Origin of the sequence: Aquimarina sp. RZ0 (assembly GCF_008370685.1) — a bacterium.
Classification (GTDB): domain Bacteria; phylum Bacteroidota; class Bacteroidia; order Flavobacteriales; family Flavobacteriaceae; genus Aquimarina.
Map to the genome: position 1 here is coordinate 1 of NZ_VTZU01000007.1, position 57671 is coordinate 57671.

Annotated in this window: 52 protein-coding genes and 1 tRNA gene (1 of these 53 running past the window's edge); 27 read left to right on the top strand and 26 right to left on the bottom strand. The window is 32.4% G+C overall.

Going from position 1 to position 57671, the window contains the following annotated elements:
* A partial coding sequence (locus F0000_RS04260) for a hypothetical protein (RefSeq protein ID WP_223148868.1) occupies window positions 1-2378 on the bottom strand: 2378 nt, incomplete at its 3' end.
* 353 nt (window positions 2379-2731) lie between these two features.
* On the opposite strand from F0000_RS04260, the gene F0000_RS04265 reads away from it, so the two are divergent.
* Window positions 2732-2804 (top strand) — tRNA-Gly (locus F0000_RS04265).
* Window positions 2805-2948: 144 nt separating this feature from the next.
* Window positions 2949-3833: a lysylphosphatidylglycerol synthase transmembrane domain-containing protein gene (locus F0000_RS04270; RefSeq protein ID WP_255452618.1), complete on the top strand. Its 885-nt coding sequence runs from the start codon at window positions 2949-2951 to the stop codon at window positions 3831-3833.
* Between the two features lie 8 nt (window positions 3834-3841).
* Here the strand turns inward: F0000_RS04270 and F0000_RS04275 are convergent, their stop codons facing one another.
* Window positions 3842-4942 (bottom strand): glycosyltransferase family 2 protein, encoded by a 1101-nt coding sequence (locus F0000_RS04275; protein WP_149623468.1) that lies wholly within the window; start codon window positions 4940-4942, stop codon window positions 3842-3844.
* Window positions 4943-4966: 24 nt separating this feature from the next.
* Window positions 4967-6934, bottom strand: coding sequence for a tetratricopeptide repeat protein (locus F0000_RS04280; protein WP_149623469.1), 1968 nt, complete (start codon window positions 6932-6934; stop codon window positions 4967-4969).
* Between the two features lie 410 nt (window positions 6935-7344).
* On the opposite strand from F0000_RS04280, the gene F0000_RS04285 reads away from it, so the two are divergent.
* The 9 genes from F0000_RS04285 to F0000_RS04325 all read left to right on the top strand — a co-directional run bounded on the left by F0000_RS04285 (window position 7345) and on the right by F0000_RS04325 (window position 18218).
* A complete protein-coding gene (locus F0000_RS04285) occupies window positions 7345-7920 on the top strand; it encodes an acyltransferase (RefSeq protein WP_149623470.1) in 576 nt (191 codons plus the stop codon).
* A 3-nt stretch (window positions 7921-7923) separates the two neighbouring features.
* Window positions 7924-8877: a Gfo/Idh/MocA family protein gene (locus tag F0000_RS04290; RefSeq protein WP_149623471.1), complete on the top strand. Its 954-nt coding sequence runs from the start codon at window positions 7924-7926 to the stop codon at window positions 8875-8877.
* Window positions 8878-8918: 41 nt separating this feature from the next.
* Window positions 8919-9614, top strand: coding sequence for a WbqC family protein (locus F0000_RS04295; protein ID WP_255452615.1), 696 nt, complete (start codon window positions 8919-8921; stop codon window positions 9612-9614).
* Complete coding sequence (locus tag F0000_RS04300; protein ID WP_149623472.1) at window positions 9611-10525, top strand: glycosyltransferase family 2 protein; 915 nt, start codon at window positions 9611-9613, stop codon at window positions 10523-10525. The genes F0000_RS04295 and F0000_RS04300 overlap by 4 nt, the downstream gene beginning before the upstream one ends.
* A 48-nt stretch (window positions 10526-10573) precedes the next feature.
* Entirely contained in the window at window positions 10574-12181 is a 1608-nt protein-coding gene (locus tag F0000_RS04305; RefSeq protein ID WP_149623473.1) for a hypothetical protein, read from the top strand.
* Window positions 12182-12230: 49 nt separating this feature from the next.
* Complete coding sequence (locus F0000_RS04310) at window positions 12231-12890, top strand: acetyltransferase (RefSeq protein WP_149623474.1); 660 nt, start codon at window positions 12231-12233, stop codon at window positions 12888-12890.
* Between the two features lie 205 nt (window positions 12891-13095).
* A complete protein-coding gene (locus F0000_RS04315; protein ID WP_149623475.1) occupies window positions 13096-14811 on the top strand; it encodes an HTTM domain-containing protein in 1716 nt (571 codons plus the stop codon).
* Between the two features lie 41 nt (window positions 14812-14852).
* Complete coding sequence (gene rffA / locus F0000_RS04320) at window positions 14853-15983, top strand: dTDP-4-amino-4,6-dideoxygalactose transaminase (RefSeq protein ID WP_149623476.1); 1131 nt, start codon at window positions 14853-14855, stop codon at window positions 15981-15983.
* Between the two features lie 6 nt (window positions 15984-15989).
* Window positions 15990-18218: a tetratricopeptide repeat protein gene (locus F0000_RS04325; RefSeq protein ID WP_149623477.1), complete on the top strand. Its 2229-nt coding sequence runs from the start codon at window positions 15990-15992 to the stop codon at window positions 18216-18218.
* Between the two features lie 59 nt (window positions 18219-18277).
* Here F0000_RS04325 and F0000_RS04330 read toward each other — a convergent pair whose 3' ends face one another.
* The 3 genes from F0000_RS04330 to pepE form a co-directional block, all read right to left on the bottom strand.
* The gene (locus F0000_RS04330; protein WP_149623478.1) at window positions 18278-18694 is read right to left on the bottom strand and encodes a tetratricopeptide repeat protein; all 417 of its coding nucleotides are present in this window, start codon (window positions 18692-18694) and stop codon (window positions 18278-18280) included.
* Between the two features lie 218 nt (window positions 18695-18912).
* On the bottom strand, window positions 18913-19827 hold the full coding sequence (locus F0000_RS04335) for a glutaminase (protein ID WP_149623479.1): 915 nt from the start codon (window positions 19825-19827) through the stop codon (window positions 18913-18915).
* Between the two features lie 7 nt (window positions 19828-19834).
* Window positions 19835-20542, bottom strand: a complete 708-nt coding sequence (gene pepE, locus F0000_RS04340; protein WP_149623480.1) for a dipeptidase PepE — start codon at window positions 20540-20542, stop codon at window positions 19835-19837.
* Window positions 20543-20652: 110 nt separating this feature from the next.
* Between pepE and F0000_RS04345 the strand changes: the two genes are divergently transcribed.
* The 6 genes from F0000_RS04345 to F0000_RS04370 all read left to right on the top strand — a co-directional run bounded on the left by F0000_RS04345 (window position 20653) and on the right by F0000_RS04370 (window position 27725).
* A complete protein-coding gene (locus F0000_RS04345) occupies window positions 20653-21447 on the top strand; it encodes a carboxypeptidase-like regulatory domain-containing protein (RefSeq protein WP_149623481.1) in 795 nt (264 codons plus the stop codon).
* A gap of 130 nt (window positions 21448-21577) precedes the next feature.
* On the top strand, window positions 21578-22348 hold the full coding sequence (locus tag F0000_RS04350) for a hypothetical protein (protein WP_149623482.1): 771 nt from the start codon (window positions 21578-21580) through the stop codon (window positions 22346-22348).
* 88 nt (window positions 22349-22436) lie between these two features.
* The gene (locus F0000_RS04355) at window positions 22437-22943 is read left to right on the top strand and encodes a DUF6702 family protein (protein ID WP_149623483.1); all 507 of its coding nucleotides are present in this window, start codon (window positions 22437-22439) and stop codon (window positions 22941-22943) included.
* Between the two features lie 64 nt (window positions 22944-23007).
* Entirely contained in the window at window positions 23008-25314 is a 2307-nt protein-coding gene (locus F0000_RS04360) for a M1 family metallopeptidase (protein ID WP_149623484.1), read from the top strand.
* Window positions 25315-25407: 93 nt separating this feature from the next.
* Window positions 25408-25689: a twin-arginine translocase TatA/TatE family subunit gene (locus tag F0000_RS04365; protein WP_149623485.1), complete on the top strand. Its 282-nt coding sequence runs from the start codon at window positions 25408-25410 to the stop codon at window positions 25687-25689.
* 548 nt (window positions 25690-26237) lie between these two features.
* A complete protein-coding gene (locus F0000_RS04370; protein ID WP_149623486.1) occupies window positions 26238-27725 on the top strand; it encodes a S8/S53 family peptidase in 1488 nt (495 codons plus the stop codon).
* A 54-nt stretch (window positions 27726-27779) separates the two neighbouring features.
* On the opposite strand, the gene F0000_RS04375 is transcribed toward F0000_RS04370, so the two are convergent.
* Both F0000_RS04375 and F0000_RS04380 read right to left on the bottom strand, forming a co-directional pair.
* Window positions 27780-28430 carry an O-methyltransferase gene (locus F0000_RS04375; RefSeq protein WP_149623487.1) on the bottom strand — a complete coding sequence of 217 codons (651 nt, stop codon included), beginning with the start codon at window positions 28428-28430 and terminating at the stop codon, window positions 27780-27782.
* Between the two features lie 162 nt (window positions 28431-28592).
* Complete coding sequence (locus F0000_RS04380; RefSeq protein ID WP_149623488.1) at window positions 28593-28763, bottom strand: bacteriocin; 171 nt, start codon at window positions 28761-28763, stop codon at window positions 28593-28595.
* A gap of 361 nt (window positions 28764-29124) precedes the next feature.
* Between F0000_RS04380 and kynU the strand changes: the two genes are divergently transcribed.
* A complete protein-coding gene (gene kynU / locus F0000_RS04385) occupies window positions 29125-30405 on the top strand; it encodes a kynureninase (protein ID WP_149623489.1) in 1281 nt (426 codons plus the stop codon).
* 2 nt (window positions 30406-30407) lie between these two features.
* Here kynU and F0000_RS04390 read toward each other — a convergent pair whose 3' ends face one another.
* On the bottom strand, window positions 30408-31265 hold the full coding sequence (locus tag F0000_RS04390; protein WP_149623490.1) for an AraC family transcriptional regulator: 858 nt from the start codon (window positions 31263-31265) through the stop codon (window positions 30408-30410).
* A gap of 134 nt (window positions 31266-31399) precedes the next feature.
* Between F0000_RS04390 and F0000_RS28075 the strand changes: the two genes are divergently transcribed.
* Together F0000_RS28075 and F0000_RS28080 are read left to right on the top strand one after the other, a co-directional pair.
* The gene (locus tag F0000_RS28075) at window positions 31400-31984 is read left to right on the top strand and encodes a sugar MFS transporter (RefSeq protein WP_223148869.1); all 585 of its coding nucleotides are present in this window, start codon (window positions 31400-31402) and stop codon (window positions 31982-31984) included.
* Window positions 31985-32027: 43 nt separating this feature from the next.
* Entirely contained in the window at window positions 32028-32564 is a 537-nt protein-coding gene (locus tag F0000_RS28080; protein WP_223148870.1) for a hypothetical protein, read from the top strand.
* Between the two features lie 318 nt (window positions 32565-32882).
* Here F0000_RS28080 and F0000_RS04400 read toward each other — a convergent pair whose 3' ends face one another.
* From F0000_RS04400 to F0000_RS04410, 3 genes are all read right to left on the bottom strand, one after another.
* On the bottom strand, window positions 32883-33599 hold the full coding sequence (locus F0000_RS04400) for a hypothetical protein (protein ID WP_149623491.1): 717 nt from the start codon (window positions 33597-33599) through the stop codon (window positions 32883-32885).
* 676 nt (window positions 33600-34275) lie between these two features.
* Window positions 34276-34644 (bottom strand): cupredoxin domain-containing protein, encoded by a 369-nt coding sequence (locus F0000_RS04405; protein ID WP_149623492.1) that lies wholly within the window; start codon window positions 34642-34644, stop codon window positions 34276-34278.
* A gap of 118 nt (window positions 34645-34762) precedes the next feature.
* Window positions 34763-35311 (bottom strand): carboxymuconolactone decarboxylase family protein, encoded by a 549-nt coding sequence (locus tag F0000_RS04410; protein WP_149623493.1) that lies wholly within the window; start codon window positions 35309-35311, stop codon window positions 34763-34765.
* A 660-nt stretch (window positions 35312-35971) separates the two neighbouring features.
* Between F0000_RS04410 and F0000_RS04415 the strand changes: the two genes are divergently transcribed.
* Window positions 35972-36547 carry a Crp/Fnr family transcriptional regulator gene (locus F0000_RS04415; protein ID WP_149623494.1) on the top strand — a complete coding sequence of 192 codons (576 nt, stop codon included), beginning with the start codon at window positions 35972-35974 and terminating at the stop codon, window positions 36545-36547.
* A 63-nt stretch (window positions 36548-36610) separates the two neighbouring features.
* Window positions 36611-37195 carry an NAD(P)H-dependent oxidoreductase gene (locus F0000_RS04420; RefSeq protein ID WP_149623495.1) on the top strand — a complete coding sequence of 195 codons (585 nt, stop codon included), beginning with the start codon at window positions 36611-36613 and terminating at the stop codon, window positions 37193-37195.
* 212 nt (window positions 37196-37407) lie between these two features.
* On the opposite strand, the gene F0000_RS04425 is transcribed toward F0000_RS04420, so the two are convergent.
* From F0000_RS04425 to F0000_RS04435, 3 genes are all read right to left on the bottom strand, one after another.
* The gene (locus F0000_RS04425; RefSeq protein WP_149623496.1) at window positions 37408-37878 is read right to left on the bottom strand and encodes a hypothetical protein; all 471 of its coding nucleotides are present in this window, start codon (window positions 37876-37878) and stop codon (window positions 37408-37410) included.
* Window positions 37879-37994: 116 nt separating this feature from the next.
* On the bottom strand, window positions 37995-38846 hold the full coding sequence (locus F0000_RS04430; RefSeq protein WP_149623497.1) for an AraC family transcriptional regulator: 852 nt from the start codon (window positions 38844-38846) through the stop codon (window positions 37995-37997).
* A 368-nt stretch (window positions 38847-39214) separates the two neighbouring features.
* A complete protein-coding gene (locus F0000_RS04435; protein WP_149623498.1) occupies window positions 39215-39853 on the bottom strand; it encodes a flavin reductase family protein in 639 nt (212 codons plus the stop codon).
* Window positions 39854-39914: 61 nt separating this feature from the next.
* Between F0000_RS04435 and F0000_RS04440 the strand changes: the two genes are divergently transcribed.
* Both F0000_RS04440 and F0000_RS04445 read left to right on the top strand, forming a co-directional pair.
* The gene (locus tag F0000_RS04440) at window positions 39915-40715 is read left to right on the top strand and encodes a bifunctional 2-polyprenyl-6-hydroxyphenol methylase/3-demethylubiquinol 3-O-methyltransferase UbiG (RefSeq protein ID WP_149623499.1); all 801 of its coding nucleotides are present in this window, start codon (window positions 39915-39917) and stop codon (window positions 40713-40715) included.
* Between the two features lie 153 nt (window positions 40716-40868).
* Entirely contained in the window at window positions 40869-42254 is a 1386-nt protein-coding gene (locus tag F0000_RS04445) for an NAD(P)/FAD-dependent oxidoreductase (protein WP_149623500.1), read from the top strand.
* A 306-nt stretch (window positions 42255-42560) separates the two neighbouring features.
* Here F0000_RS04445 and F0000_RS04450 read toward each other — a convergent pair whose 3' ends face one another.
* From F0000_RS04450 to F0000_RS04495, 10 genes are all read right to left on the bottom strand, one after another.
* Window positions 42561-44015: a hypothetical protein gene (locus tag F0000_RS04450; RefSeq protein WP_149623501.1), complete on the bottom strand. Its 1455-nt coding sequence runs from the start codon at window positions 44013-44015 to the stop codon at window positions 42561-42563.
* An 11-nt stretch (window positions 44016-44026) separates the two neighbouring features.
* Window positions 44027-45220, bottom strand: a complete 1194-nt coding sequence (locus F0000_RS04455) for a hypothetical protein (RefSeq protein ID WP_149623502.1) — start codon at window positions 45218-45220, stop codon at window positions 44027-44029.
* Between the two features lie 310 nt (window positions 45221-45530).
* Complete coding sequence (locus F0000_RS04460) at window positions 45531-46889, bottom strand: aldehyde dehydrogenase family protein (protein WP_149623503.1); 1359 nt, start codon at window positions 46887-46889, stop codon at window positions 45531-45533.
* Between the two features lie 375 nt (window positions 46890-47264).
* Window positions 47265-48200 carry a sterol desaturase family protein gene (locus F0000_RS04465; RefSeq protein ID WP_149623504.1) on the bottom strand — a complete coding sequence of 312 codons (936 nt, stop codon included), beginning with the start codon at window positions 48198-48200 and terminating at the stop codon, window positions 47265-47267.
* Between the two features lie 345 nt (window positions 48201-48545).
* The gene (locus F0000_RS04470) at window positions 48546-48971 is read right to left on the bottom strand and encodes a VOC family protein (RefSeq protein ID WP_149623505.1); all 426 of its coding nucleotides are present in this window, start codon (window positions 48969-48971) and stop codon (window positions 48546-48548) included.
* A gap of 12 nt (window positions 48972-48983) precedes the next feature.
* The gene (gene rluF, locus F0000_RS04475; protein WP_149623506.1) at window positions 48984-49841 is read right to left on the bottom strand and encodes a 23S rRNA pseudouridine(2604) synthase RluF; all 858 of its coding nucleotides are present in this window, start codon (window positions 49839-49841) and stop codon (window positions 48984-48986) included.
* A 22-nt stretch (window positions 49842-49863) separates the two neighbouring features.
* Window positions 49864-50703, bottom strand: coding sequence for an alpha/beta hydrolase (locus F0000_RS04480; protein WP_149623507.1), 840 nt, complete (start codon window positions 50701-50703; stop codon window positions 49864-49866).
* Complete coding sequence (locus F0000_RS04485) at window positions 50700-51068, bottom strand: cupin domain-containing protein (RefSeq protein ID WP_149623508.1); 369 nt, start codon at window positions 51066-51068, stop codon at window positions 50700-50702. Before F0000_RS04485 ends, F0000_RS04480 begins: the two co-directional genes overlap by 4 nt.
* Before the next feature lie 16 nt (window positions 51069-51084).
* Window positions 51085-51654, bottom strand: coding sequence for a hypothetical protein (locus F0000_RS04490; RefSeq protein ID WP_149623509.1), 570 nt, complete (start codon window positions 51652-51654; stop codon window positions 51085-51087).
* A gap of 47 nt (window positions 51655-51701) precedes the next feature.
* Complete coding sequence (locus F0000_RS04495; protein ID WP_149623510.1) at window positions 51702-53231, bottom strand: helicase HerA-like domain-containing protein; 1530 nt, start codon at window positions 53229-53231, stop codon at window positions 51702-51704.
* Window positions 53232-53400: 169 nt separating this feature from the next.
* On the opposite strand from F0000_RS04495, the gene F0000_RS04500 reads away from it, so the two are divergent.
* Both F0000_RS04500 and F0000_RS04505 read left to right on the top strand, forming a co-directional pair.
* Window positions 53401-53853 carry a RidA family protein gene (locus F0000_RS04500; RefSeq protein ID WP_149623511.1) on the top strand — a complete coding sequence of 151 codons (453 nt, stop codon included), beginning with the start codon at window positions 53401-53403 and terminating at the stop codon, window positions 53851-53853.
* A gap of 132 nt (window positions 53854-53985) precedes the next feature.
* Complete coding sequence (locus F0000_RS04505) at window positions 53986-54615, top strand: 7-carboxy-7-deazaguanine synthase QueE (RefSeq protein WP_149623512.1); 630 nt, start codon at window positions 53986-53988, stop codon at window positions 54613-54615.
* An 802-nt stretch (window positions 54616-55417) separates the two neighbouring features.
* On the opposite strand, the gene F0000_RS04510 is transcribed toward F0000_RS04505, so the two are convergent.
* Window positions 55418-55951, bottom strand: coding sequence for a DUF2911 domain-containing protein (locus F0000_RS04510; RefSeq protein ID WP_149623513.1), 534 nt, complete (start codon window positions 55949-55951; stop codon window positions 55418-55420).
* A gap of 259 nt (window positions 55952-56210) precedes the next feature.
* Between F0000_RS04510 and asnB the strand changes: the two genes are divergently transcribed.
* A protein-coding gene (asnB, locus tag F0000_RS04515) for an asparagine synthase B (protein ID WP_149623514.1) crosses the window boundary here: on the top strand, window positions 56211-57671 show its 5' portion. It continues 207 nt past the right edge of the window; only the first 1461 of its 1668 coding nucleotides appear in the window; it begins with the start codon at window positions 56211-56213; its stop codon lies beyond the right edge, outside the window.

Below are 57671 nucleotides of genomic sequence, written 5' to 3' on the forward strand. Positions count from 1 at the left end.
ATCCCTTGAGTTCCGGTAGCGCCCGTTGCTCCAGTGGCTCCTTGTATTCCTTGTGCTCCGGTAGCGCCTATTGCTCCGGTCACACCCTGTATTCCTTGCGCCCCGGTAGCACCTGTTGCTCCGGTCACACCTTGTATTCCTTGACTACCAGTAGCACCTGTTGCTCCGGTTACGCCTTGTATTCCTTGTGCTCCGGTAGCACCTATTGCTCCGGTTACACCCTGTATTCCTTGACTACCAGTAGCGCCCGTTGCTCCAGTGGCTCCTTGTATTCCTTGTGCTCCGGTAGCGCCTGTTGCTCCGGTCACACCCTGTATTCCTTGTGCCCCAGTAGCACCTGTTGCTCCGGTTACCCCTTGTATTCCTTGTGCACCAGTAGCGCCTGTTGCTCCGGTCACACCTTGTATTCCTTGTGCCCCAGTAGCACCTGTTGCTCCGGTTACCCCTTGTATTCCTTGCGCCCCGGTAGTACCTGTTGCTCCAGTGGCTCCTTGTATTCCTTGTGCTCCGGTAGCGCCTATTGCTCCGGTTACTCCTTGTATTCCTTGTGCACCAGTAGCGCCTGTTGCTCCGGTCACACCTTGTATTCCTTGTGCCCCAGTAGCACCTGTTGCTCCGGTCACACCTTGAATTCCTTGACTACCAGTAGCCCCTGTTGCTCCAGTGACTCCTTGTATTCCTTGTGCCCCAGTAGCACCTGTTGCTCCGGTTAAGCCTTGTATTCCTTGTGCACCAGTAGCGCCTGTTGCTCCGGTCACACCCTGTATTCCTTGTGCACCAGTAGTACCTGTTGCTCCGGTTACCCCTTGTATTCCTTGTGCTCCGGTAGCACCTGTTGCTCCGGTCACACCCTGTATTCCTTGTGCACCAGTAGTACCTGTTGCTCCAGTGATCCCTTGTATTCCTTGTGCTCCGGTAGCGCCTGTTGCTCCAGTGACTCCTTGTATTCCTTGTGCCCCAGTAGCACCTGTTGCTCCGGTTACGCCTTGTATTCCTTGTGCACCAGTAGCGCCTGTTGCTCCGGTCACACCCTGTATTCCTTGTGCACCAGTAGTACCTGTTGCACCTGTGATCCCTTGTGCTCCGGTAGCACCTGTTGCTCCGGTCACACCCTGTATTCCTTGTGCACCAGTAGCGCCTGTTGCTCCGGTCACACCCTGTATTCCTTGTGCACCAGTAGTACCTGTTGCTCCAGTGATCCCTTGTATTCCTTGTGCTCCGGTAGCACCTGTTGCTCCTGTGATCCCTTGAATTCCTTGAGCTCCGGTAGCGCCTGTTGCTCCGGTCACACCTTGAATTCCTTGACTACCAGTAGCCCCTGTTGCTCCAGTGACTCCTTGTATTCCTTGTGCCCCAGTAGCACCTGTTGCTCCGGTTACGCCTTGTATTCCTTGACTACCAGTAGCCCCTGTTGCTCCGGTTACACCCTGTATTCCTTGACTACCAATAGCGCCTGTTGCACCAGTAGCACCTGTGATCCCTTGTGCTCCGGTAGTACCTGTTGCTCCGGTGATTCCTTGTATTCCTTGTGCACCAGTAGCGCCTGTTGCTCCGGTTACACCCTGTATTCCTTGACTACCAGTAGCACCTGTTGCTCCTGTGATCCCTTGTGCTCCGGTAGTACCTGTTGCACCGGTGATTCCTTGTATTCCTTGTGCACCAGTAGCGCCTGTTGCTCCGGTCACACCTTGAATTCCTTGAGCTCCGGTAGCACCTGTGATTCCTTGTATTCCTTGAGCTCCAGTAGCGCCTGTTGCACCGGTGATCCCTTGTGCTCCGGTTACCCCTTGTATTCCTTGTGCTCCAGTAGCACCTGTTGCTCCTTGTGCACCAGTTAAATTTATAATTGTAGTTACTCCATTCTCGGCGGTATATGTAAACGTTCCATTTCCATTATCAACCAATGTAGAGATCGTTTCTGAAAAACTTCCACCACCATTTGATAATGTTATCGTATTTCCATTTTGACTTAATATTTGGATTTCATTTGTTGGATCTGAATCTGGATCATTGATTAAGGATGTTAGATCTACTGATCCTCCATTTTGAAGTGTTAAAATATTGGTTGTAGAATCGAATGATAACATTTGATTATCATCACCACTTCCGCCTCCATTGCAAAGACTACTCCAACTATTATTATTGTATTGAAAAATACAATTATCGTCAGTATTATATATTAATGCTCCATTTAAAGGGGTGATGGCATTCATTTCGACAGTTGTGATTCGTGTTAAAACAAATGCTTTATCAATACTTTCTAATTCTAAGATGGAAGAATTGTTTATTTGGTTCGGATTATCACCAACTTTAACCTGAGCTTTCAGATTATGTATAGTAGATACGATAAGAATAAATAGAAGTAATTTTATCTTCATATTTTGTAGGAAATTTCCTTTTAAAAAGAGATTAACCTCTTTTGAATTGGGGTTATACCATAAAAAATAATTGCTATCAAAAATGATAAATAACTTACATAAAGATAGATCAATTGCTAATATATTAATATTTTGTTAACTACAAAAATATATATTTTATTCGATTAAACGCATTTTTTTTCGATAAAATACGATTTATTGAGAAATTTTACTTTTTATTAAGTTATTAATATTCAGGAATAAAAGCTTTTTTGTTTTACGGTTAAGACGCATTTTTAAATTATTCATGAAAATATTTATTCTTATTTTGTTTTGTTTATTTAAAAAAACTAATACTTTTACCAACAGAATATGCGGGAGTAGCTCAGTTGGTAGAGCGTCAGCCTTCCAAGCTGAATGTCGCCAGTTCGAACCTGGTCTCCCGCTCAAAGCCTCATCAATAGAATGGGGCTTTTTTATTTTGTGTTATCTTCCTTTTTGCTTAAGAAATTGTTTTTTTAGTTTATATATTTATCTTTCAAATAAAAAGGCGCATTGAAAAGAATTGGTTTTTGGTTTAAATTTATTGGAGTGATTTTATTTTTTTTAATGCTCTATAAAATTGGTTGGGAGGAAACCTTTCACTCTATTCAGAAAGTTTCTTTTATTCATATATGTATTGCTGTACTTATCCTGTGGGTTGCATTTTATCTCAAAAGTATGAGATGGAAACTTATTTCTAATTCGTATCATATACCGATCGGTAGTTACAAAGCTTTTAAAGTGTTTTTTATAGGGCTTTTTTTGGCAAATGTTACACCTGGAAGATTAGGTGATTTTGGGAGGTTGTTATACATAAAAGAGGAGCTTCCAAATCAAAGAATTGGATGGTCGAGTCTTATTATGGATAGGCTTTTTGATTTAGCTTGCCTAATTGTTTTCAGTTTAGTCGCTGTTATATATTATCAGATTAATTTTGATATTTTAGAATTTCCAAAAAGTTATCGGTCTATAGTATATTGGTTTTCTGGAATAGGGATCTTTTTTTTAATTGCCTTTGGGTTTTGGAAGTTGCTTAAGAATAAACTTCAGTCTTGGAAGGAAGCGTTTCAATCGAATGATTTAAATCTATGGACAACTTTACGCAGTTTTGGGATTACGTGTATGAGTATGGTCTTAATATATGGGGTGTTTAACTATGTAGCTTGGGCTATGAGGATTGAAATTAATCATATAGGTCTGTTTTTAGGAACTTTTGTATTAGGTATATTAAGTTTATTACCCATCACGATTTTAGGAATCGGCGTGCGTGAGATTTCGCTTGCTATAATTTTTCAATTACACAATCTACCAGCAGAAGATGCTATTGGATTATCTCTTATAATATTTTTACTACAACTTATATCTTTTATTCCTGGAGCAGTTTGGTTTTATCTATCTCCCATAAAACTAAATGATCTTAAACAGGGGAAATAAGTATATTATTACTTTGATAATCTCTCATTATCCTGAATATCCATCCACATGGCAAACAAAAGTGATTGGAAACCTGAGATGGTTAGAAAGATAAATATAATGAGATAATCAGTAGGTGTTTTCGTACTAGTGTCAAAAAAATTACGAATCAATTGATAAAGAAAATAAGTGTTTATAATCCCAATAATAAAAGATATCCAGTATAATAAGTATAAAGGATGAAAACTTCTGTATAGATATTTGGTTTGAAGTCGTTTAAAAAAGCAGCGAACTAATAATAATAATATGGGTAACGAAACCTTAATTATATTTAGTTTTGATTTTTCTCCTACTCCATATATAGGTTTTATTTTTACTTCTCTTATTGTACAAAATGCAATATTTAGTTTAACTAACAGATCATTAGGCATTCCGTATCTTTTGTAGATATCATATAGAGGAACTGAATTTAAGGCGTTATTGGATATTGCAGTATATCCACTTTGTGTGTCTGAAACACCCCAATAGCCTGAAGCAATTTTGGTAAGTATACTGAGGATTGAATTGCCCAAAAAACGAACTCTTGGGATTATTACCCAAGCACTTTTGTGAATGAGTCGATTTCCTTTTACATAATCTATTCCTTCTTCCACAACAGGCTTGCATATCGATTCTAATTCTGCCGGATCCATTTGTCCATCTCCTGCCATTACTGCAGTACAATCTATCTGATGATCTTTACACCATTTATATCCAGTTGCTATTGCCGCTCCGACACCTCCATTAGCAAGATGTTTTATTACTATTATTTTTTCTTCTTCTGGATTTTTATTAATTATTTCTGAGGGCGTAAACTTTTGAATTTCATCGATGCTTTTCTGTCTTACTTCTATATCTGCTCGATTATAAATATTTGGGGTAATTTGACCTTTCAGATTTGAGACTAATTTAAGGTTAGAAGAATTATCTGTTAGATGTTTTATTGTTGCACCAACGGTATCATCTGTAGACGCATCGTCGACTACAATTATTCGGTCTACAAAAGAAGGCATGCTATCCAATACCATTTTTATTTGCTGAGACTCATTATAACAAGGAACTACTACGGCAATTGTTTTATTATTAAGCATTGTATGATATTTTGTATTCTTAAGTTAGTTGTTGATATTGTCTTTTGCCCATTTTAAATTATTTTTGGCAAGTTGATAGTTGGGATCTATTTTGAGCGCCATTTCACAGGCTTGAGCACCAAGTTCCCATCTCTTCATTTGATTATAAGCTGCACACATATTATTATAGGCAAATGCATTATTGGGATCTGTTTTTAGAATTTTACGGCAGGTTGAAATGGTAGATTCATAATCTCCGTTTTTATAGTATATAAGACTCAAATTAATATAAGTTTCAACGGTTGGATTGTTTTTTATTATCTCCAATAAGGATTTGATCTCTTCTTCTGGGGAGATTGTTTTTGAAGCTATACTTGCTAATAATTGTTTGGACTGGATGTGATTGGGGCTTTTGTGTAATGCTTTTTTTAAGTAAATTTCTGCTTCTGAATATTTTTTTTGAGAAGAAAGATATCTGCCATAAAAATATTCTGGTGCAGGAGAATTTATGTTCATGTTTACAGCGGATTCGAAATATTTTTTTGCTTTATCATGATTGTTTTGTGCTGCATACAAAACACCAAAATTAATGTGCAAGATATAATAATTAGGAGTGAGCTGATCTGCTTTGTTAAAATATTCTAAAGCGACATCATACTTTCCTTTTGACATTTGAGTTTCTCCGTAGTTCATTAATCCTCTTCCGTTTTTAGGACTTTTTTTTGTGACATCCAGCCATAAAGATTCTTCAGTATTCCATATTTTATTTCTTTGTGTTGTACCATATCCATGACTGGCTAGAATTAATAAAATTAGTATAAAAACAGGGGTAGAAAACTTTTTATTCGAATTTAAGAGTTTATATTTTTTTAATAATAATAATATTCCCCAAGGGATGGCAATAAATAGTCCAATAAATGGAAAGAACATTCGGTGATCATTTGCAATTTGAAACAATGGATTCAGGGTTGTTGGTAATAATGCTATAAAAAACCATGCAATTCCAAAAGAAATGGGTCTCTGTTCTTTTTTGAAACTGCTTTTAACCATTAAGAATAACATTGCAATAATGACTACTAATCCAGACACTATTTTTATATGATACCAGGGTTTTATAATGGTTATATCGGGATCTGCACTTAGATTAATGGGAAGAAGGAAATTACCCAAGTAATGTAAGATTACAAAGCATTGCGTGCTTATATATTCAAATCTTGTAACTATAAAGTTGGTAGAGTCAGTAGATTTTGGAGTCAAGTAATACTGATTAAAAATAAAAAGCAAAGAGGCAATTATTGCTGTAGGAGCTATTTTGATAAAGATCTTTAGGAGTTTGTCTTTAGTATTTTGTGTAAAATCCGTGAGTAATGAATGTTCTTCAAAAAGTAATATATACATAAGAAGTATTGGAAAAAACATAACTCCGGTTTGTTTGGTCCAAATACCAAGTATCATGGTAAATAAATATAAAAACCATTTTTTTCCCAAGGGATGTATGTACAGTAAAAGCGAGGCAACTATACATAGTGTGGAAAATGAGTCAGATCGCGCGCAGATATAATTGATCGTTTCTGCGTTAGCAGTATGTAATGAGAACCAGACAGTTGCAAAAAGGGCAGTAATACCAATCCATTTATATTTTGGAAGTGATATATAGTATATATGTTTGGATACTGTAAATATCAAAATAATAAGCACTAAAAACCAAAAAAAGATATGGTAGTGATAGTAATTTGCTATAAATCCACCAGCTAATGAGTAATCGATAGCATTCATGAAGGTAATCATAGGCCTGTAGGCCCGATTGGCCGGGAGAGCACTAAAAGTATCTGCATTCGTGAAAAAAGTTGTCCAATTGTCCAGCGTTTTTATAGATTCATTTTCCAAAATGGTATGAGTATCATCAAAAAAAAATGGATTGTCAAAATGGTTGAGATATATTAAAAAAGTAATGGCAAGTATTGCTATTAGCGTTTTAATCTCAAATTTTTTTGAAGTAAAGTTTTTGAACATATACCTTTTTGAAATTTTAAAAGTCTCTGGGACATAATTATTTTGATAGCAATTTAATAAAATGCCGCAAATTATATTTTACTCGATAATCGAGATTTAAATGCTCGGAGGCTTGCCTCGAAATCAAAATATTTTTTTCAATAAATGCTTCGTGGGCTTGCCCCAAAGTAGTTTACTGTGTCTATGTAATAGAACTGGGTTTAAATATAGTAGTTTTATGTTGTTTTTGATATTATCAGAGACAAAATTATAATAAATTAAGTCTGGCTAGTTTGGTGTTATTTCGAATACTTAGCAATTATTAAAATTAAAATTCATACATTAAAGTATATTTTTTTAATCAAATTAATACGCTTGAATTATTTTATATTTGATAATTAGAAATTAATAAACTTACCTTAGATATTTTAATGAATACTAATTTTTTTGCTCATAAAACTGCTGTAATTGACGATGAATGTTTGATAGGGAATGGCACGAAAATATGGCATTTTTCTCATATAATGTCTCATGCAGTGATTGGTGAGCATTGCAATATAGGTCAAAATGTTGTAGTGTCTCCCGAAGTTGTTCTGGGAAATAATGTAAAAATCCAGAATAATGTATCTATTTACACTGGAGTAACTTGTGATGATGATGTTTTTTTAGGTCCTTCTTGTGTGTTTACTAATATCATAAACCCTAGAAGTGCTATAAATAGAAGAGGAGAATATGTTAAAACTCACGTAAGTAAAGGTGCTACGATAGGAGCGAATGCAACAATTGTATGCGGGCATGATATAGGTGCTTATGCATTTATAGGTGCAGGGACAGTCATTACAAAACGTGTAAAACCATATGCATTAATGGTTGGTAATCCTGCAAGGCAGATTGGATGGATGAGTGAATATGGTCATCGATTAGTTTTTGATAAGGATCTTATAGCAATATGCCCCGAGAGTAATGAAAAATATGAATTAATAAACGAACATGTTTTCAAGATATAATATATGAAAAACAAAAACTTCGCTATAATGGGAGTTGGAGGTTATATTGCTCCGCGACATCTTAAGGCAATTAAGGATACAGAAAATAATTTGATAGCAGCACTGGATAGGTTTGATAGTGTAGGTGTGATCGATAGTTATTTCCCTGATTCTGATTTTTTTGTTGAATTTGAACGTTTTGACAGGCATATAGAAAAGTTAAAAAGAAGGAAAAATATTCAGTTGGATTACGTGAGCATTTGCACTCCTAATTATCTTCATGATTCTCATATCAGAATGGCTTTGAGAAGAGGAGCAAGTGCGATATGCGAAAAACCGTTAGTATTGAATCCCTGGAATATTGATGCATTAGAAGAAATAGAAAAAGAATCTGAGGGAAGTGTAAATACTATTTTACAATTACGATTACACCCCAGTATCATTGCTTTGAAGGAGAAAGTTGATAAGGGGCCGAATGATAAAATTTATGATTTTGATCTAACATATTTAACATCTAGAGGTAATTGGTATCATGCATCCTGGAAAGGAGATGTTTCTAAATCTGGCGGTATCGCCACCAATATTGGTGTTCATTTTTATGATATGCTTTCCTGGGTGTTTGGCGAGGTTAAAGAAAATAGAGTACACCTGCTTACAGAGGATAGTGCTTCGGGATATTTAGAATTTGAGAAAGCAAGAGTACGATGGTTTTTATCTATTAATTATGAAAATATTCCTGAGGATGTAAAATTACAAGGAAAAAGAACCTATCGATCTATTACTATTGATGGCGAGGAGATTGAGTTTAGTACAGGTTTTACAGAATTACATACCAGAAGTTATGAAGGCATTCTAAAAGGAGGAGGGTTTGGTCTTACGGATGCTAAAACTTCTATACAAATCGTACATGATATCAGAAATGCTGAGATTAGTACATTACAAAATGATTATCACCCTTTTGTTAAAAAAATAAGTTAAATTTAGAAATGCAGTATTCATAAGAAGTAACCCAATAATTTTTGAAGAAGAAAATTGCCATATCCCAATCAAATTATATCCCTTGGAAAGGATATTTTGATATGATCAATATGGCAGATGTTTTTGTGATTTATGATGAAGTTCAATACACCAAAAATGATTGGCGAAACCGAAATCTCCTAAAAACGAAAAAAGGACTTGAGTGGATTACAATTCCGGTAAAACAAAACAATCTTGATCAGACGATTGATCAAACTCAGGTTTTTTTGCCTAAATGGAATATAAAACACTGGAAAACTATACAATCTATATATGGTAGAGCTCCTTTTTTTAAAAACTACAAAGAAAGGTTTGAAAAAATATATCTCGAAATGGATACGCTTTTATTAAGTGAAATTAATAAACAATTTATTTTTGAGATTTGTGATATATTAGATATTAAAACACCAATAATAAATAGTCGTGAGCTTTCTCTTGCAGGAGATGCTAATGAAAGATTGATAGATGCCTGTAAAAAATTAAAAGCTGAAACATATATTTCCGGACCGGCAGCAAAAGATTATATAAAAGAAATACTTTTTAAAGAAAACGATATTACCTTGGAATGGATTGATTATTCGGGATATCCTGAATATACTCAAATGTCAACTCCATTTGAACACGGAGTTAGCGTACTAGACCTTATTTTTAATCAAGGTAATCAGGCAAATTCATTTCTAAAAACGTTTAATCCATGAAAATATCTGTAGTTACTACACTTTATAAGTCTGAACGATTTGTTGTAGAATTCTATGAGAGAATTACAAAAGTTGTTAGAGAACTTACAGATGATTATGAATTAATTTTTGTAAATGATGGATCTCCAGATATTTCAAGCCAAAAAGTTCTGAATATTAGAAAATCTGATACAAATGTCAAGCTGATTGAGCTTTCCAGAAATTTTGGGCATCATAAGGCAGTAATGACCGGGCTAAAATATGCTTCTGGAGATTATATGTATCTTCTTGATATTGATTTAGAAGAACCACCAGAATTGTTGACTGAGTTTTATGCAAGTTTAATAGAAAATAATGTAGATGTCGTTTATGGGGTACAGGAAAAAAGGAAAGGTAAGTTTTTCGAAAAAATAACGGGGAAATTTTTTTACAGAATGTTTAATTTACTTTCTGAAATATCGATAGAAGAAAACATTTTGATGGCTAGATTAATGAACAAAGACTATGTTGACTCATTAAAAGAGTATACTGAAAAAGAATTGTTTTTGGGAGGAGTATTTGCCATGGTTGGGTATAAACAAATTTCAGTCCCTGTTGCTAAAGGTTCCAGGCCAGATACCACATATACATTTAAGAAAAAAATGAGTCTTTTGGTAAATGCAATTACCGCTACTTCTAACAGGCTTTTGATTTATGTATTTTATTTAGGATTGATTGTTAGTGTTACCTCATTTGTGTATCTTGGATATTTTGTAATACGTGCGATATTCTATAAAGATTATTTAGAAGGCTGGCCTTCTTTGATTGTTTCCATCTGGTTTTTAAGTGGTTTGATAATCATGAGCATTGGTGTCCTGGGAATTTATTTATCTAAAATATTTAATGAAGTAAAACAAAGACCTCTAACAACTATTTCTAAAATCTATGATTGATTTTAATTGTTTTTTACTCTTTTTGATCTATAATTTTTAAAGAAGTATATGTCTAGGTACATCAATATAGCGTTTATAAAAAAGTATCATTTTTTTATATTACTAGGATTATTAATGCTGCTTTTCTTTGTTATAAATTTCTTTTTTACGATCAGATTCGAATCCAATGATGACGTTGTTATGGCATTGATATCTTCTGGTGGTTACAGTGGTAGTCTAGATAACCATTTAGTGTTTATTAACATGCTTTATGGATCTTTTCTCAATTTCTTTTATTATCTCTTTCCGGCTTATGAATGGTATCCTATATTTTTTGTGGCTCTAAATATTATATCAGTTACTTTGATTAGTTGGCAACTATTAAAAACTAACAATGATAAAGTAGTTAAATCTATTTTTTTACTATTTTTATTTTTGGTTTTTTTACAAATAACAATACAGCTTCAGTTTACCAAAACAGCAGCAATTGTGTCGATTGCGGGTGTGGTTTTGTTGTACCAATCTAAGAGTAGAATACGATATCTTGGATCAATTTTGATTGTATTGGGTTCTCTTATCCGATTCGAAGCTGCCTTTTTAGTATTACTGATTACGATGCCAATATTTTTTCTTGATTATTTTAAGGACAGAAAATTCTATTTGGATAGCAGAAAGAAGGTGCTAGCGGTTAGTATAGCTATATGCTGTATGTGTAAACTGGTTGATTATGTATATTATTCTCAAAACCCTGAATGGGAATATTTTTTAAAATATAATAAATTAAGAGGTAGTATTAACGATAATCCAAATGCCAGCGGAGTATTTAATAATTTACCAGATGAGATCTCCAGACCAGATTATGACGCATTGCTTTCGTTTTTTCCTGATCCTCAGGTAATGGGATATGAAGCAGTAAAGAAAATCAATTCAGAATTAGATAAGGTTCCTCCATTTACAAAAATGCGGTATGTATTTCGCTTACGGTATTATTTTTTTCCTATCTTATTACTAGTAATTATTGCTTTATCTGCCAGGTATACTAAAAAAAGAAATAGTTCACCTACTATTGGTATTATCCTCATGTTTGGCCTTTTGGCGGGAGCGTTGATTTTTACATCGTTTAATGGAACTGTAAAAGATAGAGTGTTTTTTGTTGCTGTTATAAGTTTTATATTGGTACTGCCTTACTTATTAGCTAATATACCTTCTTCCATTCAAAAGAAGATAATGCTCCTATCTGTATTTCTTTTCACCTATTATTTTTATGAAAAAACAAATAAGACAGTAAAAAATGAAAACTATGCGTTTCAGGTACAAGAAAATCAATCAAAAATTATAGCAGATTACCTGAGTAATGATTCTAAAAAACTAATTCCATATTCTGGTAATTATCGGTTAGAATATATGGATCCATTTGCAGTTTCGGCTGGATTTTATACAGATAAAATATATTTAGGAGGGTGGTTTACAAACATTCCTTTTCATAAAGATAAGTTTCAATCTTTTAAAGCTCTTATCGATAATTATGGAGTGTTAATAAACGAAAATTACTATAAAAAGGCTGTATGGCAAATTACAAATAGCATTTTAGTAAATCAAAAGATAAAAGTAGTGCCCAAAGTAGTATTGAATTATAAGGGGAATTATATTGTTGAGTTTAGAACGGCTCAAAATTAATACTAAAAAACATGGAGGATATAATTTTTTTTAAAAATCGATCTGTAAAATGAAATCTATTATCATTGTTGGAACCGGTAATCTGGCAGAAATTGCGATACAATATCTCCAAAGAGATCTTGACAACGAAATTGTAGCTTTTTCAGTAGAAAAAGAGTATAATATTGCCAAAGAGTTCTGTGGATTGCCCGTAATTAATTTTGAAGATCTATTAAAGAGTTACCCTCCTGAAACTACAGAATTGTTAATTGCTATAGGACCAAATAAGCTTAGTGGTGTTAGAGCTCGCCTATATATAGAGGCAAAAGAATTAGGCTATGATTTAGTAACCTATATTAGCCCCAGAGCCCATGTTTGGGATCACAAAAATATAGGTGAGAGTTGCTTTATTTTTGATGGATGTATTGTAGAACCAGAAACAATTATTGGAGCTAATACAGTGATGTGGTCAGGAAGTATAGTAGCTCATCATTCTGTGATCGGAAAACATTGTTTTCTTGCACCATCTGCTACTATTTCAGGTAAAGTGGAAGTGAAAAATAATTGTTTTATAGGTATTAATGCAACGATAAGAGATCATATTGTTATTGAGGAGAATTGTATTATTGGTTGCGGAGCAATTATAAAAAAAAATACTTTTAAAAATGGCGTTTATTCGGCAAAAGGAACAACAATTTATCATACGGATAGTATGAATACACATGTGTAATTTTATTTAAATAACTAATAGACTGAATTCGATTATTACTATAGAAGATAAAACCATCAATTCGAGTGCTTTGACGAAGGAAAAGTGTATCGAGAATAGGTTTTTGACCCAAAACGCTTGTTTTCTGGAAAAAATTCTTATCAGAATTTCACTCAAACTGACGCGCTTGGGATTAATCGAACTCAGTTCATAAATATTTTCATTTTTGGATTTGATAAAAGAAATAGTATTCAAAAAAATTTCGGCAAAAGGCTTGGCAGTTTTTAGAATTTTTTTTGCGCTCAATTTTTTATTCGAAATTATCTGGATCTTCAGATATCGTCAACTATATTTTGACACACTTCCATATTTAGATGTACATTTTCCAGATGTTACACTATTGCTTCTGATATGGATGGGAGTTGTGGTATGTATCTGTATTGGTTTATACACACGAATAGCAACTATTGTTAATTATATTTTTACTCTGGTTTTTATTTCCAGTATGACCAATTATGAGTATCATATGATCTACACGTATATCTGTGTCAATTTCTTATTAATGTTTTTACCTATTCAGAAAGCCCTCTCTTTTGATATGCTTCGAAAAAAGATCCGCTATTTGAATAAAGGTCTTTTTTATGAGGTTGAAAAAGTATCAAAGGTTACTTATCTGGTACCTGTTTTTATAGCTTTGGGGTTGGTTTATTTTGATGCCGCAGTTGTCTATAAGATGAAATCACCAATGTGGTTACATGGATTGGGTATTTGGTTGCCTTCATCACTTCCGCAAATAACAATGACGGATTCTCAATGGCTTTTAAACCAGGAGATTTTTGTTAAATTCCTATCACATCTGACCATGCTGTTTGAGTTTATGTTTATCTTTTTGTTCTGGAACAAAAAATTCAGAGTTATCATGCTTATTATAGGTGTTGGTCTTCATTTTGGTATTCTACTAATTTACCCAATCCCTTATTTTGCGATTGGTTATATAACTATATATTTATTATTGGTGCCAGTTTCAATATGGGATAAGATTGGTAAAATGATTAATACTAAGCAAAAAAAAAATATTTTATATTTTGATGAGAAGTTATTAGCAAGTTGTAAAATAATGATTTTAATGAAGTTTTTTGACGTTTTTAAAAACATCAATTTTATTACAAAATCAGAGGCTATTAGTTTAGATATATACGATAAAGAGAAACCTGTTTCTAATCTATTTAGTATTGATGCGTATCATAGTAAAATAATAGATACAGTAATTTTAAAAGATATGATAAGACTGGCTCCTTTATGCTATGTTTTATTAAAAATACAGACACTCTTAGATATCAAAGAAAATTTTCTGATCGAAAGAAAAGAAATGGTAATTTCTAATATAGTCCATAAAAACCCAAGAGTACAGAATTATGGATTACTTTTCTTGTTGGGATTAGCAGTGTTTTTACAAATTCATTTAAATCACAGTTTTTTCAAGACAAGTATTCCATTGACAAATTCGATAAAATACGTTGGGTATCATTATATAGGTATTACCGGTCATGGTGTTTTTAAAGATGTCCATTTTAGGGGATATAACCGGGTGTATTCTATACGATATAAAGGTCAATTACTTCCTATATTGGATGAAAAAGGATTGCTTGACAGATATATGGCAGGCGGTACATATGCTTATTGGATATGGAGAGTAAATGGTCCTTATGTTTCTAAGAATGCCCTTTCGGTAAAAAAAGGAATTATAGAATATTCTTCTTTTTGGTCTTATAAGAATAAGATAGACCTTTCTAAAAAGCAAGAATTTGAGATTGTACAGAAAAAAGTGAAGGTTTCTTTTGAATGGGAAGAAAATTTATTACATAAAAATATGGAGTCTCCCTGGGAAAAAATAGGTATTTTGATATGGAATAATAAGACCCCTCAGTTGATATGGGATTAATATATACTATAAATCTAAATAAAATTAGTTAATAACAAATGATGATTCCATTTAATAAGCCTTACATGACAGGAGATGAATTGTATTATATAAAAGATGCAGTAGCTCGAGGTAAAATTTCCGGCAATGGATATTATACAAAAAAATGTCATGAATATTTCACTCAAAATATGGGTTTTAGGAATTGTTTATTAACGTCTTCCTGTACTGATGCACTGGAAATGGCAGCGATACTAATTGATATACGACCAGGCGATGAAGTAATTATGCCATCATATACATTTGTATCCACAGCGAATGCTTTTGTATTACGAGGGGCAAAAATAGTCTTTGCCGATAGTTATGATAATAACCCTAATATTAATGCAGATACTTTAGAGAAATTAGTAAATGTAAGAACAAAAGCTATAGTTGTAGTCCATTATGGAGGCGTTGCCAGCGATATGGATGTCGTTATGGATTTGGCAGATACGTATAATTTATATGTCATAGAAGATGCGGCTCAGGCCATTGATTCTTATTACAAAGGGAAGCCATTAGGAAGTATAGGACATTTGTCTACATTTTCATTTCACGAAACTAAAAATATTATTTCTGGAGAAGGAGGGATGTTAGTAGTTAATGATAAAAATTTTGATGAACGAGCAGAGATTATTTGGGAAAAAGGGACGAATCGATCTGCTTTTTTTAGAGGAGAAGTCGATAAGTACTCCTGGGTTGATATAGGTTCTTCATTTCTGCCGTCTGATGTTACAGCAGCCTTTTTATTTGCCCAGTTAGAGAATTTAGAAAAAATTCAATCCAGAAGAAAAAAACTTTGGGATAATTATAATAATGGTTTTGAAAAATTAGCGCTACATAATTTATTAAAGATTCCGTATATACCTGAATATGCTTCAGCAAATGGACATTTGTTTTATCTGGTGTGCAATTCTATTAATGAAAGAAGTGAACTTATCTCATTCTTAAAAGGGTATGGTGTTCATTGTGTGTTTCATTATTTGTCATTGCATAAAAGTCCTTTTTATATAAAGGATAATCATTCTAAAGATTTAATCCATTGTGATAATTTTTCAGATTGTTTATTGAGATTACCCTTGTATTATGAATTAGATATGGAAGATCAAAGAAAAATAATTAGCTTGATTCATGACTTTTATAATAAAAGATAAGATGCTATGAAAAACATATGGATTCCTAAATTTACAGAGCGCACTATCTTTATTTCTACAGCGATTTCTATAGGGCTTATTATGAGTGTTTTAAGTTTTGATTATGGCCCATTAGAAGATGCTCGGATTCATATGGAGCACGGAGAGCGAATACTTGACTATTTTAAAGAGATTAATGAGGTTGCCGCACTTAACCCTATTCTTGATGATGGTACTTTGATAGATGTTGGAAAAAGTAAAGAAGCTGAATATAAAGGGATGAATGGTTTTGGAGGTTTTTTCGATTTACTATCTAGTTTCTTATATCAATATTTTGATTTTTTAGGTGACAATTACAGTTTCAAGAATTTCTTGAATGCAATTTTTGGGTTTTTACTTTTTTTATTTTGTGGATTGTTAGGAAAAGAATTAGGAGGATGGAGAGTGGGGCTGTTGACCTTAATATTTGTAGTATTAATGCCTGTGATTTTTGGGTATTCTATGAATAATCCAAAAGATATTCCTGCAGCTGCTTTTTATATGTTTTCTTTATTTCATATCGTTAAATTATTAAAAGAACTACCTGTTGTTACTATAAGAAGAGCCTTTTTTTTAATTGTAAATATTTCGTTACTTATTAATATTAGGCTTATAGGCTTAATTGTCATTGGATATCTTTTATTAGCTGTTTTTAGTTGGTGGGTTCTCGAAAACTATGAGAAAGGTTTTAAAAATGTTCACCTTAAAGAGACGTTGTTATTAATTATTAAAATTGTAATGATTTGTTTTTTTGCATATATAAGTGTAAGTTTTTTATGGCCATATGCTCAAAAAGACCCGTTATTAAATCCTATAAAGGTATTTAAGGCTGCAAAAGATTTTAGAGGTTTCGAGAATTTACAATTGTTCGAAGGGATCTGGAAAAGTAGTTTTGACGTACCGTGGTATTATGCGATAAAAAATTTGTTTATTATCACAATGCCGCTACATGCTTTTATAGGCTTTTTTCTTATTCCGCTGCTTTATTTGAAGAATACTAAACAAAATATTTTATATGTTTCGATTGTTTTGTTTGCTTCTGTATTTCCAATGATTTTAGTAATAATAGGAAAGCCTAATAGTCATGATGGCTCAAGGCAATTTATGTTTTCAGTACTACCCGTCGTTATTTTAAGCGCAGTAAGTTGGTATAAATTGTTTACAATTTTATCTGCCAAAAATAGGGTAAGAGTAGCATTTGGGGGACTAATATTTTTGATGTTACAACCTTTGTATTCTATGATTAGAGATCATCCTATGCAAGCTTTATATTTTAGTCCGATCATTGGTGGAGTATCAGGAGCATATGGGAATTATGAAATAGATTATTATGGTGTGGGAATTAGACCTGCCATTAACTGGCTGGAAAGTAATGTAGGAAATAGTGAAAACCCTCCTAGAGTCAGAATGTATTATGGAAGTCAGACAAAAATCACTACTTTTTTAGACAAAACAGATAAACTGACCCATGCATTGACAAGAAGAGATTCTCCTGATTGGGATTACTCTATTATTATGTTGGCCGAAGGAAAATACAAACAAGATTTAGATGTAAATTGGTCACCAGACAATACGGTACATGAAATCAAAATTGATGATGTTTCCATTTGTTTTATCGTAAAGAGTGATTATAATGAGGATAATCATATAGCAAAATTAGAAAAGGATCTTATAAAAGTTCCTTCTGCAAGCGGGTATATTAAATTAAGCCTTTTGTATTATAATAAAAATGATAATCTCAAAAGTATAGAAGCTTCAAAAAAAGCAATCTCAATAGATGCTGATAATAGTATTGCCTATAACAACCTATGCTCAGCATATAATAGGCTTAAGGTATATGATTTGGCAAAATTAGCTTGCGAAAAAGCATTATCGATTAATGCTGAATTTGTATTAGCTAAAAATAATCTTAAAGCTTCTGTAAAGGGATTAGAAAAAATTTCAAATAAAAAACTCACTAAAAATGAATATCTTAATATAAGTTTTTATTATTATCGATTAGGTTTTTATGAGCGTTGTATTAAAACAAGTGAAGAGTTGCTTATGATTGATCCAAAAAATGTGGTAGCCCTTAATAACATATGTTCATCATATAATGCTATGAAAAAATATGATATTGCCATTGGATTTTGTAACAAAGCGTTAGAATTGAACCCTAATTTTGAACGCGCAAAAAATAATCTTAAATGGGCTCAGGAATCACTAAAGAAGAAATAAGGTGTATAAAAAGATAAGTATAGATGTACTAAAAGCTCTATTTTGTTGAGTTTTATTAATTAGTTAGAATTATTTTTAATGAGTAGTTGTAAGTTGTTTTTGGCTAACTGAAAATCAGGATCTAATAAAATGGCTTTGTTACAATGTCTTATTCCCTTTTCTATTTTCTTAATTTTCCCGTAAGCATAACATAGATTATTATGAGCTAATTTATTGTTAGGGTTTAAGTCCAGTACTTGGTGGTTAATCTCAATACTTTTTTGGTACTTCTTTTGGTTGATATATTGAATACCCAGATTGATCAAATTATTTTCCTGTTGGACATTCTTATTTTTACGAATAACATTCTTTTGAGATTGTAAAGAAGTATTCTCAATTTTACTTCTATTGCGTGCTGTAATTACAAAAAAGATCACCAATGGTATCATGAGAAAGAAGAAGTACCCCAAAATATTATTTACTTTTTTTCTTTCCATTTAAGGTGTTTTTATTGGTATATAAGAGCTTGTTTACAAACCTTACTTCCTGAAAAAAAAATATTTTAAGAACCGTGAGCTTACTTCAAATAATTAAAATATCTCGATATTCTCATCATTTGAAGTGTCCTCAGAACCTCAAACTATTGATTTTTAATTTGTATTCTTTTTAAACATACTCTAAAGTTAACCTTTTCGATTCTAAAAAAACAGAATATCTAAAAAATAGATAAGCCCGTTAGGGTTGTTAATCTTTCTAGGGCATACATTCCTACTGCTGAGTTTCCTTTTGGATTAAGAAGCGGGCTCCATACAGTTACAGCATATTGCCCGGGATGAATTGCTGCAATCCCTCCTCCAACTCCACTTTTTCCAGGTAAACCAACCCTAAAGCTAAACTCTCCGGCTTCATCATAAAATCCACAGGTCTGCATAATAGCATTGATACGTTTTATGCCAGTTGTAGAAATTACCTGTATATTGTTTGATAACATCTTTCCACCATTAGCATATATCATAAATGCTGTTGTTAATTCATGGCAAGACATTTCTATAGCGCATTGATAAATATATAGATCCAATACAGTCTCTATATCATTTTGAATATTACCAAAAGATTTCATTAGGTTTAACAGGGCAGCGTTTCTATGACTGAACTTCTTTTCAGATTCAAAGACTTTATCATTTACCCTGATAGAATCATCACCGGAGATTTTATGAATAAAATTAAGAAACTCTTTTTTAGGGTTTTCTAAATTAGAGACCAATACATCTGCAATTACTAGTGCTCCTGCATTGATAAAAGGGTTCCTGGGAATTCCATTTTCATATTCTAATTGAACCAATGAGTTGAAAGGATCTCCTGATGGCTCTACATCTACACGACTAAATAATTTATCTCCAACCAGATTCATTGCCATGGTAAGAGAAAATACCTTAGAAATACTTTGGATAGAAAATTTTTCTTTTTCGTCGCCAAACCCATAATGTCCAGAATTAATGCAGTATAAATGCATTCCAAGTTTATTCTGGTCAATTTTAGCCAATTCAGGGATATAAGAAGCTATTTTTCCGGATTTTAGTTTTTTGGACAACTCGATTTCAATCTCGTTGAGTATTTCCTGATACTTCATATATATACTAATTTATATGCGATAATGAACTTTTTGGATCTATTTCATAAGGAGTTTTGTTTTGTTGAAAAACGCGAGCAGATAAATTACCTTCTAGTATAATTTCATTCTGATCGACCCGTAACCAGCTTCCTTCACGTAATCCTATAACAGGTTGAGAATTGATAGTGTGAAATTCTTCAATTCTTGTTTCTCTGGTTTCTCCCTTGTGAGTAGAGTTGGGATCAGGATCAAGATAATGAGGATTCAGATTAAAAGGAACAATACCTAATGTTTTAAAACTAGGAGGGTGTACTATCGGCATATCATTTGTTGTTTGCATAGTCAACCCACAGATATTACTTCCTGCACTAGTTCCCAAATATGGGGTGCCGGATTTTATACTGTTTTTTAGAGGTTCCAATATCTTATTTCGATATAACTGATCTACTAATAAAAATGTGTTTCCTCCACCAGTGTAGATACCTTGCGCATTTTCTATTGCTTTTTGAGTGTCCTCATAGGTATGTATACCTACTATATTTTTACCAATTTTTTTAAAAACAGTTTGCACCTTTATAGTGTATTCATCATGAGATATTCCACTGGGGCGGGCATATGGGATAAAAAGTATTTCGGTACAGTTTGCATACAATTCAATTAAAGCATCTTCTAGGTATTCAAGTGTTTTACTTCCGTGGATAGCAGAAGTACTGGCAATTACACAATTTTGCATCAATTTATTTTTTTAGTAAAGGTAGTTTAACATTTTCTTATACAGAAATGTATTAAGGTATATAGAAAAATATAGTATCTTGAAAGAAAACAAATTTAATCAGCCTTGTTATGAAAATAAAATTATCAATACTTTTTGTCCTCTGTAGTATAGGGTTTTCTATTGCCCAGATCACGTCGAGAGTTATTGTGGATGGTAAAATTAACGCTCCTATCGGAGATGATGTTGAAGGAGTTGTAATCTATAACCGAAGTACGGATAAAGGTACTGTTACCGATAATGAAGGTCATTTCCATATGCGTATTGGTATTAATGATAAAATAGAGATAGAAGCCATGCAATATCAAAATTTTGTTGTCTTGGTGGATAAAGGAGTGATAAATAGCAAAAAGCTCAATGTTTTTTTGAACGAATCTGTAAATCTATTAGATGAAGTCATTGTAACTCCTTATGATTTACTAGGAAATGTTTCTGTAGATGTAAAGAAAGTAGCCGTGTCTATCGGGGGAATTGATGAGGTTGCAAGGCTCACTGCATCAAGAATTAATGATGCAAATTATGCAGATTGGAAACCTGATGAACTTTCTGAAGTAAAAAATAATGCTTATCTAACGAATAGAACAGTTCATGAACTTAATTTTGTTAATCTTTTCAAAGCTGTTTTTCAGAGTAAAAATAAAAAAAAGGATAAAAAAGATATTGCAGATATCGATGTGAAGGTCAGAAAAATGTATGACGACCAGTTTTTTAAAACAAATCTGGCGCTAGAAATGGATCAGATAAATGATTTTATCTTTTTTGCAGAGAATAATGGTTTGGATAAAACCTATCTGGAAGGAGGAAAAGAATTAGAATTAATTCAATTTCTAGTATCTCAAAGTAAGCTGTATAAGGATCGCAGGTAGAGAAATTAGCTGCAACATTTTTTTTAGCTTTTAGTCTTTCTATTTGTAAGACTAAATCTGTTAAGTGATTGTAAATGAATCATGAATAATTAAAATCTCTTGTATGATTTTGGTCATTAAATGAATATGCATGACCAGATTTCTATCATTTTTATTTCTTCTTTTTGTTATTTTCAAAATTTCTGGTCAATCCCAAAGTTTGAAAGGTAGTATCGTTGCAGATTCTCTAGAAGGTTTTGCAATTAATATTGTGAATTATACTAAGAAGCTGGGAACCACAAATGATGCCAATGGATATTTCGAAATTCCTGCCAGGGTTAAGGATTCCATAATATTCTCATCTGTACAGTATGAAATTATTTCTGTGATAGTATCAGAAGAAGATTTAGCAAATGAGAATTTTGTAGTGACATTGCATCCCGTCATTCGCAAACTTAGTGAAGTACAAGTAAGTGATATACATCTTTCTGGAAATATAAACAAAGATGCCAAAGATATTGAGGTTTTGCCAGTTGTGAATAATAGAACGCTGGGACTTCCTTTTAAAGATAGAGAACCTCTTACCCAAATTGAAAGAAGAATCTATACTGCAAGATCGTCTAATGGACCGATTCCAGTTGATTTGATCATCAATACAATCTCAGGAAGAATAGAAAAACTCAAAAGAGTAAAATCCATTGAAGAGCTGAAAAAAGTAATACAATTAGGTAAAACAACATTCAATATTTCTTTTTTTGTAGAAGCATTGGGGTTACCAGAAAATCTCATAACAGACTTTATGTATTATTGTGCAGAAGACGATTATTTTGAAGATTTACTGGAGAATTCAAAAAGGTTTTCATTACTAAAGTTTTTTGAACAAAAGGCGAGGTTATATAAAAACCATAAAGAAATAGATTAATTTGTATTATTCTTTGAGTGTGAAGCACTTTTTGGCATAGTTTTTATTCCAAAGTAGTACATTTACTGACTCGTACAAATTATTACCAATGAAAAAAGTTATATTTTTCTTATCAATAGTCTTTATAGCCCTCAGTTCTTTTACAACCCTACATAAGTTCTATGTGAGTGTAACACAAATAGAATATGATGAAGAACAAAAATCACTTCAGATTATTTCCAGAATTTTTATAGATGATATGGAGGATGTATTAAGAGAACGGTATGATGAATCTATAGAATTGGTTTCAGAAAAAGAACCCGATAGATTAGACGAATATATATTTAAATATTTGAGTAAGAAACTATTGATTATCGTAAATGGAGAAGAAGTACGTTTCACTTTTATAGGGAAAGAATATGAGAATGACCTTATTATATGCTATTTAGAAGTAGAAAATATCCCGTCACTTGAGAAGATCGAAGTCTCTAATCAGGTGTTAATGGATTTTTTTGAAGAACAACAAAATATTATTCACGTCAAAAAAGGTAAAAAGCGTAAAAGTCTAATTCTTGAAAAAGAAAGAGATATAGGGGTGTTAAAGTTTAGCAAATAAAGTACTAAACTTTTAAAAAACAATTATTTTGCACTTTATTACACTTAACACAATTGCACTTCAAATGAAAAATATACTTTTTATCCTTACTCTGGCGCTTTTTATATCTGGTATTGGATTGTACGGTCAAAGTAAAGGGGAAAACCGAGAATTAGGTCATACAAATCAAAACAAATTCAAGCAAATGTATGATGAGTTTGCAACTCCAAATATGTATAGAACAGCTTCTGGAGCACCAGGTTCTGCATACTATCAGCAACAAGCTGATTATAAAATGGATATAGAACTTAATGATAAAGAGAAGAAACTTTATGGTAAAGAAACAATAACATATACTAACAATTCTCCTGATAATTTGGAATTTCTATGGGTACAGTTAGATCAAAATATGCGAGCAAAAGACTCCAAAACACCATTAATTCAACCAGGAGGTGTAGATCCTGCCAGTACTCCAAACGGTTTTTTAACTAAGTATCTTTCAGAACCTTTTGATGGAGGTTTTACTATTACATCAGTAAAAGGCGCGAGTGGTAAATCATTGCAATATACGATCAATGGAACCATGATGCGGGTAGAAATGTCAAAGGATTTAATGCCGGGAGAGAAGTTTGTTTTTTCGATTGACTGGTGGTATAATATTAATGATCATGTGAATGGACGAGGAAGATCCGGATATGAAGAGTTTGAAGATGGTAATAGAGCGTATGTGATAGCTCAGTTTTATCCGAGAATGGCAGTATATAATGATGTAGAAGGCTGGCAAAATCATCAATTCTGGGGTAGAGGAGAGTTTGCACTTCCGTTCGGAAATTTTGAAGTTAATATTACAGTTCCTGCAGATCATATTTTAGACGGTACGGGAGTTTTGATGAATAGAAAAGAAGTACTTACCAAGGATATGATGAGTAGATATGAGAAAGCTAAAAAATCATATGACAAACCTGTAGTTATTGTAACTCAAAAAGAAGCAGAAAGTAAAGAGAAAACGTTTTCTAAAGACAAAAAAACCTGGAAATTAAAAGCTGAGAATGTACGGGATTTTGGATTTGCAACATCGAGAAAATTTATATGGGATATGATGGCTGTCAAAATAGGAGAAAAGGATGTGATGGCGGTTTCTATGTATCCTAAAGAAGGAAACCCATTATGGGAAGATTGGTCTACAAAAGTAGTAGCAAGTACGTTGAAGTCATATAGCAGAATGACATTTGATTATCCATACCATAAAGCAATCTCTGTGCATGCAAAGAACCAGGGGATGGAATACCCAATGATTTGTTGGAATTATGGAAGACCAGATAAAGAAGGTAACTATAGTGATCGTACAAAATATGGAATGATGAGTGTTATTATTCATGAAGTAGGACATAACTTTTTTCCTATGATTGTAAATAGTGATGAACGTCAATGGACCTGGATGGATGAAGGACTAAATACATTTGTACAATATGTGGCAGAACAAGATTTTGGAGAATGGTATCCCAAAGCATTAGGAAAGGATGAAAAATATCCATCTCGTCGGGGACCAGCCACAAAGATTGTTCCTTATATGAGTGGAGATCAAAGTTTTATATCTCCTATTATGTCGCAATCTAATAATATCCATCAATTTGGTAGCAATGCCTATGCTAAACCAGCAACGGGTCTGAATATTTTAAGAGAAACAATCATGGGGAGAGACTTGTTTGACTACTCTTTTAGAACCTACTCACAGCGATGGATGTTTAAACATCCGACACCAGAGGATTTCTTTAGAACTATGGAAGATGCTTCTGCAGTAGATTTAGATTGGTTCTGGAGAGGATGGTTCTACACTACGGATTATACTGATATTGGAGTAAAGGAGGTGAAGAAATATGTAGTTTCTAAAATTCCAACATTAGAAGCTCAAAAGTTTGCATCTAGTAGTAGAAATTTAAGATTTGCTGATTTCTCTGATCTGGTGGTAATGGTAGAAGAAGGCAGTGATGATTATAATAGAATAAAAGGTAATGGAGGTATTATTGAAGATCCAGTTGCATTAAAAGAATATTTAATGGATAATTTTTCGGTAGAAGAACGTAAAAATATGAAACAGCCTAAGTATTTTTATGAAATTACCTTTAATAAACCCGGTGGATTGGTGATGCCATTGATTGTAAAATACATTTATGAAGATGGTACCTCTGAAACAGTTAAATATCCGGCAGAGATATGGAGAAAGAACGATGTAGCCGTAAAAAGAGCGATAGCCTCAGAAAAAACTATTTCTAAAATTATAGTAGACCCTAATCGAGAGACTGCAGATATTGATACATCAAATAATAGCTGGCCACAAGGAAAAAATCAAAGTAAATTTGATCAGTTCAAAAATAAAGTAAAAGGGCAATAAAGTAAAAAAGGTGGCTATAAACATACTATTAAAGTCGTTCGTGCTTGTGAACGACTTTTTTGTATACATTATTGTCATTATATTTGTAGTCTTATGATAACATCACTTGCATTCATTAGCGGAACCGAAATTGCCTTTATAGTATTTATACTCGTCATGGTTTTTGGTGCAGACAAAATTCCTGAAATAGCACGTGGTTTAGGTAAAGGTATGCGTATCGTAAAAGATGCTACCAATGACATTAAATCCGAAATTACAAAGAGTGCAGAAAAACATGGACTGGATACTGACATAACTACAGATATCAAAAAAGAAGTGAATCAAGTCAAAGATGATATCGAAAAAATTACAGGACCTGTAAAACGTAAGTTTTAAAATTCTAAAATATTTATGAGGTCATATAATACAATATCTCACCATATGGTCTGAAACTTTTCTCCAGAATTTATATTTAGCATAGAATGCCATTGCAAGAGTTTTGTTTTATGAAATAATCAGCAATCATAGAATGCCATTTCTAACATGAAATTACCTGCTAAAATCATTATTTTTTGATTCAGTTTACTCCATAATCGAGATTTAAATGCCGCGTGGCTTGCTTCGAAATCAAAATGTTTTTTTTCAATAAGTGCCCCGTGGATAAGCTCCGAGATAGTTTAAAGTGATTTTATCTAAGAATTGGTGCAATAAACAATTTTCTTCTTAAATTATTAACATCTGTCTGGGGAATTTTGTTTCATTTTTACATTATGCATGCATAGTTTTAGGTTTTGTTTATATGTTTTTTATTATAAAATTCTTAAATATCGAACTTTTTTTTATTAAATTTATATTTATAAGGTATTAATTTTGGTTATTTGGTATTTTTAGGTAGTCTTTATTTTTGCTTTAATAATACACAAGCTCATTAAACTTATACTGCAATGAAAAAAATTATGATTCTCACGATAGGGTTGTTTCTGGCTCTATCCTGTTCCGAAAAAGATTCTGTCGAAATTACAAACCAACTCCAGGAATCTCAAAAAATTTTATCAATTGATGAAATTAATAATTATATAGAAAATCAGCTTAAGCAATATGGTGATGTAGATTGGACAAATGCTCCCGCGAATATATTGTATAGCGCAGTTATTCATGGAGGAGAAGTTTTAACTGTTGGTTTTGGAGAACAAGGACAAAGTTTTGTTCAGGGTAAAAGATCGGCTCAGTTAAATGAAGTTAGAAATAATATTCATGATATTGTACTGAAATCTGAGGGAATGGCAAAATCCAATATGATCGTTTCTGATGATGATATCTTTAATATAACTGATATTAGAATTACCAAATTAGAAACCATTAAAGCATTGCAAACAACTGATGGAATCCGTTATCTGGAGCCGAATGGTTATTCTTTTTATCTTAAGCAGGAAATTCAACAAAAATCTGCGGGATGTAATCAAGAAGACGAATCTATACATAATGAGGACTTTAGACTTATTTCTCCCAATGCAAGATTACCCTGGAATTTTGATATTCATAAAGTACCACAAGCCTGGAATTATAGTACGGGTGAAGGGATTACTATAGGTCTTATAGATACAGGAATATCTGCAAGTCAGAATTTGCTGGATGCTGGATTTAATGATGGTGATTCCAGAGGGAGATCAGTAGAACGTTTTGGAACCTATATTGATTCACCTTGGTGGTGGTCTAATAATATAGATGGTCCTAATGATAAATGTGGTCATGGAACTCAAATGGCTTCGGTAATTGCCTCTCCCCGTAATGATGATTTTATGTCAGTGGGAGTTGCCTATAATGCTAATTTAATTGCTTACAGAGCTACTTCTGATGTGGTTCTAAATGATTATCACGAACGTAAAGGAGTAAGTAATGCATTAAAAGCATTGGCCAATAGAAATGATGTAAAGATTATTTCTATGTCAATTGGATACCCCTGGTCAATAGGAAATGTAAAAGATGCTGTAAGATATGCATACAGAAAAGGTAAAATGATCATTGCAGCAGGAGGAACTTCTACTACATTTACAAATTGGTATGGTGTTATTTTTCCTGCTAGTATGAGTGAGACTATTGCTGTTACGGGATTAAAGGATAATGGATATAATAGATGTAACATATGTCACGATGGTAAAAAAATTGATTTCACTATTGTAATGCAAAGAGCCGGTGATGCAGATAGAACGATTCCTGTATTAGGGTTGAATACTGGTAGTCAGACATATGCTGGCGGATCATCGATTGCTACGGCTACCACAGCTGGAATTGCAGCTTTAGTCTGGTCACGTAATCCTGATATGTCAAGGGATCAAGTATTGAATAAGTTAAAAAAAGCAGGAGAATTTTATCCTAATAAAAACAATGCATTTGGTTACGGCAATATTAATGCGCTAAAAGCAGTAAAATAAACTCAAAATCAATAGATAAAGGAGCATTGTCTAATAGAATTCTCCTTTATCTATCTATGTATTGTTTCGTACTCTACTAATAGTAAGTCCGTCTCGAATGGGTAATAACACCGTTTCTATTCTAGTGTCCTCCACAAGTAATGTATTATATTCTAATAATGCTTTTGTAGAGAAATCTTCTTCAGCTACTTTTTCGATCACTTTTCCACTCCATAGTACATTGTCTGATAAGATAATTCCTCCAGGATTCATCTTGTCTATAATTAAATGAAAGTAATTAGGATAGTTAGGTTTATCTGCGTCAATGAATATCAAATCAAATTTCATAGCTATACGAGGTATAATCTCTGTAGCATCTCCCATATGCTGATAGATTTGGTTGCTATAAGGAGAAAGGTCAAAATATTTGCGTTGAAAATCTTCTAATTCTTCATTAATGTCAATGGTGTGTAATACTCCTCCTTTTTGTATTCCTTCTGCCAGACATAAAGCAGAATAACCCGTGTAAGTTCCTATTTCCAGTATGTTTTTTGGAGCAATTAATTTAGACAACATGCTCAATATACGACCTTGATATGCTCCACTAAGCATTCTAGGTTGTAATATTTTTTGATACGTCTCTCTAGTCAACTTTTGCAGTAACTCAGGTTCTTTTTCTGTATGTTGTACTATGTAATTGTCAAGCGCTTCCGGAATGAAATGCATTTTATTGTTTTTGCAAATCTAGAAGTTTTAAGGCAAAGACTTGAAAAAAATAAAGAGTTTTTACTAATGAGTAGAAATTTAAATTCTAAATATTTCAAAAGTTGTAAAAATATTTGCTGTAATTTTGAAGAAAACCACAGCAAATATCCTATATTGATTTTTTTAATCAATAACACAGAAACAACTACCAGTTAGAGGGTTCAATTGAATAACGCCATGGCATACAGCACTGCAATCAGGTAACGGAAATGATGTGCTTCCTCCTGTAACATTCTTTAGTTGATTCTTGTTTAATCTTTTAGTTCCTTTTAAGCTTAGAATTTTGTGTAACATAATTTTTTAGATAAAATTAGATTTCTCCTTGAGCATTTATAGACATTCAAGTTTTATGTCTTTTTATGGAGTGATACTTCCTTATAATTTTAATCAAAAGAAATTACCCCCTAATATATAATCAATGTCGAGAATTAAGATATTGTTACTATTAAAAGTCTATTTTATGATAGTTTTAACAATGCTCTAACTTTCATATTCTTTGAAAATGGTAAAAGTTGTTATAAAATAGTACAGTGGATTAATTTTTATGATCCACGAAAACCTTTTTAATCGATAGTTCTTTATTAACGAGAAGTAGTAGATATAAATTCTATTGAAGTCTCAACAGTAATCTGTATTTTTGAATTAAAATATAAAAATGCAATTCGAGAATAGTAGAGAATTTGCTCAGAAATTAGACCAACAAGATCCATTAGGATCATATAGAGATCAATTCATTTTTCCTAAAGTTAATAATAAGCAGGTCATTTATTTTACAGGGAATTCACTAGGATTACAACCCAAAGTTACCAGCAAATATATAGATGAGGTGATGAATGATTGGGCGGCATTAGCTGTAGAAGGACATTTTTATGCGGATAAACCTTGGTGGGATTATCATGAACGTTTAGCAAAACCTTTAAGTAAAATTGTAGGAGCAAAGACTTCAGAAATCACAGTGATGAATACCTTAACAGTTAACCTTCATCTGTTGATGGTTTCATTTTATAGACCCAAGGGGAAACGATATAAGATTATTTGCGAAGAAAAAGCATTTCCCAGTGATCAATATATGCTACAGAGTCAGGTTAGATTTCATGGATATGATCCTGATGATGCTATTGTAGAAATTAAAAAACGTAAAGGAGAGCATAATTTCAGGATAGAAGATATTCTCTCTACAATCTCATCCGTAGGAGAAACCTGTGCATTGGTTTTAATCGGTGGAGTGAATTATTATACAGGTCAGGTTTTTGATATAAAAACTATTACAAAAGCGGGTCATGAGATTGGAGCTTTTGTAGGTTGGGATTTAGCACATGGAGCCGGTAATGTACAACTGGAATTGCACGATTGGAATGTAGATTTTGCTGCTTGGTGTAGTTATAAGTATATGAATAGTGGCCCGGGAAATGCATCAGGATGTTATATTCATGAACGTTTTCATAATAAAAAAGACATACCTCGTTTTGAAGGATGGTGGGGAACTGAAAAAGAATCCAGGTTTCTTATGAAACCAGAATTTACACCAATGTCCAATGCCGATGCGTGGCAATTGAGTAATGCCTCTATTCTTTCTTTAGCACCTTATCTGGCTTCATTAGAGTTATTTGATGAGGTTGGAATGGAAACTTTAATCCAAAAACGAAATTTGATTGTAGCATATTTGGAATATATTCTTCATAAAATAGATGCAGAGGTAGATAGTACTTTTGAGATCATTACCCCATCAATCCAAAGAGAACGAGGAACTCAACTTTCTGTGTTTTTACACGGGGAAGGGAAAAGGTTATTTGATTATTTAATGAAAAATGGAGTGATAACAGATTGGCGTGAACCTAATGTAATCAGATTAGCACCAGCACCTTTTTACTGTTCTTTTGAGGATATGTATGATTTTGGACAAATACTTAAACAAGGGATAAAAAATAAGAATTAATTTTATTCTATATCCAGTTGTTTTATATATGTAGATGGGTTTACTCCTGTATATTTCTTGAATTGTTTACAAAAATAAGAAGGATCATTAAAACCAGATTTATATACGACTTCTATAATAGGTATGTTTTTGTTTTCAAAAAATTCTTGTGCCTTTTTTATTCTGAATTCATTAAGGAAATGGATAAAATTCATATCAGTAGCAGATTTAAACATTCTACAAAATGAATTAGGGGTCAATCCTAATTGTTTTGCCAAGGTTTCTGATCTGATTTTTTTGGCATAATTAGTATTGATATACTCAAATACTTTTGATACTCTTTCTAGTGAGTTTTTATTAATTTCTACAGGTGAATTTGATTTTAATAATGTTCTATTGTTTTTAGAAACTGATAATTGATAGAGAATACTTAAGAAATTTAATAATTGTTCCGTACAATTCTGATGGGCAAAGCTTAAGAATAAACTAGCTAATTCCTGCTTGATTTCTTTAGAAAAGAGAATTCCTTTGTTGGACATTTTAATAAATGCTAGTAATTTGTCGAATTCTGGAAAACGACTTAACTTTTCTTGAACAAAATTCTCTGAGAACTGGATTACTACTTCTACATTATTTTTATGTTGTTTATTTCCAAATGGGATATGTGGTATGTTAGGTCCTAGGAATATTAATACCCCATCCGTATAGTTTTCTGTCTTTGAGCTTACCTGGATAGTCCCTTTACCATTTCTAATAAAAACTATTTCGTATTCTGGATGTATGTGCCAGTTTATTTGATTGCAGAGAGTATTGTCTCGGTAACTTTCTATTTTTAATGAGGAGGATTGATCTACATAAATCTGTTCATATGATAATTTCATATAATAAAATTACCATAAAAATATCTTATTAGAGTTAAATGAGAATACTTTGTTTTATAATTTGAATACTTTGTTTTAATGAGCCTGCGTATTTGTAGCTAACTTTGATATTGAACTTTTTATAAATACATATTTTGGATTCATTACAGCTTATATTGACCAGACTACGTTATTTTGGGCCTGCGTGGGTTTTTGCTTCTCTAAATATTATGGTAAGTACCTGGGTACTTTATATCCCACAAATGAAAACCAAACTAGGGATTGATGATGCTCAACTGGGGATTGCACTCTTTAGTTTTGCATTAGGAACATTGACTATGATACCAGTATCTTATAGAATAGTTAATAAACTTGGAGTAGGTAAGACCACTTTTTTTGGAATCATAATATGTTCTCTATTATTTTTAGTTCCTGTTGTAATGACAGATTATATAATGTTATGTATTGCACTATATTTAGTAGGCATATTAGCCTGCTTAACAGATGTATCAATGAACGCATTAGTATCAGAAATAGAACAAGAGGATGCTATTCATTTTATGTCTGCATCTCACGGTTTTTTTAGTTTGGGAGGAGTTATTGGCGCAGGAATCGGAAGCTTTTTGATCAATTATTTTAATGATTCGCTATTGCATATGCTTAGTGTTGCTGTTTTTTGTTCTGATAACCAACGTACTTATTTGCAGTTCATATATATCTATAGAAGGCGAGAGATCTAATAAGAAAGACTGGAGTTCTGGTCTAAAATTGATAAAACCCCTTTTGGGACTTACAATTATTGCGTTTTTGATTATGGGTAGTGAAGGCGCAATAGAGCATTGGAGTAAACTTTATATGCAGGATATTGTACAAATATCATCAGAAAAGATTTCTGGATTTGGATTTGTTTCTTTTTCTGTGATGATGACTCTAGGCCGCTTTTTTGGAGATATGGTAAGTAGGCGTTTTGGGTCTATATCAATAATTATGGGAGGATGTTTGATTAGTTTCTTTGGTTTTTTAGGCATACTTAATTCTCAATTAATAATTACTGTCATTGGATTTGGATTTGTTGGTTTCGGATTTTCGGTTATTATACCAGAATTGTTTCGTCTCGCAGGTAAAACTAAAGGTGTTTCTCCAGCAGAAGGAATATCTTTTGTCGCAGGATTTGGATACCTTGGCTTTTTAATAAGTCCTCCATTTCTGGGATTCTTATCTAAAATTGAAAGTTTAAAACTTAGTTTTACAGCCTTATTAATTGCAACACTACTAGCATTGGTGATTGCAATTTTTATTTCTAAAAGATTTAAGAAATAAACTTGATCGCCAACCTGTTCTGGAGTGGATACTATTGATGTTTTGAAATATACAATACCCATTGTGCATTTTGATATTTTTGAATTCCAAATTCATCAATTCGATTTCCAGGATATTAGGAGTAGGAAGGAGTGTATCGGGATTGACTCGATAATTGAGATTTAAATGGAGGCTAGCCTCGAAATCGAAATGTTTATTTCAATACATGCCTCGGCTTGTCCCTAAGTAGTTTACTATAAAAAAAACACTTCTGGCAATTTTTATAGTATCAGTTTTAAAATGCAGAAAGAATATTATAGTATAACGTATTATTTTAGATTATTCGTTAATTACTTTAATATTAGTAAAGTATACCTTGAGAGAACCTTCTTTGTTTATATGAGTTTTAGCAATTTTGATACCATTAAAATCGGTATAATCCTCCCAGGTAGTTATCATAGAAGGTTCTGGAGTATTTGATTTTCTAAAAACCCACTCTTTAATACGAAAATCAGTATCATAGTAAAAATCATAGGCATCGCCAGGGGTGTAACCTCCTTTGTCATTATATAGAATAGTGAGTTTTTGTAATCTCTCTTTACTGATAGGTGCTGTAGCTATATCTTTTGTCGTTATTTTGGTTCCTGTATCCCATACCAAATTGTAAGGAGCTAATAGCCAAAATTTGTCATTAATAAACTGTTGATCGGCATCAATCAGAATACTATCCATTTCGGATCTGTTATAAGAGATTGTATCTTTTGTTGAGTATAAAGTTACATCCTTGGTTTTTGGTTTCCATTTCCAGGAACGCTCAAAATGGTCTTTACCGCGATCAACATTAAAAGTAAACCTGATTTCAGAAACTTTTTTCCAAAACTCAAGACCATTGGCATATGCAATACTTTCTGCCACAGTCAGTTTTTTATCTATATTTTGTTTTTCAGAAGGGGTTGTCACCTCTATTGTAGTACTATTTTTTGTAACCTTTACTTCTTTTTGTTGGCAAGAAAAAAATAAAAAGCAATAAGTAATCCAAATTAGTGTGTTTTTCATATTAGGAGTTGTTTTTTGGGCAAACGTAGATAAAATTGATTTTTCTCTTTTATTTTTTAACAATACTATAATTTTAAATTGTTTTTTGAAACTTGTTGTAGCCTAGACAATAAATGAGGCATTAGTATACTCTAAAGGTCGATAAGGTCTGAGTTGGGAAATATTAATTGTTTAATAGTAAGGAGATCCGCTGTTATTGGTTTAAATGATGAGTAACAAAATAACCAATAATTTTGATGTATACCTTAATCCATTTTCTATAATAAATGAAGCGGTAATACTGTTTCATCTTAAAATAAAGGAAATTTCTCAATTAGTGCTATATGATGTTAAAGGTAGTATAGTTTTTCAAGAAAATACAGGGAAATTGAAACCAGCAAATCATTCAAGTGATCTGAGGATCTTTCACAACTAAAAAGTATCAAAAAGACTCTATTTGTTAAAACCTATGGTCGGAGGTAAAGTACTGAATGAAAAAACATCATTAGTACTGTAGATTTAGCTCTAATTGATGGATAATTTAAATCGGAACATGGTAGTACTAATTAAACTTGGTCTCAATACAATTTCTCTACGCTACTATTATGAAAAAAATACTCACCGCAACTTGAGTTTCTTATTCACATAAAAAAAACCTCCGACTATGGAGGTTTTTTTTCTTACTATCTATAGATGATTACTGAACAATCAGTTTGTATTGTGGAGTTTTATTTAATGGACAGAAATAGTTATATTCTCCTTTTTTTAGTGTTACTGTTTTTGAACTTTCTGTCTTACCGTCCGCAACAACTTTAGTTACATATGCCTCTTGTATATGATTTTTAGGATCAGAAGCATCTTTTCCAGCTGGTATTAATACAAAACCAACATCCGTTCCAACACTGTTATTAGAAATGTTGAAAACATAATTCCCTTCTGACAAAGTAATTTGCTTTTGAGTAAATTCTCCTTTTGTCTGTTCTAATGATACTGTTTTTACTTCCTGAGCAGATGAGCTAAATGCTATTGAGAAAATAAATGCGAATAATGTGATTACTTTTTTCATGATTTTTAAATGTTTGTATATTAATGGTTTAAATGTATACTAATTTATGTTAAAAGAAGAGAAAGAGAAACTATTTTAGTGTTTTTTCTCTTCTCAGAGTTTAATTTTTGAGGGGGTATTACACTGTTGCAGTCTCCAAAGGTTGTGCAACTGGAAAATCAACTGGTACTTGAGTGGTGCTATGTATATAATTAGAAATCGTTTTATCTCCTACCAATACAATGGTATCTATCAAATTACCTTTATTATACCCCGCAGCGAGAAAAGTATCTACAACATCCTGATCCGCGCGACCTCTATTTTCCGTAATGTTTTTGGCAAGTTTTGCCAGAGCATCTAGTTTAGAATCAAAAGAAGCGTTGCCAGCTCTTAATTCCAGTATCTGTTCTTCTGTGAATCCGTTCATTTTTCCGATCGCTGTATGAGCTGATAAACAATAGGTGCAATTATTTACTTGACTAACAGCTAAGTTTACTACTTCTTTTTCTTTTGCTTTTAAGGACGTTTTTGCATTAGAAAAATTTAAATAATTCTCTAATGCAGTATCGCTGTGCGCATACGTTGCATAAAGATTCGGAACAAAGCCCAATGCTTTGGTAAGATTATCAAAAATTGCTTGGTTCGTAGTATTTACTTCTTCTCTTGTTGGTACATTTATTGTTGCCATTTTTTTTAATTTTATATGTTCTTAATATTTTTTTTTAATTTTAAGGTATTCTAAATTAAAGGTGCAAATATCTTATTAAAATATAAGTGAGGTAATGTTTGTTTTTCCCTACAACTTGTCAATTTTTCCTTTTTATAATTTTTCTGCAGAAATAAAAGGCCTCTCTGCATTACAATAAAAATCGTGATGACTTCTTTGATCACAGTGCGTTTTTGGGCTGATACTATTAATAATTTTTTTTCTACTGGCACTAAATATTTCTATTAAATTGAAAATTGATTTATTTTTTGTCATCTTTTTATATTTTAAAATTACTGATACAAAGATGCATCAGAAGGAAAGCTTGTAGAATGGTTATTTTTCCTTTCAGTATGTATATTCTTCCTTACTTCAAAAAAAGACTGAGATTTTTCGAGTTGCGAGGTATAAAAATAGTATACTATGAACTCATCTTAACTTTTTGTTTTAACCGAAAATGAGATGAAATTTGTACAGATGAGGTGCTTTTTGTAGTCTATAGTAGCACTACAGACAAAAAAAAGTAACGAAACACGAACGGATTTCAGTTATTTTTTGAGGAATAGAAAAAATGCGATGAATTCAATAAAAAAGAGTAGTAAGTACTATTTTATAGTATGCAATAAAATGATTTTTGCCAAGATGAAAGAAAAGTTGGAAAATATATTAAAATCTTTTAGTGAGTTTTCAGAAGATGATATTATCAGAGGTCTGGATTGTTTTGTATTTAAATCTTTCAAAAAAGATGAGATCTTAATTGAGGCTGGACAAACCTGTGATTGGATTGCTTTTATCTGCTCTGGCATTGTAAGGAACTATTATAGCTCCAGTAAAGATGAAGAAGTTACTTATTGCCTGACATTTCCTAACAAATTTATTGCAGCGTATTCTTCATTTATATCAGGAAAAAAAACTTTTGAGAATATCCATGCTTTGATCGACACAGAAGTGCTAATCATCAAAAAAAATCAATTTTCTGAACTCACTAATACTAATAATAACTGGCTTAAATTCTCAAATTATTTTGCTGAGCAATCTTATGTTTTGATGGAAAATCGTTTACTGGCTCTTCAAATGGAATCTGCTGAGAAGCGTTATAAAGATTTGATTATTAATCACCCTGAATTCATACAACTAGTGCCATTAAAATATATCGCCTCATACCTTGGGATAACGCAAAGGCATCTTAGTCGGCTAAGAAAAAAAAATTCTTTTTAGACATTTGTCCTTTATGAGCTCTTTGTTGGTCAATACTTTTGTAAAAAATAAATTGATACTATAATGAAACTTAAAAAGGTGCTACTCATAAATGGTCATCCCGACAAAGAAAGTTTTAATTTTGGATTAGCAGAAGCTTATAAGCAAGGAGCAGAAAACTCAAATGCAGTAATTGATGTTATTAATATAAGAGATTTAGACTTCGATCCGAATTTACAATTCGGGTATCGAAAAAAAATTGAACTTGAACCAGATTTATTAAATTCTATTGATAAAATAAAAGAAGCAGATCACATTGTTTGGCTTTTCCCAATGTGGTGGTATGGCTACCCCGCAATTATGAAAGGCTTTATTGATAGAAGCTTTCTCCCTGGAATTACTTTTGATTATGTTCCGGGAAAAGCATTGCCTAAAAAGCTTTTAAAGGGAAAAACAGGTAGAATTATAATAACCGCCGATACTCCAAAGTGGTACAATAGCCTATTTATGAAGAATCCTGTAATTAATCAATTTAAAAGAGGCACATTACAATTCTGCGGGATTAACCCAGTGAGGATAACCTACATTGCTCCAGTAAAAGGTACTACAGAAGAATTCAGAAATAGGTGGTTAACCAAAATTAAAAAACTGGGAAAGGAAAACAAATAATAAACAATCCAAGAGAATATACTTCTTATATCATTTCTCAAATAAAATCATCGTAAAATGAAACAAAACGAAATGATTTTAGCAGGTAATTTTATTTGAGAAATTCTGTTACATCAAGAGCTTAGATGTTCTACAAGGTAAGTAATCTATATTTTTTACGTAAGATTTATCTGACCTAGACAGGTACTTAGTTAAATAAATTATTGGTTGAATTAAAGAAAACTGGGTAATGCATTGATTTTACCATTAAACGTGTCTTTTCTAGAAATAAAATACAATTCTTCTAGGTTGTTGTCGAGAATAAATTGATGACCAAGTTGTGGCAAATTATTTTTTAAAAAAATCTCAAATGCTTTAGGATTCGTACTCCTGTTGGCAGCTTTTCTGATAGTCACTAGATACGAAGGAATGATTAATTTGATTGTACTTTTATTTGACGAAAATAATAAGTATTCATTTTCTTTCTTTGCAATTTTTATTTCTTTTCTGAAATCGATTTTTTTTGAGGCAATTAGACTCTGGTTATAATTACTGAAGGTATTTTTATAAACAATTTCTTTTGTATCATTAAGATATACAGTCTCTAACTGGCTTTTATATACTTTTCCCTGTGTATATCCCAAAAAAAATACGAAAAGGAAAACAAATAATGTTGTAATTCTGATGTTGTGTGGCTTTTTCATATCTCTTTATGTTTTAATCCCGAAATATAATATCAGGATTTATTTGTTGCTATTTTATAGTACAAAATTGAGGCAAAAATAAATATAATAAAAGAACATTTATTCCTTCTTTATTGTCAATAGTTCCCAGCTACTTCAGTTTTAAGCTGTTTCTTAAATTCTGACGGAGATAACGTTGTATGTTTTTTAAACATTCGACTTAGATGAGAGGCATCATCAAAACCAACTTCATATGCTATTTCCTTAGCAGTCTTATCCGTATATATAAAAAGTCGTTTTGCTTCTAAAATTATACGATCATGAATAATTTGTAACGGACTTTTTTGAAACCTGGCAAAACTATTAGAAAGTGTCTTAGGAGATTTGAACAATTTTTCGGCATAAAACGCTACAGAATGTTCTTTTTTAAAATTAGATTCTACTAAAACATTAAATTCTCGTATTATATCTACCTGTTCATTATATACATTTTTGAATCCACTTTGTTGTTTTATAAGTCTGGTGGTTGTTATAATAAAACGCGCCATCAACATTCGTAACATTTCAGCTTGTATTGTATCAATTGTGTTTAACTCATCAAGAAATACCTGATGTAAAAAATCTAGTTTTTTTTGATTTTCTGAATCAAGTTTTATAATTGGGATTGTATTATTTCCATAAAATAAAACTCCCATACAGCTTACCTCTTTATCATGGTCTTTTATACAATAAAACTCCTGATTAAACTGATATACTATAAGATTTTGCCCTTCTATAAATTTAAGATATTGATTCGGGGTAAGAACAATGATACTATTTTGCTCTAAGCAGAAGGATATTCCATCAATCTCTAATAAGGCAGAGTAGTCCCTAGCCCATATGAATGTAAATAAATTAACACTTTTTGATTTAGTGTAACAGCATAAAAATTCTTCGTCAGCTATTTTAAATCGAGCATCTGTAGAAAATTCTTTGAATTCCTTTACCATACATGTATCTGTCGTTTTTATATTAATAACATTACAGAAGCAATAGGCAAAAATTTAATTTTCTACTATATGCATCATGTATCCAATATCAATTATAAATTTACATATTATTTCATTAGAAGTATGTTATAAAAAGGCTAATTAAATAATGAAATTTTTGTCGTTATCGAATCAAATGCAATAAAATTTCAATACCTAATACTCTTACTAGTGAATTCAGGAATTAATTGATTTAAATACAGTTAGCTCAACTATAGAGTATACTATTTCTAGTTTATAAGTACCATTAAAATTTGCTCTTTTTTGACCAAATAAGAAATTGCTGCTTGCTATTTGATTTGAGTATTTTAAAACAAGAATTGATTACACTATTTAAGCAATGATTTGGTTTCTTGATCAGGTTGCGCATATTGAAATCTATCCACTAATTCGGGCAATGCGTATCCATCTAACCCAATATTGGCAATGGTATCTGCTTTGTCTAATTGTACCCAACCATCTTTATGAAGGATATTATTTTCCAGATAAATATGTTTAATAGTTCCAATAATCAGAATAGTACCATTTTCTTTGATTGGGTACTCATTAGTATATGTACATCCAATTTTGATCATACTATTTTTGACATATGGTGCACGAAATTCATGGAGGTATTCTGGTTCAAGATCTGTTTTGTCAAATTCAGAAATATGTTCTTCATATTTTGCTGCCGTATGATGTGCGGCAGAAATCATTTTTTTGGTAACCAGATTTACTGTAAAAAAACTGTTTTCTTTGATGTTTTTATAGGTGTTTCTGGGGACGGTTGTAGGTCTAAGGATAAAACCTAACATTGGAGGATTACTACCTATATGAACAATAGAATTAAATATAGCAACATTTGTCGTTCCTTGGTTACTGCTAGAAGCAATCAAGGTGCAAGGTTTATACCCAATACAACTATTTACTAGATTAGCGCGATATCTAGAGGATAATTCATTAAGTTGTTTTAATGTAAAGTGATTCATTTTGTAGTATATTTAGAAACTGTGTATAAAATTATATTTAAAAACTAATTTACAGTAGGTAATGTCTAAAGAATTGCAAAAATATTTTGAAACCAATAAGGCCACCTGGAATAAAAAAGTAGGCATACATTCAAAAAGTGATTTTTATAATCTTGACGCATTTAAGAATGGTAAAAATTCATTAAATACATATGAAATTGATGCATTGGGCGATGTCTCTGGGAAGTCTCTATTACATTTACAATGTCATTTTGGACAAGATACGCTAAGTTGGAGTAGGCTGGGAGCCAAATGTACCGGAGTAGATATTTCTGAAAAAGGAATAGAAATGGCAGAAAACCTGAACGCTGAGTTAAAATTGGATGCCAAGTTTGTTCAATGTAATGTCATGGATATTTCTGCGTATATCAAAGATACATTTGATATCGTATATACCAGCTACGGAGTGATTGATTGGTTGCCAGAGTTAAAACCTTGGGGGCGTATGATTGCAGATCGATTAAAACCTGGCGGTGTTTTTTATATAGTAGAATTTCATCCCATTGTTTGGATGTTTGATTATACAGAAGGAAAACCAGCCATTAAGTATGGTTATCATCAAAAAGAAGTAATTTATGAAGAGTATCAGGGAACGTATGCAGATACAAGTTCAACAATGATAAGTAAAGAATATGGTTGGAATCATGGCTTAGGAGAAGTAGTCTCTTCACTTTCTGAAGCTGGATTAACTATAGAATATTTAAAAGAATATGATGAATCGCCATATGATATTTTTCCGGATTTGGTTACAATGGAAAATGGAATGTTTACAAGTTTGAATACATTATTCCCGTTGATATTTGCAATTAAAGCTTTTAAATAACAATTCATTAATAATTTTTTTACATTTGCTGAAGGTTTTAATGCTTGCATACGTTCTTCATGTAGAACAGAATTGTTTTGCCAGAGGACATTAAAGCTCGAATCCATCAAGATTCTTAGCCAACCTCTGGTAGACCGGTATCATAACATTTTTATGCAAACAAAAAATATAGCAATCGTTGGGAGTGGATTAGCAGGTTCATTATTAGCAATTTACTTAAGGAAACGAAACCATCACGTTACTGTTTTTGACAGAAGACCAGATATTAGAAAGGTAAGATTCAGTGGTAGATCTATAAATCTGGCGATGTCTGTTCGTGGATGGAAAGCGCTGGATAGAGTAGGGATAGGCGAGAAGATTAGAGAATTAGCTATTCCATTAAATAAAAGAGCCATGCATGTCAATGGCAAACCAGAATATCATCAGTACTATGGTAATGATGGAGAAGCTATCTATTCTATTTCCAGAGGAGTTTTAAATCGAAAAATGATAACATTGGCAGAAGAAGCCGGAGTTGTTTTTAGGTTTAATGAAAAAGTATGGGATGTTAATCTGGTCGAAGCTAAAATATATACGGGAGAAACAGAAAAAGGAGCCTGGAAAGAGTATCAGTATGATTTGATTTTTGGTTGTGACGGAGCATTTTCCAGAGTACGACATAAAATGCAGCGAAGAAGTAGGTTCGATTATTCTCAAGACTTCTTAAGTGCTGGATATAAAGAACTCGGTATTCCTGCAAATAGTGATGGCTCTCATAAACTTGATAAAAACTCACTTCATATATGGCCCAGAGGAAAGTTTATGTTAATAGCATTACCAAATCTGGATGGTAGTTTTACCTGTACTTTATTTATGCCTCACGAAGGCGAAAATTCTTTTGAGAAGTTAACATCTGATACCGAGGTTTCCGAATTTTGGGAGCAACATTTTCCTGATACTATAGAGTTAATGCCTACCTTATTAGAAGATTTTAAAAATAATCCGACCAGTGCTTTAGTAACCATGAAATGCTATCCCTGGACATATTGGGATAAGGTAGCTTTAGTAGGAGATTCTGCTCATGCCATTGTTCCCTTTTATGGTCAGGGGATCAATGCTGGTTTTGAGGATATTTCTGTGCTAGACGATATTATAGAGGCATATAAAGGTGAAAATTGGCAAGATATTTTTGAATCATATCAGCGTACAAGAAAACCTGATACAGATGCAATTGCAGAGCTTTCTTATCGTAATTTTATGGAGATGAGTAGTAAAACTGCAGATCCGGAGTTTTTGCTAAGAAAAAAAATTGAGAAAAGATTTTCTGAAAAATATCCTGATCTTTGGGTTCCTTTGTATACCAGAGTTACATTCTCTCATAAACCATATGCAGAAGCATTAAAGCTAGGAGATCAACAAGCCAGAATTATGGATGAAATTATGCAACTAGATAATATTGAGGATCTTTGGGGGACTCAGGAAATTGAAGATCAGATATTAAATAAGATTAAAAAAATTACTATTGATTCTAAAAAAAGAATTACGGAGAAGTATTTTTAACTTTATATTATTATAACTTTTAAGAAATAAAATTATAATGTTTGTATATCATAATTTTATTTCTTAAAAATCTAATCAACAGTATTTATTCAAGTTTTTGTTTGTTTTATAAAAATTAGAATTCGAAATAAGGAAGTAATATCAAATGCAAGTGCATATTTAATTAAAATCAGAATCCTCTATAAATTTATCACTACAATTTTCTTCACTTCACTACAAAAGATAGATTTCATGAGGTTTTCTACCATTTTAAAACAAGAATTCATTGATAATTCAATGCTGTTTTAAAATAACCAACATGATCGCCTACCAACTCATTTTATTAAGCCAGTATGTATCTCCATAATTTGATATATAATAAAGTAAATTATACCCTTCTGCTTTTTTTAAAGAATTAGGGAGTAAACAGGGGATAACCCAGTATCTGGGAAGATCCGTTGCTTTAAGTTTTATTACAGGTTTTTTAAAGCCTATTTCCCGTTGACTAAAATAGCTGTTATACGAAATTTGATTCTTGCTATCATTATGAAATAGTCGTAAACCGTCCTCAAAATATAAGGTAGTTATTGAACCTTTTTCTTTTTTTTCATTTTTATATTCTACCGTATCTAATAATGGGGTAAAACTTTTTAATGTGCCTTTGGTATCAAAATTAACCAGAATACTTGCCCCATATGTGTGATAGTAATCCAATTCCATGGTAGATTGATTTCCATTTTTTCTGAATTCGTTTTTGGTAATTTTTCTTTCTCCAATCATATAGATATCATTATCAATAATTTTACAATCAATAACTTCTAAGCTTTTTAGATTGTTTGCTGTTTGTTTTTCTTTCCAGAGATGTTTCCCTAGCAAAGTATGCTCGGATAGATCATATAGAAAAGCGCCATTATTTTCATCACCTTCTCCTACGCTGACAATACTTTTTTTCCCGTGCCAGAAGAACCCTATTAGCATAGGCGTATCGTCTATAGTAATGAGCTTCATATTCATAGGTTGAAATCCATCTGAAGAAAATGTTGTTGTATTTACGCTATTTCCGTTAAATTCTAATAAGTGTGTAGTTCTTGCTTTTTTATTAGCATCCGTAATTTTGCTCAGGTATACTTGTCCTGTATTAGCAACAAACGCTTTCTCATGATATACTTTTTTTGCATCAAATGTTAGTGTCTCCGTCTGTTCCCATAACAAGTTTAGGTTTATATCGTATACCCGGGTTTGTATTTTTTCTTTAGTTTTCTTTTTGTATGGCATACTGGCATATACAGCAATTTTTGATTGATCAGGAGAAACCGTAATTTTATAAAATCCAGATTTGGAGTAGCTTTCAATAGGAAAAGAAGCTATTGTTTTATAAGGATTGATTGTATTTTCTTTTTCCTGATATACTTGTGCGTATACTTCACTTTTTCCGGATTTTTTATCCATTGCTTTGGATATAAAAATAAGTCTGTCTTTTAGCTCTATTACTTTTAGTAAATCTGCGGCTCGTTGCCCTAATTTAGGTAAGTTAAAAAAGCTAGAAGCAATAGGATTAGTAGATTGATCATATTTTGTGAGTTTTATTTCTTTGCGATTATCTGTCATTACATTGTCTAAATGGCTGTAGGTCATAAAACCATAGGCAGAAGGGAATGTAATATGTGTTATTTCCTGATTATTTTTTTTTGTAAAACTAGTACCTGTTTCGGTTTTAAATTCCTGAGAAAACCCTTGGTGTATTGTAAAACCAATAATTATAGCTATGATATTTTTTTTCATGGATGTTCTCATTATAGGGTATATATTTGTTCTTCCAGACTTGTCAGTGTTCTTTTTTGATCATTACTAAGGTCTAAATCGATTAATTTTTCTTGCATCAATTCTAAGGTTTTTTCAGCTTGCTCTTTGTTTTTTAAACTAATATTTACACGCAATAGATTAAAGAAAATTATTTTGGCAACAGCTACATTCATAGTTGCTTTTTTGTCTTTGTAATCTATTTTGGATAGCTCTTCTTTCCAGATTCCTTTTACCTGAATAAGATCTGCTATAAATTTTTCTCGTATTTGAAGACTTGTAATTCTGTTTAATTTTTTATAAATAGTAACGGACTTTATTTTAGTGTTTTCGAGTACATCATATTTTCTTTTTTTATTTTTTGGATACTCAATTTTTATGGTGGAAGGTATTGGGGTGTATCCAAATTGTTCATTTATATATATTGACATATTTTTCATTATTTTAAGCACATTGTTTTTTTCATAATAATCAAAGTTGATCGTATTGCTTGATGTGGCTGTTAAGAACTGAAAACCTTCATCGAATTTTTTTTCATGAATGACTTCCATACCTTGTAATACTTTTAAGTTTGTGGGTTGATTGTAGAATGTTTGTCCACCATTATCCTGAAAAACCATTTTTGTGATATTGATCATAAAAGTCACATCATTGCCTCCTTTTTCATACCCATAAACCATGACTCCATCGGCTAAAACTTTGTTGTCAAAAATCAAGAACTTGGTTAGATCTGGTTCTTTATAGGTGGGTTCGCTTGGTTGTATGTATGTTGGTTTTGAAGGTATACTAAGTTTTGGTTCTTTACCTTGTTCACTTAATGCTAAGCGTTCTATTAATGAAAGTTTTTTAAATTGTTCCATTTCCATTTTGTAACGCTCTTCTATTTTGACTACTTCTTCATCGTGATTTTTTAATCGTTCCTCAAATTCTACGGTGCTTTTTTTTAGCTTATTGTTATAATTCACTTTTTCCTTTTCAAAATCTATTTTAGATTTTGCTTGTACATCTTTTGCTGTTAATTTATAGGGAGTTTCTACAATTACACTATATGTCTTTATAATATTACTTAGTGGTTGTTTGGGAGATTTAATATCTAAATATGCTACAGATTCAGATAATGATTTTTGACAATAAGAATTTGCTGAATATATTAATATGAGCAATGCAAATAATGTTGGTTTTTTCATGTATGAAAATGTTATGTTTTGTTTTTTTAGAAACCATCAGTTTTCTATTCATATAGAACTGATGGTTTTTTTCTAAAACATAACAGTTTCATGGCTAGATTTATACATAAACCTGATAGCATCCAGTAGCTTTAGATTCTAAATAAGAAAAATTTATTTCAGAATATGATACTATCTGTAGAAATGGTTTTTATTAGAAAATTCTATAAAAATCAGGTAAGCTACTTAAGGTCAGAGCCACAAGGCTTTTATTGAAAAAAATACTTTGACTTCAAGGCAAGTCTAGGAGTATTTAAATTTCGATCAACAATTAAAGTCTTTTTAACCATTTTAATTTAGAGCGGGTATATGGAGCATATTTAAGATTTAGTTCTACTAAAAAAGATTTTTGTAATATGCTCTTGTGATGAGAAAAAGCTTCGAATCCAGCTTTACCGTGATAATTACCAATACCACTATCACCAATACCTCCAAATGGGAGACCTTGTTCTATAAAATGCATAACTGCATCGTTTATGGCTCCTCCACCAAAAGAGATTTCTGTAAGAATCCTGTTCTTTATGCTTTTGTTTTTTGTGAAAATATAGCAAGATAAAGGTTTTGATAAGGTCTTAATATCTGCAATTGCCTGATCAATTGAGTTAAATGATATTACAGGTAAAATTGGGCCAAAAATCTCATCTTGCATTACAGGATCTGATAATGTAACATCTTTGAGGACAGTAGGAGTAATAGTTCTTTCGATTTCATTGCATTCACCTCCTATAAATACTTTATCAGGATCAATATATCCTTTTAATCTGTCAAAGTTTTTTTGATTAATAATTTGGGTATAGTTTTGATTTTCAATTTTATAATCAGCAATTTCGATCTGTTTTTTGATAGCTGATAATAATTGATCTTGTATGGATGCTGCTACCATTACATAATCCGGGGCTATACACGTTTGTCCGGTATTAAGAAATTTTGCCCAAACAAGACGTTTTGCTGTCATATCAATATGTACATCTTGTGTGATAATTGCAGGGCTTTTTCCTCCCATTTCCAGAATTACCGGAGTAAGTTGTTTTGCTGCCGCCTGATAAATAATTTTACCTACCTGAGTACTTCCTGTAAAAAATATTTTATCAAATTTTATTTTGAGTAGCGCAGTAGTTTCCTGAACACCTCCTTCAATTACCTTAAAAAAATCAGGGCTAAAATTCTGATTAATAATTTTTGCCATAGCAGCAGAAGACTTCAAAGGGATCTCACTAGGTTTCAAAACTACAGTGCATCCCGCAGAGATAGCAGCTATGGCAGGAACTAGCGACAGTTGATATGGATAGTTCCACGCACCAATAACCAAAACAGTTCCATAAGGTTCAGGGATTATATAGCTTTTTGCAGGCAGATTCGTCAGGCTTGTCCAAACCTTTTTTCTCTTAGACCATTTTTTAATTTTAGATATAGAAAACTCTATTTCATGATAAATTATCGATAGCTCTGATACATAGGTCTCATAGGATGATTTTTTGAAATCATTAAAGATGGCACTATACAGAAGGTCTTCGTTTTTTTGGATACTACTTTTTAATCGTTTTAGTTCTCTAATTCTGAACGAGATATCTTTGGTCGTATTCGTATCAAAAAAACGGCGTTGGTTATGTATGATTTCCTGATAACTCATAGAAGCGGTTTGAACTTTTTTTAATTCACTATAAAAATGCTCTTTTTGACTCAGTTTTTTATCTTTTTCTTACTTCGTAGCACTGCTATGAAGTAAGAAAAATATTTCAATTTATCAAAAAATAACTATTTTTCGCCAGAATCAAAAAAATTAAATCACTTTATGAACTCGTCTTGAGTACTGCTTTGATTACAAAATTTACATTTTGCACGCTAATTTTGTTGGTTTTTTTTGAGTGTAGCCATGGTTACACTCAAAAAAAACTACTTCATTATAGTATAAAAGCCAAACTTTTCGGTTGAAAACCATTACTCAAGATGAGTTCTTTATATATAAAATTAGCTACAGAGCTTATTTACATAAAAAGATAAAATGTTATGCTGTTGCTGCAGCTTTTTTTAATTCTAATTCTTTTTGCATTTGTTTTACCGTGAGTGTACTACCATCGTGACTCCATCCTGGTGGGCCAAAGATATACATGAATTTATGATACCAATTTTTGGATTTTTTAGTATCATTCCAGATATCTTTATACTCATGAGTTAGAATAACCCAGGGATTATATGAATTAGGTGCATGTGTTACACCATATTGCACCTCGATGTTTTCATCCAGTTCTTTCCAGGTGCCAAAAATTTTATCAAAAATATTAAGAAAACCTCCATGATTTTTATCCATATACTCTACATTTTTAGCGTGATGTACCTGATGCATAGTATGTGTATTAAAGATTTTTTCGATAATTCCCATTTTAGGAATGTATACAGAATGTAGCTGAAACTGCCATAACGCTTCTATCCCGAGACAGACAATAACCATATTTGGATCAAACCCAATAGCGGGCATCCACATATAGAATAGTGGCTTATATAATAGGGTAAACCATCCATTCCGGACAGCTGTTCCCAGATTAAAGTTATCTGAAGAGTGATGCACAATATGAGCAGCCCACAAAGCTCTCACCATATGATTTTGTCTGTGAAACCAATAATATGTATAATCATCTGCAAGTTGACAGAGCAGCCATACATACCAGGCAAAACCAAAAGATTCCCATCCCATAATATTGGTGCGAACACCATTTAATTCAGGATTAAAAAAATTATATACAAAATGAAATAGTATAATAGAAAATATTGTTTTGATCAGCGGGCCTAAAATGGCAGATCCAACCCCCATGGTTACACTGGCTCTAAGGTCTTTCCAGTTGTATAAGTCTTTGTGGTTATGGGTTTTGCTATAGGTTAGTTCTACAAGTATCAGTGCTAAAAAACAAGGCACACCATATTTTAGGGGTTCAATAAAATCCATCTTCTTTCTGTTGTATTCTAAATTCGGAAATATAATAAGAATTTCCAGTAAAACTTTGTTAAATCATATTTTTAAATGAAAAAGAAAAACTTTTAACGCTTGTTGAGGGATTAATATCTTTTCTGATTTAAAAATTAGACATTAAAATTGGCTCTCTTTCATAAGGTTTCAAAACTAAAAAGAAACTATAGCTACGTCTTAGTTTTCTTTTTTTCCTAATAAGAAATTCCCGCCTTTTATTTAAGTATTCTTAAAACAAAATTGGGATGACATATTTTGTTTCCTGCAAATCAATATCATTTAATCCAGATGATAGCTCGGCAATTCTTTTGTTGAATAACGCTATTACTTTTCAAATATTTGAGACATATCTCTAAAAGATTTAAATTCTAATGCGTTTCCTGAAGGGTCATAAAAAAACATAGTAGCTTGTTCCCCTATTTCACCCTTAAAGCGAATATAGGGTTCTATCACGAATTGAATATTTTTTTTGGATAACATAGCCGCAAACTGATGCCAAATATCCCAGTCTAAAATAATTCCAAAATGGGGGACAGGCACTTCTTTCCCGTCCACAGCATTATGATGAGGTACCGTCGATTGAGATACTGATTTGTAATGAATAACCAATTGATGCCCAAAGAAATTAAAATCAACCCAATGATCACTGCTACGACCTTCTTTCAGTTCTAAAACAGTACTATAAAAATCTCTGGCTAACTTTAAATTATCTACTGGAATGGCTAAATGAAAAGGGGATAACGTATTCATATGAATATTGAATTAATTTCTTCGATCTTTTCTTTTTCCACCTTCGCGTCTGGAAGTATCTTTTTTGAAGGACTCTTTTCTGCTTTTTGCGCTAATAGCTTTTGAGCTATTAGTACCTCCATTTAATTTATTGGTAACAGAAGCTTCTTCAGTTTTACTAGAATCTCCTGTGTCTGAGTTTATGATGCTTAATTCTGTATCAGTAAGATATCTCCAAGTTCCCACAGATGTATCAAGTGTAATATTCATAATACGAATTCGTTTTAACCGAATTACTTCATATCCTAAATATTCACACATTCTCCTAATCTGACGGTTCAAACCTTGTGTGAGTACTATTCTAAAATCATATTTACTGATCTGTTCTACCTCACATTTTCGGGTTATAGTATCCAAAATTGGAATACCATTTCCCATTCTTTTTATAAATAAAGGACTAATTAGCTTGTTGACTGTTACAATATATTCTTTTTCGTGATTGTTTCTGGCTCTAAGTATTTTGTTAACAATATCTCCATCACTGGTAAGGAGAATTAGCCCCTCACTGGGTTTGTCTAATCGACCGATAGGAAAAATACGTTTGGGATAATTGATATAATCAATAATATTATCTTTTTCATTCTGAGCTGTAGTACATACGATACCTACAGGTTTATGAAAGGCAAGGTATACAGGTTTTTCTTTGGGTTCATTAATGGTTTCTCCATCTACTTTTACTTCATCTCCGGGAGAAACTTTGGTTCCCATTTCAGGAACTTTGTCATTTATAGTAACTCTGCCCTGATCAATGAGCTTGTCTGCTTCTCTGCGAGAACAGTATCCAACTTCGCTTAGATATTTGTTGAGTCTGGTTTGATTAGAATTTTCCACGCTGCAAAGGTGGTCATAAAATTTAATCTTTCAAAAAATCAATAATCATATCATCTACCTCATCAAAAAATAAAGAATGTCCAAAATTTTCTGTAGTAATAAATTTTATGTCTTTCCAATGGCTACTAATGACCTCTGCCCCTTCATATGGTGCTATAGTATCATATTTATCGTGGATGAGCAATCCTGGTTGATGAATGCTCTTAGCAAATTCTGCCATGGAGAATTCTTCAAAATAGAAACCAAATTTATCTTTAAAATATTGACTTAAAGCTTTCATAAACCGATCAGGTAACTTTAGTGTTTCCTGATACCCTTCCATAATAGTAGCTAATTCTGTGGGTGGTGCTAGCACTACTAATTTCTCTATTTCAATATTTGGATATGTATGCTGATGAAAAATGGTGGTCATTCCGCCTACAGAATGTCCGATAATATGATTGGGTCTATAGAGTTCTACCATTTTCTGAAGACATTCTGCATATAAGGGAACGGTTAGGGTTTTACCCGTAGAATTTCCCTGAGCAGGGGCATCAAATGCAATTATATTATAATTCAGCTGATGTAGTTTTTGTATTAGTGTTTTCCAGCGATGCGTATTGCTGTCCCATCCATGAACCATTAATACAGTTTCTCCCATATTAGCCCATCGGTATGTTTGAATATGATTATCTTTTATTAGAATGACTTCATCTTCTGCCTCTTCCAAAAAATATTCCTGATCCGGAAGTACTTTTCCTTTGAGTGGAGTACTAAAAAGAATATATGCTTTGTGCAGTGCTTTTTTCTTATTGAAAAAAAATAGAAACTGCAGACGTTTTCCGACAATAATAGGAGCGTATTTTTTTACTATTTTTTTCATGCTTCTTCTCTGTGTACAGATTCAATAGAAAATGCAGGCAGACAAATGGCGATATACTCACAAATTTCTTCAAAAGGATTAGCGTATTGTACGCGCGTATTTTTTTCTATTTTAATGGATTGACCAGCTGTTAGGATTAATTTTTCTCCATCTACAATGAATTGTTTTTTACCTTTGATGATATACGTATATTCATCAAATTCAGGGGTTTGGAATGGTTCGCTCCAATGTGGAGGAGCAATCATATGTGCTATGCTAACTTCAGTATTACTATCAGAAGCTTGCCCGAAATGCTCTTCTATTAACTTTCCATCGGTAGTCGGAACCACAAAAGGCGCTTTTTGAATCTTATATTTCTTACTCATAGATATTAGTCAAACGTTAATTTTCATCCCAGCTAATTAGAAAATGCTTGATCTTTGCAGAATCAGGTATTTGAGAAGCTTCGATTTTAGTATCTGTATTAAACTTGAGATCAGCGGCTAATTCCTTTTTATCAATAGTCAACGATGCCTGTATACTATCTACAAATAGTACAGCCGAACTTAGCGTATTAGTAATTTTAGTGATGGTATAATGATCCTTAATGTTTTTAAACGTTCCATTGGGTGATAGCCCTGTATCCGTATGATATCGACTGTCAATAAGTTGTATGTTTTTTATGGTAGAATTTATGTCGGATTTTTGTCTGACTTCCAGTATAAGTAGTTTTTTTCCACCTTTTTCGAAGATCGCTATTTCATTGTTCGTATTCAGTAATTTATCACCTGCTATATTTCTTACAATAGAATCATTACTATATATAGAATCTAATTGTTTTAGAGTTGTCTTATGAGTGAGATGTCCGATTCTATTGTTTGAGATCAAAAAAGGATCTTGACTTTTTTCTTCTTTCTGACAAGCTATTATTAGTAAAAAAAGTAAGAATGCGAAGTTTATTGTTTTTAGCATAGTGGCATAATTATCCCTGAGTTAAACAAAAAAAATATTTGCTATTATTAACGTAATAATTTATTTAATATTCCCAATGCACCTCTTATAAATGTAGCACTTGTTAACACCTTGATAACTGCTTTTTCTGTTGTATTTGTTCTTCTGGAACTGGAGCGGGATGAATTTTTCTTTAATTTTTCTCTTTCTTTTTTTGCCGTCTCTTTTGCTTCTGCCGCCTCAGCTTTTTCTATCTTTTCTGTTAAAATTTCATAGGCACTTTCTCTATCGATGTCTTCGTTATATTTTTTGGAAAGAGATGATTTTTCAGATAATGCTTTGAGTTCACTTTTAGATAATATATCCATTCTGCTCATAGGTGCTCTAAGCATGGTTGCCGCTAGTGGAGTAGGGCGTCCTTTTTCATCAAGAACAGATACTAATGCTTCTCCTATTCCCAGCGAAGTGAGTATTTCTTTAGTGTCATAATATTCTGAGATTGGGTAATTTTCTGCAGTAAGTTTGATGGCTTTACGATCTTTTGCAGTAAATGCTCTAAGTGCGTGTTGCACTTTGAGTCCTAACTGACTTAAGATCCCATCAGGAACATCTGTAGGGTTCTGGGTTATAAAATACAATCCAACACCTTTAGAACGTATTAACTTTACAATACTTTCTATTTGATCCATCAGAGCATTGGAAGCTTCTTTAAAAATCAAATGTGCTTCATCAAGAAAAATGACTAATTCAGGTCTCCCGCTATCACCTTGCTCAGGAAAAGTACTATACACTTCTGCCAATAAACTCAGCATAAATGTTGAAAATAATTTTGGTCTATCCTGAATATCTGTTAATCTTATAATATTAATAAATCCTCTGCCATCATTATCCACCCTGCAAAGGTCATTGACATCAAAAGAGCGTTCACCAAAAAAGATATCAGCCCCCTGCTGTTCTAATTCCACTATTTTGCGTAATATGGCACCTGTTGATGCCGTAGATATTCTGCCATACTCTTTTTCAAGTTCTTCTTTGCCTTCTCTAGTCGCAAACTGTAATACTTTTTTAAGATCCTTTAGGTCGAGTAATGGTAGTTTATGATCGTCACAATACTTAAAAATAATAGAAATAATACCGGCTTGGGTTTCTGTTACATCGAGAATTCTGGAGAATAAAACGGGACCAAACTCACTCACAGTAGCTCTTAGTCTTACTCCATCTTGTTCTGATAAGGAAAGAATCTCTACCGGGAAATTCTTTGCTTCAAAGGGAATACCGATTTTTTCATGACGCTCATCAATTTTGGGATGCCCTGGACTGGCAGCAGCAAGCCCACTAAGATCACCTTTGATATCCATTAAAAGTACCGGGATTCCTTGTTCGCTTAAATTTTCTGCAAAAACCTGTAATGTCTTAGTTTTGCCCGTACCTGTGGCACCTGCGATAAGCCCATGACGATTTAGTGTTTTTAAAGGTACTTTTACCTGTGCATCTTTAACGGTCTCATTTTTGTGCATTGCAGCACCCAATGTTATAAAATCACCTTTAGTGGTATACCCCGCATTAATATGATCAAGGAATTCCTGATTCGTGCTCATAATTGATGTAAATTTTGATAAAAATAGGAATCTTAACCATTCTATTGAAATGAATACAGCGTTGTTTTTCTAATAAATCAATAATTTTACATAATTAAGCACACAATGTTGATTTATAGTTTATTTTTAGGATACTGTAAATAGCACACATATATAATATTATTTCCTGATGAAAAACATTCTTGTAATTGCACTGTTGTCTCTGTTTTGTATTAGCTGTTCTCAATCAAATGCTGGAGTTGATGTGGTTTTTCATAAAACTCATGAACCTAAAAAAGCAAAAGCTCCTTTTTCTGATATTGTACAAGTAGGGAATTTATATTTTTTGTCAGGTCAGGTGGGCATGAATCATACAACCCGAAAATTGGTTGAGGGAGGCATAGTAGCAGAGACAAAACAAACCCTGGATAATATTAAAGAGGTGCTAAAGCAGCATAACATGGATATGAATGATGTCGTAAAGTGTACGGTCATATTAGCAGATATACAAGATTTTTCTGCTTTTAATACAGTGTATAAAACATATTTTCCTAAAAAACCAGCGCGTACTACTTTTGCAGCTAAAGGCTTAGCCGTAGGAGCTAAAATTGAAATTGAATGTGTGGCAGCAAAATCAAAATGAATAGTCATTAATATGCGCTAACCAGTGACTTATATTAAAATATATGACGTAGTGAACGGTTCAATCGCTTCACTATAAGATTCCTACCAGGCGAAGGATCATTCTTAATTTATTATCTACCTTTGCACCCTTATGCAAGAAAGAGTAAAAAAACTGGTTGATCAGGGCAGGATGCTTCCTCTTATGGAAGAATTTTATACAATACAAGGAGAAGGATATCACAAAGGAACGGCTGCTTATTTTATTAGAATTGGCGGTTGTGATGTAGGATGTCATTGGTGTGATGTAAAAGAAAGCTGGAATGCAGAATTGCATCCTCCTACAGATACAAATGTCATAATTGATAATGCTATAAAATATAGCAATGTTGTTGTTGTCACGGGAGGAGAGCCTTTGACCTGGGATATGGGAGTACTTACCAAAGGACTTAAAGAAAGAGGCGCGCAAACCCATATAGAGACTTCCGGAGCTTATCTTCTTAGCGGAACCTGGGATTGGATATGCCTTTCTCCTAAAAAAGTAAAGCTACCGGAACCAGGAATTTATAGTAAGGCAAATGAACTAAAATGTATTGTATATAATAAAAGCGATTTTGCTTTTGCAGAAGAACAGGCAAATCAGGTTTCTGATGATTGTGTATTGTATTTACAACCCGAATGGAGTGTAAGAGATAAGATGATTCCCTTGATTGTAGCATATGTGATGAAAAACCCCAAATGGAAGGTCTCTTTACAAACGCATAAGTATTTAAATATTCCATAATAAGCCTCTTTTTATTATGGAATTGACGTTTTTAGTCCAGAATTAGATTTATTTCCTCTTTTTATCTATTTATATATACGCGCTGAATTACAAAAACAGGGGAAAAACCCTGTGACTTTAGATTGTTTTTGTAAGTTAATTCTGTATTAATTTTTTTTAATTATGTTGTTTTGATATTTATAGCGGTTTTTTTTACGCTATGTCTAAAATTGGATGATCGATGTGTTAATTTTTTCATCAAGACTGTTTTGAGTTTTATATTTGTATAACGAATTATAAATCAAATAATTATGAAAATTTTTTACGGTATACTTACAATTGATATCCAAGCACTAAAGAGTTTTTTGAAACAATTACCATCGGCTTGTAGTAATGCAATTCATAGATAGGATAAATCTCACATTCGATTTAGAAATACTATGTTTTAAAATTTAAAAACCTACATATAACAATTGAATTTTTGATGTTTTAGTTAAAAAAATAATAGTATCAGAAAAATTATGTCGGTTTTAATCAGAAAAATTTTGACTTACATCTAAAAAAATAAGCAGCAAATGTTAAAAATGTTGATTTAGAGTTGATTAGGTGTTATATTTGAATTAAATAACAATTAAAATAAAATTATATGGGGCTATTTTACACTAAATTTAGATTAACTTTTAGAATCGTTATGGATTTTATGAAAGAATTACCAGGAGCATCTAGTAATGCAATTCATAGATAATAACCACTTCTCTTAATAAAGTTATATTGAAATAAAAAAGCGAAGATTTACTTCGCTTTTTTTGTTTTTTTAATTTGTTTATATGGCAAAAGGAATTTCTACTTTAGTGGTATCCCATCCCATGACCATATGGTATCCAGTATCCACTTTCTTAAAAGCAATAGAGAAAGCTTCCAGTTCTTTTCCTGTTGATGGAGTGACTTTGATTCTAGCTACATCATTACTTTCATTATAAGAATAAGCACCCCAGATATCTAAGTCAGAATTTATAATAATTGTCCATTCTTTTTCGCCAGGTATTGTGAATAGTGAATACGTACCAGCTTTTACAGTTTTATCACCAATCTTAGCATCTTTAAAAAATTTAATCTCAGTAGCCTCATCTGCTCCCGTTCTCCATACCTTACCATAAGGAACTAATTCACCAAAAATAGTTCTTCCTTTTTTATGAGGTCTGCTGTAAATTACTTTAATCTCAGGCTTTGCATTTCTGTCAGCTTTAGCGTAAGAAATGTCTGTAGGACTTTTTTGGATTCCATCAAATTTTTGAGCACTCATAGTAGCAATGCTTCCCAAAAACATTATCAGTACTAACAAGGTCGATTTTTTCATAATATGTAATTTTATTTTTATAACTACCGTAAAGATATGTACGAACTTGCCTACTATATGTTAATCCTGTCTTTAATTTCTGTTAAAAGGGTAATATAACAACTTGATAGTATATCGATAGTTTTTTAATGATTGTTATTACAAGTTGTATGATATTTGAGTGAATATATTATAAAATGAAACCTTTTAAGGATGTATACTTTGTATTGTGTAACTATAAATAGATATTTGACTTCTGAATTAATAGAAAAAGAAAATTATGTGTGGAATTGTTTGTGCTTTTGATCTGAAAGAAAAAGCAGAGGTATTAAGACCTCAATTACTAGAGATGTCTAAGAAAATACGTCATAGAGGCCCAGATTGGAGTGGGATTTATGCTAATGATAATGTAATTATGGCTCATGAGCGATTAGCCATTGTAGATCCTGTTTCTGGTAAGCAACCCTTATTTAGTGAAGATAAAAAAATAATACTGGCTGCAAATGGAGAAATCTATAATCATAGAGATATTCGCGAACAGTTTGAAGGGAAATATAATTTTCAGACAGCATCTGATTGTGAAGTGATTTTAGCATTGTATAAAGAGAAAGGAACCGCTTTTTTAGATGATCTCAGTGGTATTTTTGCATTTGCTCTATATGATCAGGAAAATGACTCCTATTTGATTGCAAGAGATCATATGGGGATTATTCCCTTATATATGGGATGGGATCAGAACGGTACTTTTTATGTAGGGTCAGAATTAAAAGCCTTAGAAGGTGTTTGCACCAAAATAGAGTTATTTCCTCCAGGGCACTTTTTGGATAGTAAAACTGGTGAACTAGAAAAGTGGTATATCAGAGATTGGACAGATTTTGATGCCGTAAAACAGAATCAAACCAGTATAGATGAATTAAGAGATGCATTAGAAGCTGCTGTACATAGACAATTAATGTCTGATGTGCCATACGGAGTATTATTATCAGGAGGACTTGATTCTTCTGTGACCTCTGCGGTTGCCAAAAAATATGCAGAAAAAAGAATAGAGTCTGGTGATACTAAAGATGCCTGGTGGCCTCAATTACATTCTTTCTCTGTAGGATTAGAAGGTTCTCCTGACCTGGCTGCTGCTCAGAAAGTAGCAGATCATATAGGAACCGTACATCACGAAATTAAATTTACAATACAAGAAGGGTTGGATGCTATTAGAGATGTTATCTATAATCTGGAAACCTATGATATTACCACTATTAGGGCTTCTACACCTATGTATTTAATGGCTCGTGTCATCAAGTCTATGGGGGTAAAAATGGTACTTTCTGGAGAAGGTGCTGATGAGATATTTGGTGGATATCTGTATTTTCATAAAGCGCCAAATGCTGAGGAGTTTCATGAAGAAACAGTGCGTAAACTAGATAAATTACATATGTATGATTGTTTACGCGCCAATAAATCTCTTGCAGCTTGGGGGATCGAAGGTAGAGTTCCTTTTCTTGATAAAGAATTTATGGATGTGGCAATGAGAATTAATCCGCAGGATAAAATGATTAATGGCGAAAGAATGGAGAAGTGGGTGATCCGCAAGGCATTCGAATCCTATTTACCAGAAAGTGTAGCCTGGAGGCAAAAAGAGCAATTCTCTGATGGAGTAGGGTACAGTTGGATTGACACGCTAAAAGAAGTAGTGGATGCAGAAGTAACGGACGAACAAATGGCAAATGCACATTTTAGATTTCCTATA

What these genes read in the sequence shown, in the direction of transcription:
- F0000_RS04275 (WP_149623468.1), bottom strand. Translation starts at nt 4,942, where the DNA reads ATGCTTAATAATAAAACAATTGCCGTAGTAGTTCCTTGTTATAATGAG.
- F0000_RS04280 (WP_149623469.1), bottom strand. Translation starts at nt 6,934, where the DNA reads ATGTTCAAAAACTTTACTTCAAAAAAATTTGAGATTAAAACGCTAATA.
- F0000_RS04285 (WP_149623470.1), top strand. Translation starts at nt 7,345, where the DNA reads ATGAATACTAATTTTTTTGCTCATAAAACTGCTGTAATTGACGATGAA.
- F0000_RS04290 (WP_149623471.1), top strand. Translation starts at nt 7,924, where the DNA reads ATGAAAAACAAAAACTTCGCTATAATGGGAGTTGGAGGTTATATTGCT.
- F0000_RS04300 (WP_149623472.1), top strand. Translation starts at nt 9,611, where the DNA reads ATGAAAATATCTGTAGTTACTACACTTTATAAGTCTGAACGATTTGTT.
- F0000_RS04305 (WP_149623473.1), top strand. Translation starts at nt 10,574, where the DNA reads ATGTCTAGGTACATCAATATAGCGTTTATAAAAAAGTATCATTTTTTT.
- F0000_RS04310 (WP_149623474.1), top strand. Translation starts at nt 12,231, where the DNA reads ATGAAATCTATTATCATTGTTGGAACCGGTAATCTGGCAGAAATTGCG.
- rffA (WP_149623476.1), top strand. Translation starts at nt 14,853, where the DNA reads ATGATTCCATTTAATAAGCCTTACATGACAGGAGATGAATTGTATTAT.
- F0000_RS04325 (WP_149623477.1), top strand. Translation starts at nt 15,990, where the DNA reads ATGAAAAACATATGGATTCCTAAATTTACAGAGCGCACTATCTTTATT.
- F0000_RS04330 (WP_149623478.1), bottom strand. Translation starts at nt 18,694, where the DNA reads ATGGAAAGAAAAAAAGTAAATAATATTTTGGGGTACTTCTTCTTTCTC.
- F0000_RS04335 (WP_149623479.1), bottom strand. Translation starts at nt 19,827, where the DNA reads ATGAAGTATCAGGAAATACTCAACGAGATTGAAATCGAGTTGTCCAAA.
- pepE (WP_149623480.1), bottom strand. Translation starts at nt 20,542, where the DNA reads ATGCAAAATTGTGTAATTGCCAGTACTTCTGCTATCCACGGAAGTAAA.
- F0000_RS04345 (WP_149623481.1), top strand. Translation starts at nt 20,653, where the DNA reads ATGAAAATAAAATTATCAATACTTTTTGTCCTCTGTAGTATAGGGTTT.
- F0000_RS04350 (WP_149623482.1), top strand. Translation starts at nt 21,578, where the DNA reads ATGACCAGATTTCTATCATTTTTATTTCTTCTTTTTGTTATTTTCAAA.
- F0000_RS04355 (WP_149623483.1), top strand. Translation starts at nt 22,437, where the DNA reads ATGAAAAAAGTTATATTTTTCTTATCAATAGTCTTTATAGCCCTCAGT.
- F0000_RS04360 (WP_149623484.1), top strand. Translation starts at nt 23,008, where the DNA reads ATGAAAAATATACTTTTTATCCTTACTCTGGCGCTTTTTATATCTGGT.
- F0000_RS04365 (WP_149623485.1), top strand. Translation starts at nt 25,408, where the DNA reads ATGATAACATCACTTGCATTCATTAGCGGAACCGAAATTGCCTTTATA.
- F0000_RS04370 (WP_149623486.1), top strand. Translation starts at nt 26,238, where the DNA reads ATGAAAAAAATTATGATTCTCACGATAGGGTTGTTTCTGGCTCTATCC.
- F0000_RS04375 (WP_149623487.1), bottom strand. Translation starts at nt 28,430, where the DNA reads ATGCATTTCATTCCGGAAGCGCTTGACAATTACATAGTACAACATACA.
- F0000_RS04380 (WP_149623488.1), bottom strand. Translation starts at nt 28,763, where the DNA reads ATGTTACACAAAATTCTAAGCTTAAAAGGAACTAAAAGATTAAACAAG.
- kynU (WP_149623489.1), top strand. Translation starts at nt 29,125, where the DNA reads ATGCAATTCGAGAATAGTAGAGAATTTGCTCAGAAATTAGACCAACAA.
- F0000_RS04390 (WP_149623490.1), bottom strand. Translation starts at nt 31,265, where the DNA reads ATGAAATTATCATATGAACAGATTTATGTAGATCAATCCTCCTCATTA.
- F0000_RS04400 (WP_149623491.1), bottom strand. Translation starts at nt 33,599, where the DNA reads ATGAAAAACACACTAATTTGGATTACTTATTGCTTTTTATTTTTTTCT.
- F0000_RS04405 (WP_149623492.1), bottom strand. Translation starts at nt 34,644, where the DNA reads ATGAAAAAAGTAATCACATTATTCGCATTTATTTTCTCAATAGCATTT.
- F0000_RS04410 (WP_149623493.1), bottom strand. Translation starts at nt 35,311, where the DNA reads ATGGCAACAATAAATGTACCAACAAGAGAAGAAGTAAATACTACGAAC.
- F0000_RS04415 (WP_149623494.1), top strand. Translation starts at nt 35,972, where the DNA reads ATGAAAGAAAAGTTGGAAAATATATTAAAATCTTTTAGTGAGTTTTCA.
- F0000_RS04420 (WP_149623495.1), top strand. Translation starts at nt 36,611, where the DNA reads ATGAAACTTAAAAAGGTGCTACTCATAAATGGTCATCCCGACAAAGAA.
- F0000_RS04425 (WP_149623496.1), bottom strand. Translation starts at nt 37,878, where the DNA reads ATGAAAAAGCCACACAACATCAGAATTACAACATTATTTGTTTTCCTT.
- F0000_RS04430 (WP_149623497.1), bottom strand. Translation starts at nt 38,846, where the DNA reads ATGGTAAAGGAATTCAAAGAATTTTCTACAGATGCTCGATTTAAAATA.
- F0000_RS04435 (WP_149623498.1), bottom strand. Translation starts at nt 39,853, where the DNA reads ATGAATCACTTTACATTAAAACAACTTAATGAATTATCCTCTAGATAT.
- F0000_RS04440 (WP_149623499.1), top strand. Translation starts at nt 39,915, where the DNA reads ATGTCTAAAGAATTGCAAAAATATTTTGAAACCAATAAGGCCACCTGG.
- F0000_RS04445 (WP_149623500.1), top strand. Translation starts at nt 40,869, where the DNA reads ATGCAAACAAAAAATATAGCAATCGTTGGGAGTGGATTAGCAGGTTCA.
- F0000_RS04450 (WP_149623501.1), bottom strand. Translation starts at nt 44,015, where the DNA reads ATGAAAAAAAATATCATAGCTATAATTATTGGTTTTACAATACACCAA.
- F0000_RS04455 (WP_149623502.1), bottom strand. Translation starts at nt 45,220, where the DNA reads ATGAAAAAACCAACATTATTTGCATTGCTCATATTAATATATTCAGCA.
- F0000_RS04460 (WP_149623503.1), bottom strand. Translation starts at nt 46,889, where the DNA reads ATGAGTTATCAGGAAATCATACATAACCAACGCCGTTTTTTTGATACG.
- F0000_RS04465 (WP_149623504.1), bottom strand. Translation starts at nt 48,200, where the DNA reads ATGGATTTTATTGAACCCCTAAAATATGGTGTGCCTTGTTTTTTAGCA.
- F0000_RS04470 (WP_149623505.1), bottom strand. Translation starts at nt 48,971, where the DNA reads ATGAATACGTTATCCCCTTTTCATTTAGCCATTCCAGTAGATAATTTA.
- F0000_RS04480 (WP_149623507.1), bottom strand. Translation starts at nt 50,703, where the DNA reads ATGAAAAAAATAGTAAAAAAATACGCTCCTATTATTGTCGGAAAACGT.
- F0000_RS04485 (WP_149623508.1), bottom strand. Translation starts at nt 51,068, where the DNA reads ATGAGTAAGAAATATAAGATTCAAAAAGCGCCTTTTGTGGTTCCGACT.
- F0000_RS04490 (WP_149623509.1), bottom strand. Translation starts at nt 51,654, where the DNA reads ATGCTAAAAACAATAAACTTCGCATTCTTACTTTTTTTACTAATAATA.
- F0000_RS04495 (WP_149623510.1), bottom strand. Translation starts at nt 53,231, where the DNA reads ATGAGCACGAATCAGGAATTCCTTGATCATATTAATGCGGGGTATACC.
- F0000_RS04500 (WP_149623511.1), top strand. Translation starts at nt 53,401, where the DNA reads ATGAAAAACATTCTTGTAATTGCACTGTTGTCTCTGTTTTGTATTAGC.
- F0000_RS04505 (WP_149623512.1), top strand. Translation starts at nt 53,986, where the DNA reads ATGCAAGAAAGAGTAAAAAAACTGGTTGATCAGGGCAGGATGCTTCCT.
- F0000_RS04510 (WP_149623513.1), bottom strand. Translation starts at nt 55,951, where the DNA reads ATGAAAAAATCGACCTTGTTAGTACTGATAATGTTTTTGGGAAGCATT.